The sequence below is a fragment of the Arachnia propionica genome (assembly GCF_003859805.1).
Taxonomy (GTDB): Bacteria; Actinomycetota; Actinomycetes; order Propionibacteriales; family Propionibacteriaceae; genus Arachnia; species Arachnia propionica_C.
In genome coordinates, this window is the sequence record NZ_RQZG01000013.1 from 1 (window position 1) to 56,164 (window position 56,164).

At 67.9% G+C, this 56,164-nt stretch carries 55 protein-coding genes and 2 pseudogenes (1 of these 57 cut by a window edge); 15 read left to right on the top strand and 42 right to left on the bottom strand.

The features are described from left to right. Positions 1-389: 389 nt before the first annotated feature. The 13 genes from EII34_RS10940 to EII34_RS11000 all read right to left on the bottom strand — a co-directional run bounded on the left by EII34_RS10940 (position 390) and on the right by EII34_RS11000 (position 14,141). Complete coding sequence (locus EII34_RS10940) at positions 390-1,574, bottom strand: hypothetical protein (protein ID WP_124845200.1); 1,185 nt, start codon at positions 1,572-1,574, stop codon at positions 390-392. Next, entirely contained in the window at positions 1,571-1,921 is a 351-nt protein-coding gene (locus EII34_RS10945) for a hypothetical protein (RefSeq protein ID WP_124845201.1), read from the bottom strand. Before EII34_RS10945 ends, EII34_RS10940 begins: the two co-directional genes overlap by 4 nt. Before the next feature lie 6 nt (positions 1,922-1,927). Continuing rightward, entirely contained in the window at positions 1,928-3,178 is a 1,251-nt protein-coding gene (locus EII34_RS10950) for a hypothetical protein (protein ID WP_124845202.1), read from the bottom strand. A gap of 245 nt (positions 3,179-3,423) precedes the next feature. Further along, positions 3,424-4,200 carry a phosphate ABC transporter ATP-binding protein PstB gene (gene pstB, locus EII34_RS10955; RefSeq protein WP_124845203.1) on the bottom strand — a complete coding sequence of 259 codons (777 nt, stop codon included), beginning with the start codon at positions 4,198-4,200 and terminating at the stop codon, positions 3,424-3,426. Positions 4,201-4,213: 13 nt separating this feature from the next. Then, a complete protein-coding gene (pstA, locus tag EII34_RS10960) occupies positions 4,214-5,368 on the bottom strand; it encodes a phosphate ABC transporter permease PstA (protein ID WP_221620279.1) in 1,155 nt (384 codons plus the stop codon). Further along, on the bottom strand, positions 5,365-6,336 hold the full coding sequence (gene pstC / locus EII34_RS10965; RefSeq protein ID WP_124845204.1) for a phosphate ABC transporter permease subunit PstC: 972 nt from the start codon (positions 6,334-6,336) through the stop codon (positions 5,365-5,367). Before pstC ends, pstA begins: the two co-directional genes overlap by 4 nt. After that, positions 6,333-7,424, bottom strand: coding sequence for a phosphate ABC transporter substrate-binding protein PstS (gene pstS / locus EII34_RS10970; RefSeq protein WP_124845205.1), 1,092 nt, complete (start codon positions 7,422-7,424; stop codon positions 6,333-6,335). Before pstS ends, pstC begins: the two co-directional genes overlap by 4 nt. 129 nt (positions 7,425-7,553) lie before the next feature. Next, positions 7,554-8,600 (bottom strand): dihydrodipicolinate synthase family protein, encoded by a 1,047-nt coding sequence (locus tag EII34_RS10975; protein WP_124845206.1) that lies wholly within the window; start codon positions 8,598-8,600, stop codon positions 7,554-7,556. A gap of 1 nt (position 8,601) precedes the next feature. After that, on the bottom strand, positions 8,602-9,636 hold the full coding sequence (locus EII34_RS10980) for an NAD-dependent epimerase/dehydratase family protein (RefSeq protein ID WP_124845207.1): 1,035 nt from the start codon (positions 9,634-9,636) through the stop codon (positions 8,602-8,604). A 114-nt stretch (positions 9,637-9,750) separates the two neighbouring features. Further along, positions 9,751-10,620 (bottom strand): NUDIX hydrolase, encoded by an 870-nt coding sequence (locus EII34_RS10985; RefSeq protein WP_124845208.1) that lies wholly within the window; start codon positions 10,618-10,620, stop codon positions 9,751-9,753. Further along, positions 10,617-12,689: an RNA degradosome polyphosphate kinase gene (locus EII34_RS10990; RefSeq protein WP_124845209.1), complete on the bottom strand. Its 2,073-nt coding sequence runs from the start codon at positions 12,687-12,689 to the stop codon at positions 10,617-10,619. Before EII34_RS10990 ends, EII34_RS10985 begins: the two co-directional genes overlap by 4 nt. Next, the gene (gene mshD / locus EII34_RS10995; protein ID WP_124845210.1) at positions 12,686-13,495 is read right to left on the bottom strand and encodes a mycothiol synthase; all 810 of its coding nucleotides are present in this window, start codon (positions 13,493-13,495) and stop codon (positions 12,686-12,688) included. Before mshD ends, EII34_RS10990 begins: the two co-directional genes overlap by 4 nt. Further along, complete coding sequence (locus tag EII34_RS11000; protein WP_124845211.1) at positions 13,488-14,141, bottom strand: winged helix-turn-helix transcriptional regulator; 654 nt, start codon at positions 14,139-14,141, stop codon at positions 13,488-13,490. The genes mshD and EII34_RS11000 overlap by 8 nt, the downstream gene beginning before the upstream one ends. A gap of 98 nt (positions 14,142-14,239) precedes the next feature. On the opposite strand from EII34_RS11000, the gene EII34_RS11005 reads away from it, so the two are divergent. Together EII34_RS11005 and EII34_RS11010 are read left to right on the top strand one after the other, a co-directional pair. Further along, complete coding sequence (locus EII34_RS11005) at positions 14,240-14,932, top strand: discoidin domain-containing protein (protein WP_124845212.1); 693 nt, start codon at positions 14,240-14,242, stop codon at positions 14,930-14,932. Positions 14,933-15,051: 119 nt separating this feature from the next. Next, positions 15,052-15,462, top strand: a complete 411-nt coding sequence (locus tag EII34_RS11010) for an arsenate-mycothiol transferase ArsC (RefSeq protein ID WP_124845213.1) — start codon at positions 15,052-15,054, stop codon at positions 15,460-15,462. Here the strand turns inward: EII34_RS11010 and dtd are convergent, their stop codons facing one another. Together dtd and EII34_RS11020 are read right to left on the bottom strand one after the other, a co-directional pair. Continuing rightward, positions 15,463-15,900, bottom strand: coding sequence for a D-aminoacyl-tRNA deacylase (gene dtd / locus EII34_RS11015; RefSeq protein ID WP_124845214.1), 438 nt, complete (start codon positions 15,898-15,900; stop codon positions 15,463-15,465). It abuts the gene before it with no gap. Between the two features lie 12 nt (positions 15,901-15,912). Further along, entirely contained in the window at positions 15,913-16,731 is an 819-nt protein-coding gene (locus tag EII34_RS11020; protein WP_124845215.1) for a hypothetical protein, read from the bottom strand. 183 nt (positions 16,732-16,914) lie between these two features. On the opposite strand from EII34_RS11020, the gene EII34_RS11025 reads away from it, so the two are divergent. Continuing rightward, positions 16,915-17,430 (top strand): heme-binding beta-barrel domain-containing protein, encoded by a 516-nt coding sequence (locus EII34_RS11025; protein WP_124845216.1) that lies wholly within the window; start codon positions 16,915-16,917, stop codon positions 17,428-17,430. After that, entirely contained in the window at positions 17,427-18,359 is a 933-nt protein-coding gene (ygfZ, locus tag EII34_RS11030) for a CAF17-like 4Fe-4S cluster assembly/insertion protein YgfZ (protein ID WP_124845217.1), read from the top strand. Before EII34_RS11025 ends, ygfZ begins: the two co-directional genes overlap by 4 nt. Before the next feature lie 119 nt (positions 18,360-18,478). On the opposite strand, the gene tpx is transcribed toward ygfZ, so the two are convergent. Then, complete coding sequence (gene tpx, locus EII34_RS11035) at positions 18,479-18,973, bottom strand: thiol peroxidase (protein WP_124845218.1); 495 nt, start codon at positions 18,971-18,973, stop codon at positions 18,479-18,481. 181 nt (positions 18,974-19,154) lie between these two features. Between tpx and EII34_RS16005 the strand changes: the two genes are divergently transcribed. Together EII34_RS16005 and EII34_RS11040 are read left to right on the top strand one after the other, a co-directional pair. Continuing rightward, positions 19,155-19,295: a hypothetical protein gene (locus EII34_RS16005; RefSeq protein ID WP_185711304.1), complete on the top strand. Its 141-nt coding sequence runs from the start codon at positions 19,155-19,157 to the stop codon at positions 19,293-19,295. A gap of 37 nt (positions 19,296-19,332) precedes the next feature. After that, positions 19,333-19,686, top strand: a complete 354-nt coding sequence (locus tag EII34_RS11040) for a hypothetical protein (RefSeq protein WP_124845219.1) — start codon at positions 19,333-19,335, stop codon at positions 19,684-19,686. Positions 19,687-19,704: 18 nt separating this feature from the next. On the opposite strand, the gene EII34_RS16010 is transcribed toward EII34_RS11040, so the two are convergent. Together EII34_RS16010 and EII34_RS16830 are read right to left on the bottom strand one after the other, a co-directional pair. Beyond that, on the bottom strand, positions 19,705-19,920 hold the full coding sequence (locus EII34_RS16010; protein ID WP_185711305.1) for a hypothetical protein: 216 nt from the start codon (positions 19,918-19,920) through the stop codon (positions 19,705-19,707). Positions 19,921-20,095: 175 nt separating this feature from the next. Beyond that, a pseudogene (locus EII34_RS16830) lies at positions 20,096-20,218 on the bottom strand (TetR/AcrR family transcriptional regulator); the annotation flags it as partial. Between the two features lie 32 nt (positions 20,219-20,250). Between EII34_RS16830 and EII34_RS11050 the strand changes: the two are divergent. From EII34_RS11050 to ppk2, 4 genes are all read left to right on the top strand, one after another. Beyond that, positions 20,251-20,931 carry an MFS transporter gene (locus EII34_RS11050; RefSeq protein WP_124845221.1) on the top strand — a complete coding sequence of 227 codons (681 nt, stop codon included), beginning with the start codon at positions 20,251-20,253 and terminating at the stop codon, positions 20,929-20,931. Between the two features lie 189 nt (positions 20,932-21,120). Continuing rightward, the gene (locus EII34_RS11055; protein WP_221620280.1) at positions 21,121-22,410 is read left to right on the top strand and encodes an ATP-binding protein; all 1,290 of its coding nucleotides are present in this window, start codon (positions 21,121-21,123) and stop codon (positions 22,408-22,410) included. A 36-nt stretch (positions 22,411-22,446) separates the two neighbouring features. Further along, entirely contained in the window at positions 22,447-23,184 is a 738-nt protein-coding gene (locus tag EII34_RS11060; protein WP_124845222.1) for a helical backbone metal receptor, read from the top strand. A 111-nt stretch (positions 23,185-23,295) separates the two neighbouring features. Beyond that, a complete protein-coding gene (gene ppk2, locus EII34_RS11065) occupies positions 23,296-24,231 on the top strand; it encodes a polyphosphate kinase 2 (protein WP_124845223.1) in 936 nt (311 codons plus the stop codon). 6 nt (positions 24,232-24,237) lie between these two features. Here the strand turns inward: ppk2 and EII34_RS11070 are convergent, their stop codons facing one another. From EII34_RS11070 to EII34_RS11090, 5 genes are all read right to left on the bottom strand, one after another. Further along, positions 24,238-26,166 (bottom strand): ABC transporter ATP-binding protein/permease, encoded by a 1,929-nt coding sequence (locus tag EII34_RS11070; protein ID WP_124845224.1) that lies wholly within the window; start codon positions 26,164-26,166, stop codon positions 24,238-24,240. Positions 26,167-26,168: 2 nt separating this feature from the next. Beyond that, positions 26,169-27,218, bottom strand: a complete 1,050-nt coding sequence (locus EII34_RS11075; protein WP_124845225.1) for an efflux RND transporter periplasmic adaptor subunit — start codon at positions 27,216-27,218, stop codon at positions 26,169-26,171. Further along, positions 27,215-27,976 carry a hypothetical protein gene (locus EII34_RS11080; RefSeq protein ID WP_124845226.1) on the bottom strand — a complete coding sequence of 254 codons (762 nt, stop codon included), beginning with the start codon at positions 27,974-27,976 and terminating at the stop codon, positions 27,215-27,217. The genes EII34_RS11075 and EII34_RS11080 overlap by 4 nt, the downstream gene beginning before the upstream one ends. 80 nt (positions 27,977-28,056) lie before the next feature. Then, positions 28,057-28,449, bottom strand: a complete 393-nt coding sequence (locus EII34_RS11085) for a peptidase inhibitor family I36 protein (RefSeq protein WP_124845227.1) — start codon at positions 28,447-28,449, stop codon at positions 28,057-28,059. A gap of 109 nt (positions 28,450-28,558) precedes the next feature. Continuing rightward, positions 28,559-29,200, bottom strand: a complete 642-nt coding sequence (locus tag EII34_RS11090) for an RNA polymerase subunit sigma-70 (protein ID WP_124845228.1) — start codon at positions 29,198-29,200, stop codon at positions 28,559-28,561. A 281-nt stretch (positions 29,201-29,481) separates the two neighbouring features. Between EII34_RS11090 and EII34_RS11095 the strand changes: the two genes are divergently transcribed. Next, on the top strand, positions 29,482-29,805 hold the full coding sequence (locus EII34_RS11095; RefSeq protein WP_395858086.1) for a hypothetical protein: 324 nt from the start codon (positions 29,482-29,484) through the stop codon (positions 29,803-29,805). Between the two features lie 204 nt (positions 29,806-30,009). After that, a complete protein-coding gene (locus EII34_RS11100) occupies positions 30,010-30,891 on the top strand; it encodes a DUF4862 family protein (protein ID WP_124845230.1) in 882 nt (293 codons plus the stop codon). Between the two features lie 76 nt (positions 30,892-30,967). On the opposite strand, the gene EII34_RS11105 is transcribed toward EII34_RS11100, so the two are convergent. From EII34_RS11105 to dhaK, 8 genes and pseudogenes are all read right to left on the bottom strand, one after another. Continuing rightward, positions 30,968-31,936 (bottom strand): quinone oxidoreductase family protein, encoded by a 969-nt coding sequence (locus EII34_RS11105; RefSeq protein ID WP_124845231.1) that lies wholly within the window; start codon positions 31,934-31,936, stop codon positions 30,968-30,970. Between the two features lie 145 nt (positions 31,937-32,081). Then, complete coding sequence (locus EII34_RS11110) at positions 32,082-32,594, bottom strand: MarR family winged helix-turn-helix transcriptional regulator (protein ID WP_221620281.1); 513 nt, start codon at positions 32,592-32,594, stop codon at positions 32,082-32,084. A 287-nt stretch (positions 32,595-32,881) separates the two neighbouring features. Next, entirely contained in the window at positions 32,882-34,732 is a 1,851-nt protein-coding gene (typA, locus tag EII34_RS11115) for a translational GTPase TypA (RefSeq protein WP_124845233.1), read from the bottom strand. A gap of 127 nt (positions 34,733-34,859) precedes the next feature. Next, positions 34,860-35,606, bottom strand: coding sequence for a hypothetical protein (locus EII34_RS11120; protein ID WP_124845234.1), 747 nt, complete (start codon positions 35,604-35,606; stop codon positions 34,860-34,862). A 40-nt stretch (positions 35,607-35,646) separates the two neighbouring features. Continuing rightward, positions 35,647-37,638, bottom strand: a complete 1,992-nt coding sequence (gene ptsP, locus EII34_RS11125) for a phosphoenolpyruvate--protein phosphotransferase (RefSeq protein ID WP_395858088.1) — start codon at positions 37,636-37,638, stop codon at positions 35,647-35,649. Next, a pseudogene (gene dhaM, locus EII34_RS16710) lies at positions 37,621-38,028 on the bottom strand (dihydroxyacetone kinase phosphoryl donor subunit DhaM); the annotation flags it as partial. The pseudogene dhaM and the gene ptsP, both read right to left, overlap by 18 nt. Before the next feature lie 4 nt (positions 38,029-38,032). Beyond that, a complete protein-coding gene (gene dhaL / locus EII34_RS11130; protein WP_124845236.1) occupies positions 38,033-38,650 on the bottom strand; it encodes a dihydroxyacetone kinase subunit DhaL in 618 nt (205 codons plus the stop codon). Then, complete coding sequence (gene dhaK, locus EII34_RS11135; protein ID WP_124845237.1) at positions 38,650-39,645, bottom strand: dihydroxyacetone kinase subunit DhaK; 996 nt, start codon at positions 39,643-39,645, stop codon at positions 38,650-38,652. Before dhaK ends, dhaL begins: the two co-directional genes overlap by 1 nt. 220 nt (positions 39,646-39,865) lie before the next feature. On the opposite strand from dhaK, the gene EII34_RS11140 reads away from it, so the two are divergent. Continuing rightward, positions 39,866-41,149 (top strand): adenylosuccinate synthase, encoded by a 1,284-nt coding sequence (locus tag EII34_RS11140; RefSeq protein ID WP_124845238.1) that lies wholly within the window; start codon positions 39,866-39,868, stop codon positions 41,147-41,149. 110 nt (positions 41,150-41,259) lie between these two features. Here the strand turns inward: EII34_RS11140 and EII34_RS11145 are convergent, their stop codons facing one another. The 5 genes from EII34_RS11145 to EII34_RS11165 all read right to left on the bottom strand — a co-directional run bounded on the left by EII34_RS11145 (position 41,260) and on the right by EII34_RS11165 (position 46,550). Further along, positions 41,260-42,558 carry a glycoside hydrolase family 16 protein gene (locus tag EII34_RS11145; RefSeq protein WP_185711306.1) on the bottom strand — a complete coding sequence of 433 codons (1,299 nt, stop codon included), beginning with the start codon at positions 42,556-42,558 and terminating at the stop codon, positions 41,260-41,262. A 210-nt stretch (positions 42,559-42,768) separates the two neighbouring features. After that, entirely contained in the window at positions 42,769-43,950 is a 1,182-nt protein-coding gene (locus EII34_RS11150; RefSeq protein WP_124845240.1) for a hypothetical protein, read from the bottom strand. Between the two features lie 32 nt (positions 43,951-43,982). After that, complete coding sequence (locus EII34_RS11155; protein WP_124845241.1) at positions 43,983-44,435, bottom strand: hypothetical protein; 453 nt, start codon at positions 44,433-44,435, stop codon at positions 43,983-43,985. Positions 44,436-44,520: 85 nt separating this feature from the next. Further along, a complete protein-coding gene (locus EII34_RS11160; RefSeq protein WP_124845242.1) occupies positions 44,521-45,420 on the bottom strand; it encodes a WD40 repeat domain-containing protein in 900 nt (299 codons plus the stop codon). 8 nt (positions 45,421-45,428) lie between these two features. Then, positions 45,429-46,550: a WD40 repeat domain-containing protein gene (locus EII34_RS11165; RefSeq protein WP_124845243.1), complete on the bottom strand. Its 1,122-nt coding sequence runs from the start codon at positions 46,548-46,550 to the stop codon at positions 45,429-45,431. 104 nt (positions 46,551-46,654) lie between these two features. On the opposite strand from EII34_RS11165, the gene EII34_RS11170 reads away from it, so the two are divergent. Beyond that, positions 46,655-47,095 (top strand): YdeI/OmpD-associated family protein, encoded by a 441-nt coding sequence (locus tag EII34_RS11170; RefSeq protein WP_185711307.1) that lies wholly within the window; start codon positions 46,655-46,657, stop codon positions 47,093-47,095. 1 nt (position 47,096) lies between these two features. On the opposite strand, the gene EII34_RS11175 is transcribed toward EII34_RS11170, so the two are convergent. The 5 genes from EII34_RS11175 to EII34_RS16020 form a co-directional block, all read right to left on the bottom strand. Beyond that, on the bottom strand, positions 47,097-49,013 hold the full coding sequence (locus EII34_RS11175) for a WD40 repeat domain-containing protein (RefSeq protein WP_185711308.1): 1,917 nt from the start codon (positions 49,011-49,013) through the stop codon (positions 47,097-47,099). 164 nt (positions 49,014-49,177) lie between these two features. Beyond that, entirely contained in the window at positions 49,178-50,413 is a 1,236-nt protein-coding gene (locus tag EII34_RS11180) for a glycosyltransferase (RefSeq protein WP_221620282.1), read from the bottom strand. 84 nt (positions 50,414-50,497) lie between these two features. After that, the gene (locus EII34_RS11185; protein ID WP_124845246.1) at positions 50,498-51,526 is read right to left on the bottom strand and encodes a hypothetical protein; all 1,029 of its coding nucleotides are present in this window, start codon (positions 51,524-51,526) and stop codon (positions 50,498-50,500) included. Between the two features lie 31 nt (positions 51,527-51,557). After that, complete coding sequence (locus EII34_RS11190; RefSeq protein ID WP_124845247.1) at positions 51,558-52,559, bottom strand: SMI1/KNR4 family protein; 1,002 nt, start codon at positions 52,557-52,559, stop codon at positions 51,558-51,560. 21 nt (positions 52,560-52,580) lie between these two features. Then, complete coding sequence (locus EII34_RS16020) at positions 52,581-53,288, bottom strand: hypothetical protein (protein ID WP_185711309.1); 708 nt, start codon at positions 53,286-53,288, stop codon at positions 52,581-52,583. A gap of 303 nt (positions 53,289-53,591) precedes the next feature. Here EII34_RS16020 and EII34_RS11200 point away from each other — a divergent pair, with 303 nt between their 5' ends. Beyond that, positions 53,592-54,722, top strand: a complete 1,131-nt coding sequence (locus tag EII34_RS11200; RefSeq protein ID WP_124845248.1) for an AAA family ATPase — start codon at positions 53,592-53,594, stop codon at positions 54,720-54,722. A 111-nt stretch (positions 54,723-54,833) separates the two neighbouring features. Here the strand turns inward: EII34_RS11200 and EII34_RS11205 are convergent, their stop codons facing one another. Further along, positions 54,834-56,164, bottom strand: the 3' portion of a protein-coding gene (locus EII34_RS11205) for a WD40 repeat domain-containing protein (protein ID WP_260425134.1). It continues 667 nt past the right edge of the window; 1,331 of the gene's 1,998 nt are visible here — the last part of the coding sequence; its start codon lies beyond the right edge, outside the window; its stop codon occupies positions 54,834-54,836.

A 56,164-nucleotide genomic window follows, 5' to 3' on the forward strand; every position in this document is an offset into this window, starting at 1 on the left:
TCCCATGAGGAGCGGATCATGGCGAGGCACGCCTGCCTTCACGGCGCGGGGGTACCAGCGGGGCAGCAGGACGCGGGGAAACCAGATGAAGTAGCCAAGAATGAAGATCAAGGCGCAAGGAAGGGCTATCAATCCGAGAAAACCGCCAGCTTTATGGGGTAGAATTGACTTCAGTGTGGCTAGTGCCATGCAGAGGGCAAATATTCCATTGTAAAACAGGGACAGGGAGGGGCATGAGCCCCCGGAATAATGGGTGGTGAAGCGAGGCCTAGGTTCGCTGTATGCCTTCCATCCAAAGTGAAAGGAGGCCAAAGAGGCACCGAGGAAGATTGTTCCAAGAAATGCCATTCCGAAGGATTCGGTAATTGGAGCCTGGGTTTCAAGGGGTATCATTTGAAGATTTCCTTGAGTCCGGACCAGATCCATTCTCCCACGTCTCCGGCCAAGTCGCCGACTGTTCGATCTTCTCCTGTGGGGATGGCCATGATCAAGCCGACTCCAAGGCCAGCGATGACGCCGACCGGTCCGCCGATAGTTGCTCCTGCGGCAGCTCCGAGGCTGACGGATGCGAGGACTTCACTCGCTGCTCGTACCGTTCCGGTTTCAGCCACCTCGGCCTTTCGTTCGCTCTCGGTGAGTTCGGGCCTTTGTTCGCGGAGTTTTCGGTCGGCCTTGGCGTACTCGTCGACGAAGGTGAAGGTGGTTCCGACGACGAACATGCTGCGGCCGAGGATGCGGCCTCCGAGGGTGGTGGCGTGTCTGATCTGTTTGGTCTTCTCCAGGCCTATGCGCCCCTTGGGCTCCCTGATGACCTCGGGTGCTCCGTACTTTCCGATCTCTGGTCCGAGAACTGCTGACTTCATGTTGCTGAAGAACCGCTCGAGGAAGCTGCCCTCCTTGGGAGCCGAGCCCCAGTTCATGTGATAGTGCCTGTTGTGGCTGACCCAGAACGGAATCTTGATTGGAACCTCGCCAACGTGGAAGACGAAACGGGAGGTGACCTTGGTGATGTCCACCTTCGCGGCATCCCCGAAGGCGCCTGCCACGGCGCACACCTGCTCCCCGGTGAGGGTGAGCCAGGCAGGGTGCCCCTTCTCCGGCAGGCCGTCGTTGCCGATGGCCTGCAGCTTGTCCCGGCATTCCTCGATGGCGTTGCGGTACTTGGACGTCAGATCGTTGACCCTGCCCTGGAGGGAGGTCCCCTCCTCGTTGTAGGCGGCGAGCTCGACCGGGTCCTCGGGGGCGACCCTCTCGTGATGCCTGACCACCTCGTGCAGCAGCGACGAACGTTCCGCCCTGAGCGTGGCGATGGCATCCCCGAACAACGTCATGGCGGTGCTGACGCTCAGACAGCCGTCCGAGGCCTGGTTCCCCGAGGTCTGGGCCGAGTCCAACGCCGAGTACATCAGCTCCTGATGAGGGCTGTTGTAGCAGGCAGTCAGCCCCAGCCAGTGGTGTCGGGCGGTGTCGATGTCCTCGGAGAAACCCGCGCCATGCTCCACGAGCGCTGCAGCGGCCTCGAAGATGGCCACGCCATCCGGCCAGTTCTTCAACCCGTCGGTGTTGATGATCATACTGGCTTCCCATCCGTGACCCGGAACTCGTCGACGCCGTGAGCCGCACGCTCAGTGCGATCCGCCATCTCATGGTCTGCCGCCTGGATGGCGGAGACCGCCGACCGTCCACCTGCGACGGCATTGCTCACCTGCTGCTCAGCCCCGGTCATCCCGGGCGTGAGCACCCGGTTGTACACGGCGTTGAGCGCTGAGGCCAGAGCAGCACTCTCCCCGACACACAGCGCCCCCAGGGAGTCGATGTCGGCAGAGACCAGGGAATGCTTCTGCGCCGCCTGTGCTCGTTCCCCCTCCGTCCTGGCGAACACCGCACGACAGGACGCGGCATCCACGTTGTACCAGGTCATGGCTGATCACTCCTTCTCGGCGATGGTGGCGGTGAGACGGAACCAGAGCGGCTCCTCGGGATCCTGACGGACGGAGACCTTGCGCCGGAGGTTCCGCAACGACGACGAGACCCAGTTCAGGGCATCCCCTCGCTGCGGGGTGTGGAGCCAGTTGAGATGGGGCTCCCCCTCGGCATCGGTCAGCGACATGTGGTGCCACGGCTGGCGGAGGAACTCCGCCACGTCACCATCCGCCGGGCCGGGTGGCAGGACATCCCGCTCGACCTTGGCCTGCAGATCGGCCCGGCTGATCTCCAACTCCACGTCCATCCTCCAGGCAGGAGTGATCCTCGACCAGGCCAGCAGGATGCGGAACAGGTCGTTGGAGTGGCAGTACCCCATCAGGCGGTTGCTGGGCTGCTCGGGATGCGGGGCGATGAACAGGGTGCTGGAATCGGTCACCCAGAACTGGAACTCGCGCGGGAAGCGGGCAGCTGCCGTGATGGTCCAGCCCTGCCCACTCAGGATGTGATCGGCGTACCAGAAGCCGGCGGCGTTGAAGGTCCCGTCGGGTTCGACGAGATCCGCCGCCATCAACTCATCCCTGGCCCGACCGGTGAACGGGGGGAAGGCGCGAGTGCTGACGGCCGTGACGAAGGCCTCAGTGGTGTGGCGGCTGAACACGAGGGGTTCCGTCGCCAGCACCAGGGGTGGTGGCTGGACCACGGACAGGTCCTCCCGCGGTGCACCGTCGCGGGCAGTGGCCCAGGCATCCAGTCTCACATCGGGTACCTCGGAGCTGCCGGGTGGTGCGACGCGTTCAGCCGGGGGCATCGCCTGCAGGGTCGCCAGGATGTCCTGGTGGGGATGACCCGGGTGCCATTCGACGAAGGGCATCGTGAGGGTCAGCTCGGCCACCACCTGGTCGACGACGACGAGCTCCTGGATGGTCAACAGGCACAAGGAGATGCCCCGGGTCCCCTCCGGGGCCACCGGGGTGAGCAACCACAGGCGACGGTGCTCCACCCCGTCGCGGATGAGGGCCTCCACCTGGATCACCATGGTCCCGGGGCTGGTCTCGGTGACGCCACGGAGGTTGGCCTGGCTGATTGATGCCAGGGTGTCCGGACGGTGTTCGATCCGGGACTCCCGCAGCACCACGTTGGGGGTGAAGCCCAACTCTCCGGTGGGGGCGGCGGCGATCACGCAGCCCGGCTGCCGGGTCTCCTGCCAGCCATCCGGGACCTCGCACCAGAAGGCCGATCCCACCAGTTGCATGCCTGCTCCTTCGACGACGTCTGCCGTCATTCAACCAGAGGGCAATTGCCTTTGGGAAGGACAACCGGAGCAGGCTGGGTGAAGGGTGAGCACGAAGTGGCGGGTTGCGTGCACGAGGCCCCGGGTGTCAACGCTGCCAGAAAAGCAGAACGGCGATTCGTGCCCGGTGTGGTGGGCTGGGGTTGGGCTGGCGGTGATCCGGTGATCCGGTGATCCGGGGGTGGGACGGGGTGCGGGGGGTGGGATCAGCCGAAGCGACCCGTGATGTAGTCCTCGGTGGCCTTGTGCTGCGGATTGTGGAAGATCCGTTCCGTCGGCCCCACCTCGACCAGCTGACCCGGCTCACCCTGGGCCTTCAGGTTGAAGAACGCCGTCTCGTCGGAGACCCGGGCCGCCTGCTGCATGTTGTGCGTGACGATCACCACCGTGTACTGCTCCTTCAGCTCATGGATCAGGTCCTCGACCGCCAGCGTCGAGATCGGGTCCAGTGCCGAACACGGCTCGTCCATGAGCAGCACGTCCGGCTTCACCGCGATCGCCCGTGCGATGCACAACCGCTGCTGCTGCCCACCCGAGAGCCCCACCCCGGCCTTGCCCAGCCGGTCCTTCACCTCGTTCCAGAGGTTCGCCCCCTTCAACGCGGTCTCCACCGCCTCGTCCAGCACCTGCCTGTTCTTCTCGCCGTTGAGTCGGAGTCCAGCCGCGACGTTCTCGTAGATCGACATCGCCGGGAACGGGTTCGGGCGCTGGAAGACCATCCCGACGATCCGCCGCACCGCCACCGGGTCCACACCGGGGCCGTACAGGTCCGTGCCGTCGAGCAGCACCTGCCCCGTGCAGTACGCTCCCGGGATCACCTCGTGCATCCGGTTCAGGGTCCGCAGCACCGTCGACTTGCCGCACCCCGACGGCCCGATGAAGGCCGTCACGGTGCGCGGTTGCACCACCAGGTTGACCTGACTCACGGCATGGAACCTGCCGTAGTGGATGTTGAGGTCCTTCACCTCGATACGTTTCGACATTGTCTCCCTGCCTTCACTTCGTCCTCGCGGCGATACGCCGGGCAACCAGGTTGAGCACCATCACGATGAGCACCAGGGTGAGTGCCGCCGCCCACACCCGGTCCGCCCCGGGATCGCCCGCCGGGGCCGAGATGCCGTCGTTGATCATGGTGGGCAACGCCCCCATCGAGTCCCCGAACGGATCGAGGTACAGGTACTTCGCGTACCCGATGAGGATCAGCAACGGGGCGGTCTCACCCATGACCCGGGCGATGCCCAGCACCACCCCGGTCAGGATCCCGTTGAACGACGTCGGCACCACGACGCTGAGGATCGTCCTCCACTTCGGCACCCCCAACGCCCAGGCCGCCTCACGCAGTGAGTCCGGCACCAGCTTCAGCATCTCCTCGGTGGAACGCAGCACCATCGGCAGCATGAGCAGCGCCAGCGCCAGCACCGTCGCGATGGCGGAACGTGAGAACCCGAACGTGGTGATGAACATCGCGTAGATGAACAGGGCCGCGACGATGGAGGGGACACCGGTGAGGATGTCCACCATGAACGAGACCAGCCGTGCCGCCCGCGTGCCGCGCCCGTACTCGACGAGGAAGATCGCCCCCAGCATCCCAACCGGCACCGCGACCACCGCGGTCAGGATCCCCAGCAGCAGCGTGCCGTAGATGGCCTGGAGCGCGCCCCCCTTCGTCTCCTTCGAGGTGGTGTTGTCCAGTGACGTCGTCCACCACTGCAACGAGAAGGAACGGATGTCGCCACTGCCCTGGTCCGTGACGTGGACCACGGTCTCGGCGGTGACGGGGTAGGTGGTCGGCACCCGGTAGGTGTTGACCCGCTCCCCGACGGCGACGTGCCTGCCTCCGTGGGGGAACAACCACCGCAGGCCCGGTTCCGTGGGTGAGGCATCAGCCCGGGCATCCTGCTCGGTGCCGCACCGCTCGGTCGGCACCCGCACATTGTGCTGGTCGACGCAGACCACGTGGTGGTCCGGTCCTCTCGTGAACAGCAACGGCGCGCCCTTGACCGTCACCGAGACCAGGATCCACAGCAGCGGGATCGTCGCGACGACGACGGCCAGCCACACCCCGAGCGTGGCGAGGTTGTTCTTGAAGGTCCTGATTCCCGACGGCGCACGCAGGTCCAGACCGGGGGGCGGCAGCGTCCGTCCACTCATGAGGTCCTGGCCTTTCCACGTTCGGCGATCACCCGGGCGACGGCATTGACGGCGAAGGTGAGGACGAACAGCACCAACCCGGCGGAGATGTAGACGCCCGCCTTGTAGGGGGTGTCGAACTCCGGTGCGTTGCGGGCGATGATCGAGGCGAAGGTCTCACCGCCGCTGAACACCGACACGTCGAACTCCGCCACCTTCGACAGGATCAGCATCACCGCGATGGTCTCGCCCAGTGCCCGTCCAAGCCCCAGCATCGCGGCGGCGATGGCCCCGGAACGCCCGTACGGCAACACCGCCAACCGGATCACCTCCCATCGGGTGGCCCCCAACGCCAGGGCGGCCTCGATGTTCTCCCGCGGGGTCTGGGCGAACACGTCGCGGGTGATGGCGGTGATGATGGGAAGGATCATGATGGCCAGCACCAGCGACGCCGTGAACACCGTTCCGGGAGAACTCACCTCAGCGGTCCCGAACAGCGGGAACCAACCGAGGGTCCGCTCCACCCAGTGCGCCACCGGCTGGACGGCCGGACCGAACACCTTGATGCCCCACAGTCCGAAGATCACCGACGGCACCGCCGCCAGCAGGTCGATGACGAAGGCGATCACGGTGGAGACCCGACCCCTCACGTACTGGGTCAGCAGCAGGGCGAGGCCCGTCGCGACCGGCACCGCGATGAGCAGGGCGAACAGTGACGACAACACCGTCGTCCACAACAGCGCCGCGACCCCGAACCGGGGCGGCGTGGCGGTGGCCCTGAACTCGGTGGCGGTGAAGAAGTTCGCGGCGTTGTCCATCAGGGGCTGCCAGGCGTTCGACAACAGGAAGACCCCGATGACGAGCACGATGAGCACGATCAGCCCTGAGGAACACCAGGCGGCCCCACGGAACAGGGTGTCGCCGAGTCGGCTGGTGCGACCCAGCGTCACACCGGCGGGTTCCTGCGAGAAGGAGGTGTGGTCGCTCACGCGATCTCCGAGATGGTCTGGGCCACCCGCTCCCTGAGGGAGTCGGGCAGCGGTGCATGGCCGAGGCTCTCGAGCGAGGCCTGGACCTCGGCGGAGGCGAAGTGGGTGAGGAAGTCCCGCAGCAGGGCAGGGTTGTCGCCCCCGGCGGAGCAGACCACCTCGTAGGTGGGCATCACGGCACCGTAGGTCCCGGTGCCCGGGGTGTGGTCGAGGCTCAGGCGCAGGTCCTGCCCGTCGCCGATCCCGGCGGTCTCGATGGCGCGTGACGCGGTCGAAGCAGTGAGTTCCACCCCGTCGAGCCCGGCCACCGTGATGTCCCGCTCCAACGCGGCCCCCCATTCCATGTAGGAGATCGCTCCCGGGGTCGCGGTGACGGCCTCTGCCACCCCGGCCGACTTCTCCTTGCCCTCCCCGGTGGTCGCGGCCCATGCCTTGGCGGGGGTGTGTGGCCAGGCATCCCCAGCCGCGTCGGCCAGGTAGGAGGTGAAGTTCTCGGTGGTTCCAGACTCGTCGGCGCGGTAGAACACGGCGATCCTGATGTTCGGCAACGTGAGCTGCGGATTCTCCTCGGCGATGACGGGATCGTCCCAACGGGTGATCTCGCCGTTGAAGATCCGGGCGACGGTCCGGCTGGACAGGGTGAGGTCCGTCACGCCGTCCAGGCGGTAGCCGACGGCGATGGGGCCGAAGACCATCGGGAGGTTCCACGCCTCGTTGCCGTTGCAGCGTCGCCTGGCCTGTTCGGCCTCGACGGCACCGTCCTTGACCTCGGTGCGCAGCGGGGCGTCGGAACCCGCCCAGTCCACAGCCGAGCCGAGGAAGGCCTTGATCCCGGCGCCGGACCCGGAGGAGGTGTACTCGACGGTGGTCCCCGGGCAGGCCGTGGTGTAGCTCTTGATGACCTCCTCGAGCACGGTCCGCTGCGAGGATGCGCCCTCGCCCTTGAGGGTGCCCCCGGGACAGGCGAGGTCTGCCGCACCGGGCACGGGGCGAGGGGAACGAGGCGCCGGGGAGAGGGAGTCGGCGGAGCAGGACGTGACCAGCAGCACGGCACAGACCCCGAGGGCCGCGGTTGCGCGCAGCGCCATGACGGTTCCCTTCCAGGCAGAGGAGCACGGACCACCAGGGTCCGGGAGGGACATCGTCCCCCCGGGAGGAATCTACGGGGCGAAGATGACCGGTCCCACCCGGTTGGGTGAACATCCGGTGAACAGTTCTCAGCCCAGCCAGCGGGACAGGTTCTCGGAGACGAACCCGTCGTCGCTCAGATCCGGGTGGTCACGTCGGACCCGCCTGATCTCCTCGGCCTGACCGGGGGAGAGCGAGGCGTGAGGGTCGAGACACCAGGTGCCGCGCATCAGACCCTGCTGCCGAAGGTACTCGTGAACCCCTGCGATCACCCCGCGGAAACCGTTGCCGGGGTCGAAGACGGCCTGGTTGAGGTCGACGACATCCGTGGCCAGCGCCCCCAGTCGGGAGGCCGCGACACAGTCGCCGTCGAAGGCCAGGTGGGCCAGCTCCAACAGCCCGACGGCGGCCTTCGTCCCCACCGCCCACTGGCCGAGCAGGCCACCGACGAAACGCAGCTGTTGGCCGTCGATGCGGTACCGGTTCAGCAGGTCGGCGACGATGGCGTCGTCGTTGCCGGTGTAGAGCGCCACCTCGTCGGCGCGGCCGGAGGCGGCGACCCCTCGCACCAGCTCCAGGGTCTCGTACCGGTCGAAGGGGGCGGCCTTGACCGCCACCACGGACTCGATCCGGGTGAGCTCGGCCCAGAAGTGACGATCCAGTCGGGGACCTCCGATGGCGGCCTGGAGGTAGAAACCGATGACGGGCAGCACCTCGCCGACGGCGCGGGCCCGGGCCAGCAGGTCGGCAGGACCCGCTCCATGGACCTTCGGGCTGAGCAGCACCGCGTGGTAGCCCAGGTCATGGGCCAGTCGGGCCTCGGCCAAGGCCTGCGGGGTCGGTCCGGTCACGCCCGCGATCCGCACCACCTCGTCACCGGCCCGGGCGTCGAGTTCCTCCGCGGCCAGCCGCAGCACCGGCTCGAGGAGACCGTGTTCGGGGTCGCGGATCTCGAACTGGGTGGTGTGGACGCCGACGGCGAGACCACCGGCCCCGGCGTCGAGGTAGTAGCGGGTGAGCGCGCGTTGGTACGGCTCGTCGATGTCCAGTGCCTCGGTCAGGGCCAGGGGATGGGCCGGGATCACCGTTCCCCGGGCCAGGGTGCGGGCGGCCGCCTCGGGCAGGAGTGCGGTCATCTCAGAACTTCCCGTCCCGCACGGCCCACTTGGTGGGCTTGGCCGTCATCGGCAGGCCATCCCTCACCCAGGCAGCCTGCCACTCGATGAGCTGGTCCGCGTCGACCGGTGAGGGGCCGAACAGCTCCCGGCAGCGGGTGGCGTCGCTGAGCAGGGCGGTCGGCTCAGGTTCGCCGTCGAAGTGGACCTGATGTCCCAGCAGGTCAGCGAGACGTGTGGCGATCCGGCGCACCTCGAGCAGCTCCGTGCCGGTGAGGTTGAGCGTGAACACCTCCGCGTCGGCGTGCCCGAGGCTGCGCAGAATCACCTCGTTGGCGTATCCCTGCCACACGATGTTGACGCTTCCGGTGTGCAGTGGGACGGGCTGGTCGGCCATGATCTGCGTGGCGAGGTCCGCCAGCACCCCGTAGCGCAGGTCCACCGCGTAGTTCAGCCGGATCACGCTGAGCGCGGTGCCCCAGGTGGCGGCGGCGAACTGGAACACCCGTTCGCGGCCGAGGCAGGACTGGGCGTACTCGCCGACCGGGTCCGGCGGGGTGTCCTCCGTGGCGCCGCCGGTGGCGGGGGAGACGAAGGGGTAGACGTTCCCGGTGGACATCGCCACGATGCGGGAGTCGCGGTAGCGGCGGGCGATCCGGCCGGGCAGGGCGGCGTTGACCTCCCAGGCCCAGGACTGGTTCCGGTCGGCCCCGAACTTCGCTCCCACCATGTGGATCACGTTGGGGGCATCCGGGAGTACCGAGAGGTCGTCGTGCTCGACGAGGTCGAAGGGCATCACGGTGATGCCGTGGCGCTCGAGCTCCTCACGGTGACGGGGGTCTGAGAACCGGGAGACCGCGACGACCCTGTCACCGTCGCGCCCGGCCGCGTCCAATCCCGCGCGGGCCAGCCGGGCCAGTGAGGGGCCCATCTTGCCGCCGGCCCCCAGGATGACGATGTCCCCGGAGCCCTGGCGGAGGTCGTCGACCAGGGCGTCGCCGGGGGTGGTGAGGGCGTCATCGAGTTCCGTCTCGGTGGTGAAGGTCCTCACAGCCATGTCGTCACCCTTCCTCGCGGACCGCTGGGTAATTAGCATACCAAGATTTGATAATCCATGTCACGGCCCTGCTCAAAAGAGGGTCAAGTTTGTTGACTTGAATGTGGCAATGCGTCAGGCGGTGGGCTTGAAGGTCTCCGTCGCGAGCACCTTCCCGTCGGCGACGTGCAGTCCCCTGACCTCGGCCACCACCATCGGGGCGGCATCCAGTCCCAGCCCCGCGTACATCTCCGGCAGGACCGGGCGGTGGCCACAGACCGCGGTCGGCCGATCCAAGCCGGCCAGCAGCTTCGCCATGTACTTGCGCACCGCCTTCGGGTTCCTCGACCCCGCCTCCTCGGTCAACGCGTCGACGGTTCTGATCGTCAGCCCCGTGGCCTTGGCGTAGGGCTGCAGGGTCTGGACGCACCGCTCCGAGGAGGAGCTGATCAGCTGCTCGATCCCGAAGGCGGCCAGCAGGTCGACCAACCGCTTGGCCTGCCGCCGACCCCGCCCGGAGAGACGACGACGTTGGTCGTCGCCACTCCAGTGCTTGCGCTGCATCGCCTTCGCGTGACGCACGATCAGCAGTGCATGGGTGTCGGCACTGCGCACGGCCTGCGCGATGAGCTCCTGCTCGGCCGGGTAGGTCGCCTTCGCGATGGCCTCCTCCACCGGGAACCACGTCACCGCCTGGACCTCCTGGTCCGGTCTGCGGTTGCGCTGGCGCCTCACCCGTGCCCGCCAGTAGTGGGAGATCTTCGGGCCCTTCGGGGTCTCGTAGCGCACACTCGGCAGTCGCAGGTCGAGGACGGCCTCCACCCCGGTCTCCTCGTCGATCTCACGCAGTGCGGTCTCCGGCAGTAGCTCATCGGCCTCACCCTTGCCCTTCGGCAAGGACCAGTCGTCGTACCGGTCACGATGGATGAGCAGCACCTGCAGTCCCTGGCTTCGTTCCCGCAGGATCACGCCCCCGGCCGCGATGATCCTGTGCTTCCTGCTCATCGGCTCCGCCTCGACTTGGTGCGACGGATCAGCTCCTCCTGGAGGTCCAGAAGTGGCTGACCGTCGGCCCCCGTGGTGACCGATGACCAGGTGTCGTCGTGCAGCTCCCACCGGACCGTGCCGTCGTCGAAGGCCAGGGTGAACAGCTCGTCGATCTGTGCCACGTGCCGTGGGTTGGCCAGACCGACGATGGCCTCCACGCGACGGTCCAGGTTGCGGTGCATCAGATCCGCCGAACCGATGCCGACGTTCGGGCGGCCACCGTTCTCGAACCAGTAGATCCGGGAGTGTTCCAGGAACCGCCCCAGGATGGAACGCACCCGGATGTTCTCGCTCAGCCCCTCGACCCCGGGCCGGATGGTGCAGATCCCCCGCACCCACACCTCCACCGGGACCCCTGCCCGGGAGGCGCGGTACAGCGCATCGGTGACCGCCTCGTCGACGATGGAGTTGACCTTGAACCGGATCCGGGCAGGCCGACCCGCCTCGAGGTTGCGGATCTCCTTCTCGATCCGGGAGACCAGCCCGGCGCGGATCCCGTGCGGGGCGACGAGCAGCCTGCGGTACTCGGTCTGCTGGGTGATCCCCGACAGGTGGTTGAACAACCGGGCGACGTCGTCGGTGATGATCGGGTTCGAGGTGAGCAGTCCCATGTCCTCGTACATCCGGGCCGTCTTCGGGTGGTAGTTGCCGGTTCCGATGTGGGCGTAGCGTCGCAGCCCGTCCGGCTCCTCACGCACCACCAGCGACAGCTTGCAGTGGGTCTTCAGCCCCACCATCCCGTAGACCACGTGGACCCCGGCCTTCTCCAGCTGCCGGGCCCACGAGATGTTGTTCTTCTCGTCGAACCGGGCCTTGATCTCCACCACCGCCAACACCTGCTTGCCCGCCCGGGAGGCGTCGATCAGGGCGTCGACGATGGGGGAGTCGCCCGAGGTGCGGTACAGGGTCTGCTTGATGGCGAGCACGTGCGGGTCGGCGGCCGCCTGCTCGATGAAACGTTCCACGGAGGTCGCGAACGAGTCGTAGGGATGCTGGATGAGCACGTCGTGGCGACCGATGGCCTTGAACATGTCGGCGGGTGAGGCGGATTCCACCTCCGCCAGGTCGGGATGGGTGATGGGCAGGAAGTTCGGGTACTTCAACTCCTCCCGGCGGGAGTCCCCCAGCGCGAACAGCCCCGTCAGGTCGAGCGGGGCCGGCAGGTGGAACACCTCCTCGGCGGTGACGTCCAGCTCACCCAGCAGCGTGGTGAGCATGGCCTCGTCGATGTCCTCCTGCACCTCCAGACGCACGGGAGGACGCCCCACCTTGCTGCGCAGCAACTCCTTCTCCAGGGCGTAGAGCAGGTTCTCGGCATCGTCCTCCTCCACCTCGATGTCCTCGTTGCGGGTGACGCGGAACGTGGTCTGACTCAGCACCTCCATGCCCGTGAACAGCTGCCCCAGGTGGCGGGAGATCACCTCCTCCAACGGCAGGAAACGGCCCTCACCCAGCCTCACGAAACGCGACAGGTTGGTGGGCACCTTCACCCGGGCGAACTGACGGGCCCCCGTCGCCGGGTTGCGCAGCAGCACCGCCAGGTTGATCGACAACCCCGAGATGTAGGGGAACGGGTGGGAGGGGTCAACCGCCAGCGGGGTCAGCACCGGGAAGATGTGATCGCTGAACAACGCACGCATCGCGTCCTTCTCCGCCGCGGTGAGCAGCTCCCAGGTGAGGATCTCGATGCCGTTGTCCTTCAGCGCCGGGCGGATCTCGTGCTGGAACAGGTCCGACTGCGCGGCCACCAGCTCCTTGGTCCGGGTGAGGATCCGGGACAGCAGCTCCCCGGGCATCGCCCCGGTGACGGTCGGCACCGCCACCCCGGCCTGGATCCGACGTTTCAGACCGGCCACCCGGACCATGAAGAACTCGTCCAGGTTGTTGGAGAAGATCGCGACGAACTTGGCCCGTTCCAGCAGCGGCACCCGCTGTGAGTCCCGGGCCAGGTCGAGCACCCTGTTGTTGAAGTCGAGCCAGGCGAGTTCCCGGTCGAGGTAGCGGTCATCAGGCAGGGGGTTGCTCATGATCTCTCCTGGCGGTAGTTGGTGTCGGTGGCGAGGACCTCGAATCCGGCATGCCGGTACAGGGAGACCACCCGGGCCTGGCTCGCCTCGACGTAGAGCTCCACCCGGCGGCACCCGATGGCGTCCAGGTGGGCCAGTCCGGCCTCGAGCAGGCCCCGGCCGATCCCCCTGCCCTCGAACCCGGGGTGGACCGCCAGCACGTAGACCTCCCCGGTGCTCTCGTCGTGGCGTTTCGTCCAGTGGAACCCGACGATCCGGTCGTCGACGTGCGCGGTGAGCAGCCCCGCGGGGTCGAACCAGGGCTGGCGTGCCAGCGCGTGGAAGTCCGCCAGGGTGAGGCGACCCTGCTCCGGGTGATGGGCGAAGGCCACCCGGTTGACCTCGACGACCGCCGCGGCGTCCTGCTCGGCGAAGGGTCGGATCCGGTACCCGGACGGCGGACGGGGCTCGGCGTCCTCGGCCGCCAGGTCACGCCCCATCCGCAGCAGCTCACGCACCGGGAACAGGCCCACCCGGGACGCCAGGGCCCGGGCGGCGGGCAGGGTGCCGAATGCCCACACCGAGTGCCGGGGGCGTTGCCGCAGCGCCTCGGTCAGCAACCGGGTGCCCAGCCCGTGTCGGCGCTCCGCGGGGGCGACCGCCACGAGGACCGTCCCGTCGTGGTCGTCGATGACGGCGACGCCTCCCGGGACCTCGAGCACCTGTCCGGGGCGGTCACCTGCCAGGACCAGACGGGCCGAGTCGTTGAGCGGGTGCACGCCGTCGACCTCGAGGCAGGCGGAGGCGATGTCGTGGGCATCAGTCATGGGTGTCCTCCCAGGGGGTTGCCAACCGGTAGCCGACGTTGCGGACCGTACCGATGAACTGGTCGTACTGGCCGAGCTTCGCGCGCAGTCGCCGGATGTGCACGTCGACGGTGCGGGTGCCGCCGAAGTAGTCGTAGCCCCACACCTGGCTCAGCAGCACCTCACGGGTCAGGACCTTCCCCTGGTGCTGCACCAGATGACGCAGCAGCTCGAACTCCGTGTAGGTCAGATCCACCGGCTTCCCGGCCACGGTGACCTGGTACGCGTCCTCGTCGACCCGGATCGGGCCGACGCTCAACACCCGCTCCGCCTCGCGACCGTGCATGAGCAACCTCACGCGTGCCCCGAACTCGGCAGGCTCGCAACCGTCGAGCACGAAGTCGGTGAACCCCCAGTCGCCGCCCAGCAGCGCCAGGGCGGATCCCGTGGTCCACAGCAGCACGGGGACCGGCCCGGTGGAGCGGATCACGCTCAGCGCCGTGCGGGTCCAGGCCAGGTCGGTCCGGGCATCGATGACGACGACGTCGTGATGGGGAAGCTGCCGGAGGGTCTCGTCGATGCTGCTGGTCACACCGTGCCCGTGGTCCAGCAGGGGGAGAGGAGAAGGGATGGAACCGTCACGGGAGACGACGAGCACCGAACCCATGACACACCTCCCATCAACCCGGCGGGACCCAATCGTATCGTCGTGTCGCCTGTGTGAGGTCGGCCCTTCGCGGAACGAGCATCCTCTACCATGTCTGCATGTCCAACCGTCTGCCCGATGAGTACTTTCGGCAGACCCCGAGCGAACCCAAGGTGCGTTCAGACACTGCCGGCCCCGACCCGATCCCCGGACCGCTGAGGCGGATGCAGGGGATGCCCTTGTCCCTGGTGATCGCCTGTGCGCTGGCCAGCTTCCTCATCGGGTTCGCCGGGATGCGTTCCGTGCTGCTCCACGGTCAGGAGGTCACCCCCACATCGATCCCGAGCATCTCCTCGGCGCAGGCCAGGCCGGCCGTTCCCTACACCGGGCGCGCCCGCGCCGTCAGGGCACTGGACGTGACGAGCACCTGCACCGACGGTGCCGAACCAGGGAACCTGCTGGACGCCATGGTGGAGACCATCTGGACCTGTCCCGGGTCCGGGGTGGAGGAGTCCATCACCTTCGACCTCGGAAAGCCGGTGGAACTCGTCGGGGTGAGGTTGGCGACGGGCAACCCACTCGTGCCCCAGGGAACCACCAAGGAACGCATGATCACTGCGGTCAGGTGGACCTTCGACGACGGGTCCTGGGCGTCGCAACCACTCGGCGGCGTCGCAGATCTGCCGCAGGAACTCCGGTTCCCCAACACGGAGACCGGCAGGGTCACGCTGACCATCGTCTCCGCCACCCAACCCGCCGGTGGGGTGGACCAGGTGTCCATAGCGGACGTCGAATTCCTCACCACGATGTGAGAATGTCCAGGCCCGTCGGGTGAAAGGTGGGCGCTGGAGGCGCTCATCGGGCTGCCGTCGAACTGCGATGACTGTAATCTCTGACGCGTAGTCCCTGCGGCCTGACAAGGAGCCACCCCATGCCAAGCGTCCTGTTCGTCTGCTCCCGGAACAGCGGGAAGAGCCAGATGGCGGCGGCACTGATGCGCGAACGATCGGGCGGTCGGGTGGAGGTGTTCTCGGCGGGCACGAGACCTGCCACCGGCATCCCGGAGGAGACCCGGGCCAGTCTGGGGCGTCTCGGGGTGCACCTGGACGGTGAGGCCCCCAAGCCCGTCGATCCCGAGGTGTTCAACACCGTCGACAAGGTGGTGGTGATCGGCTACGAGGCGGTGGTCACAGCCAACCCGGAGATGCGGGGCACCATCGAGACGTGGCACCTGGACGAGCCGTCCGCGCACGGCATCCAGGGTGAGACCCGCATGGACCTGATCCGCGACGAGCTGGACGACCGCGTGGTCGCTCTGCTGCAGGAACTGGGGATCAGCTGATCAGTCCCAGTTCTCCGTGTCGATGAGGATGGTGAACGGTCCGTCGTTGACGGAGGCCACCTGCATGTCCGCTCCGAAGCGACCCCGTGACACCGTCGCGCCCAGTTCCTCCAGCGCGGCGGCGTAGGCCTCCACCAGGGGCTCCGAGACGGCACCCGGTGCGGCCTTCGACCAGCCGGGACGGCGCCCCTTGCGGGTGCTGGCGTGGAGGGTGAACTGGCTGACCACCAGGATGGGTGCGTCCACGTCGCTGGCGGAGACCTCGCCGTCCAGGATCCTCAGGCCCCACGTCTTGCGGGCCAGGGCCTGCGCGACGGCGAGGTCGTCGCTCAGTCCCACCCCGAGCAGCACCAGCAGGCCGGGGCGGGGCAGGTGGGCGATGACGTCACCGTCGACCGTGACGCTGGCCGACGAGACCCGGGAGATCACTGCACGCATGGGGCATGTCTATCACTCGAAGGTGATGCCCTGCTGTTCCAGGTTGGCGATTACCTCGGCGAAGCCATCTTTCCGGAAAGGGGCCACTCTGTGTGGCGGCAGACCTGCTGTGGTGGCGACCACGCTCGCGAACCACGGGGTGATGAACCAGCGGTCGTCGTACTGGATGAGTCCGATGGCGAGCATGTGGCCGGAGTTCAACTCGATGAGGACCTCTGAGGTCGCCTGTGCTGAGGTGACGCGCTGCTCCTTCTCGAGGATGGCCTTCAGAGCGGGACCGTGGTCGGCGACGACCCGCAGCTGCTTGATCTCCAGATCCTTCAGGTGCGTGGCGTCGAATGTGGCGAGGATCTCATCAGGGGAGGCGTGCACCGGTCTGTCGAGATCCACCTCCTTCGTGGCGGTCAGCGTGGCGAGCTGACGGGTGACGATGGTGGTCGCGCCCGAGCGGAACTGCTGTGTCCACAGCTCAGTGGTGATCTCGCCCTGCAGGGGGAGCGGAGAAGGAGAATATGGCTGGTACACCCAAGTCCCGTTGAACTGATCAAGGGCTGCCTTGATGTCGTAGTGCTCGACCAGGGTGGTGCTGGCCTGGGCCTCGATCAGCTCCTGCACCTGCCCCTCGCCGAGGGCCGTGACGTAGAACTCGGCGGCCTCCCTGGGTGAGGCGAACGACCGGTCGGTGGACGAACCGGTGGGGTGCGTGATGTGCAGGACGTTGAAGGCGAGACTGACGATCAGGGCCAGCGCCAGGAGCGCCGTGGTGATGACGAGGCCACGACGTGGTCTGGGCGTGGTCGGCAGGGCGGACGCGGGATGAGGTGTCGTCATGGGGGCAGTGTAGGAAATCACCGGGACATGGGATCGGTGGGGACGGATTCTGTCGGTGCAGCCGGGTATCGTTGCGGGGCATGGGCATGATCTCGGTCTGGGTGCTGATCGTCGCCGCCGTCGCGGTGGCGGCTGCGGCGCTGTGGCTGGTGATCGGCCAGGTGACCAGGTGGAAGGACTGACATGGCAGAACTCACGGGTATCGACATCGAGGCCCCGGAAGGGCTCAACCCGGAGCTGATCGCGCTCGGCTGGCTGGTGGGGCGCTGGGAGGGCAGCGGCAACGGCACCGATGAGCAGGGCAACGACTTCACCTTCGAGCAGATCATCGAGTTCAGCCACAACGGTGGCAACTACCTGTTCTACGTCTCCCAGGCCTTCGGGATGTCCGACGAGGGCAGGTTCGACCAGCCGTTGGGCATGGAGACCGGGTTCTGGCGCCCCAAGGCGGATGCCTCGTTGGAGGTGACGCTGACCAACTCCGACGGCTGGACCGAGGTGTTGCTCGGCAAGATCCAGGTCACCCGCATCGACCTGCTGACCGACGCCGTGGTGCGCACCGAGGGGGCGCTGGTTCCGCACACCGCAGGTCAGCGGCTCTACGGCAAGGTGGAGGGCGACCTGATGTACGCGCTGGACCGGGCCACCACCGAGCATGAACTGCGGCCCCACATGTGGGCACGGCTGAGCAAGCAGTGAGCGTCACCGTCGAGAGCGGGGTCGATCAGGGCCTGGCCTGGCACTTCGGCAACCCCGTCGCCGAGGCCAGAGCGGTCGCGGCGGGGGGCGCCGTGGTGGATCTGTCGAACCGTGACGTCATCCAGATCAGGGGTGTGGACCGGCTGGCCTGGTTGCACTCGCTGACCAGCCAGCACCTGACGGAGCTCGCCCCGGGAACACCGGTCGAGATGCTGGTGCTCTCCCCGAACGGGCACGTCGAGCACGTGCTCAGTGGGGTCGACGACGGTGAGAGTCTCGTCGGCTGGACCGAGCCGGGCCGGGGTGCCGCCTTGGTGGACTTCCTGGAGCGGATGAGGTTCATGATGCGGGTGGAGGTCTCGATCCGCGACGACCTGGCCCTGTCCTGGGTGGGCGATCAGGTGGCGTTGCCCGAGCAGTGGGTGTCGTGGCCGTGGCTGGGGGGACGGGCGGTGCTGCGCCCCCGGGACGAGGCGTCGCCCGAGGGTGTGATGGCTGGAACCTGGGCCTTCGACGCCCACCGCATCGCCGCCGGGGTGCCGAGGATCTTCGTCGACACGGACCACCGGACGATACCCAACGAGATCGGCCTGTTCGGCACCCACCTGGACAAGGGCTGCTATCGGGGGCAGGAGACGGTGGCCCGGGTCCACACACTGGGGCGGCCGCCGCGTCGGTTGGTGTTGCTGCACCTCGACGGGTCGGCCGAGGCCCTGCCTGCGGTCGGGGCGCCACTGGTGCGCGATGGTCGGGAGGTCGGTTTCGTCGGGGCGTCTGCCAGGCACCACGAACTGGGGCCGATCGCCCTGGGCCTGGTGAAACGCAACGTCCCCGTCGATGCCGCGCTCACCGTCGACGGTATCGTCGCCGCACAGGAGGTACTGGTGGACCCGGAGGTGGGGCTCCACGTCAGGCCGCGCCTCGGCTGAGGGTTGACCATGCCCCTGCGCCCGGGTGGGCACGAACCGCTGGTGCACTTTTCCGACAGCGTTGAATCACGCCTTCGTGCAGGCAACCCGCAGGTTCGTGGCTCACCCGGGTCGGCTGGTCAGAGGACGGCGAGGGCGGCCTCGTAGTCGGGCTCGGTCTTGATCTCGGGAACCTGCTCGGTGTGGAGGACCTTGCCCTGCTCGTCGAGCACGACGACCGCGCGCGACAGCAGACCCTCCAGGGGGCCGTTGACCATGGTGACCCCGTAGTCCTCGCCCAGGGTGGTGCGGAAGTCGGAGGCGACGACGACGTCCTCGATGCCCTCGGCCCCGCAGAACCGGCTGAGGGCGAAGGGCAGGTCGCGGGAGATGCACAGCACCTTGGTGTTGGCCAGTCCGGCGGCGCGCTCGTTGAAGGTGCGCACGCTCTGGGCGCAGACCCCGGTGTCCACCGAGGGGAAGATGTTGAGCACGACGCGGGAACCGGCGAAGTCCGAGAGCTTGATGGCCCCGAGATCGGTGCCGACCAGTTCGAAGTTCGGAGCCGTCGTCCCGACCTCGGGGAGGGAACCGTGGGTGCGGACGGGGTTGCCGCCCAGGGTGATATCAGTCATGCAAGCATGATGACTGATCCGCCCAAATCATGGAAACCGACATGAACCCTCCGGGTGGACCCCTGGGGGGCAGAGTGACTCCGGGAGGGCCTGATGCAGGTGTTGCGGTGCGGGTGAACGTGACGCGGACCCGGACGAGCGGGACTTCGAGATCGCCGTCGGGGAGGTCGTCAGCATTCCTGTGGCGGGGACCAACAGCAGTGCCCGGACGGCTCCCGAGGTCGTCGAGGTGACCGGGGCTCGGGCCTGTTTCTTCGGGAACGGCCAGGAGGAATGCTGGCAGATCGGCGAGCCGACGACCTGCACCGTCGTGGTGAGGTGAAGAGCGACCCCTGATGCGGGCAGCGGAGAATGGGAGCGTGAACAACACCCGCAGATTCCTGCCCTCCCTGGTGGTCGCCGCGGCGGTGCTGTGTCTGCCGTCGTCGATCTCGTTCCTCGTCATCCCGCTCGCATTCCCGTTGCTGTTGGTGGGGTGGGCACTCGGGCGGCAGCGAGAGGGAGGGCATGACCTCTGGTGGGTGCTTGGGATCATGGCCATCATCCTGCTGGGTGTGGTCACTGCGTGGCTGTGGTTCACCGTCGACCCGTACGCTGAGGAGCCTGCTCACATTGACATGTTGTTCAGGATCGTCGCGTCCGCGACGGCGGGGTACCTCGTGTGTGGGTTGACGTTCTTCCTCCTGCGGCGCAGGAGGGCGGCGCGCAGCTGACGGGCCGGTGGTCGTCGGTCAGTCGAGGAGGGCCAGGATCTCCCGGGTCAGGCGTGCTCGGGCCTGAGGGCTCATCGGGGCGGGTCGGGTGCTCTCCTGACCCCAGGAGCCGTCGGCCGCCATCCGTGCGATCAGGCAACGCAGGGCGAGGGTGTCGAGTTCCTCGACGGGGGGGCTCGTCGGGGAACCAGCGATGGTTGACCCGCTCCCACGGGGCCAGCCAGTAGGGCTCACCCCTGGCTTCCAGGATGAACTGCAGTTCCACGGTGTTCGGGGTCTCGAGGGCGACACGGATGTAGCCCCGGGTCCGTTCCGTCAGGCTCGCCGATTCGGGCTCCTTCCCGGTGGCCTCGAGGAGTGCCTGGTCGAAGCGGGCGGCGAGGTGTTCGTGGATTCCGGCGATCAGGGCGTGCTTGCTGGGGAAGTGGTAGAGCAGGCCCTTCTTGGTCACCTTGGCCTGTTCGGCCACCGAATCAAGGGTGACAGCGCTGGTGCCGTGCTCCTCGGCCACCGTGAGGGCAGCTGCGATCATCCTGGGGCGGCCTGGCCGTACTCGTGCTGCCGATGCTGCTCATCGCCATCGACGGGATGGTGCTGATCTTCGCGCTGCCCGAGATCGCGGCCGACCTCGAGCCATCCGGTGCCGAGCAGCTGTGGCTGCTGGACATCTACGCCCTGATGCTCGCGGGACTGCTCGTCACCATGTCCTCGCTCGGTGACCGTTTCGGACGTCGCAGGGCGTTGCTGATCGGAGCGTTCTTCTTCGCCGCCGCCTCAGTTGCGGGGGCGATGTCCACCGAGCCCTGGATGCTGATCGCGGCCCGCGCACTGCTCGGTGTCGCGGGGGCTGCGATCATGCCGGGGACGCTCTCCCTGATCCGCAACATGTTCCTCGACCGCGACCAGCGAAGCACCGCCATGGCCGTCTGGTCCGCGGCGGGGGCGCTCGGAGCCGCGGCGGGGCCGATCGTCGGCGGCTGGATCATCGAGACCTTCAGCTGGCACGCGGCCTTCCTGATGAACATCCCGGTCATGGTGCTCCTGCTCGTGCTGGCGGCGGGGGCCGCGCTGGTGGCGCTGGTCAAGCGGTTCCCCGCCTCGGTGCTCGTCTCCATCGGGGTCCTCGTCACCGCTGGGGGGCGCCATGCTGCTCGCCCTGACCCCCGAGACCAAGCCCTGGCAGAGCGCCGTCGCCCTGTGCCTCGTCGGCCTCGGGGCCGGTGTGGGGATGACCCTCACCAATGACCTCATCATGAGTTCGGTCCGCCCCGAGCAGTCGGGGCAGGCCGCGGCGATCAGCGAGACCGCCATGACGATCCTCGCGACGATCCCACCTCACCGCGCACCCTCTTACTTGTCGGTCATGATCGACAACCAGGCCATGTTGACCTGTTTTGTCGACTATGATCGACAAAACGGAGGGAGGGCGTCGTCGTGGAACGGATCGTTGATCGGCCCCGCTACCTGGAACGCATCCGCCCGTTCATGGATGTTCCGGTGGTCAAGATCCTGACCGGGGTGAGGCGCTGCGGGAAGTCGACGCTGCTCGACATGGTGGCCGATGAAGCCGCCGTCAAGGACCCACAGGCCAGGCAGGTGAGACTCAACCTGGAGTCCCGGGAAGGGCTGGACATTCGCACCGCATCCGCCCTGATGGAGCACCTGGGTGCGCTGCTGCCGGACAGGAACGCCCGGGCCCACGTCTTCCTCGACGAGATTCAGCAGGTGCCGGGATGGGAGGACGTGGTCAATGCGTTGCGGGTGGACTGGAACTGTGACCTCTACCTCACCGGCTCCAACTCCACGATGCTCGCGAGCGAACTGAGCACCCATCTGGCCGGGCGTTTCGTCGAGTTCCCGATCCGCCCCCTGGCCTTCAGGGAGTTCGTGGAGCTGCGCCACCCCGACGGTGCCACCCGATCCGAGACCCAGGAGCTCTTCGAGCGTTACCTGGTCCTGGGAGGATTCCCGGTGCTGAAATACTTCGACGCGGACACGCAGGCCGCAGTGCAGTACCTCGACAGCCTGCTCGACACCGTCGTGGTCAAGGACGTGATCGAACACTTCTCGATCCGTGACGTGGACATGTTCCGGCGGATTCTGCGCTACTGCGTCGCACATGTGGGGCGGACCTTCTCCGCCCAGTCGGTGAGCAGGTACATCAGGAGTGAGGGGCGCTCGGTGAGCGTGGACACCGTGCTCGCCTATCTCAGACACTGCGCCGAGGCCTACCTCGTGGACAAGGTGCCGAGGCTGGATGTCGTCAGCAAGCAGCTGCTGCGCGCCGACGAGAAGTACTACGTGGTGGACCAAGGGCTGAGAACCGCCCTCGGCTTCGACAACCGTGCTGATGTGGAGCTGGCGCTCGAGAACATCGTCCACGGGGAGCTGCGGTCGCGGGGCTACACGGTGGAGGTCGGTTGGCGTGGGGCCAAGGAGGTGGACTTCGTGGCCCGGCGCGGGGAGCGGACGTGGTACGTGCAGGTCAGTTACCTCCTGGCGGACCAGGCGACGGCGGGCCGTGAGTTCGGCGTCCTCGAGGCGATCCCGGACAACCACCCCAAGACGGTGGTCAGCATGGACCCCATCACGCGGGGCCGCAACGGCATCGAGCACGTCAACATCGTGGACTTCCTGATGGCGGACCCGTTGAACGATCAAGGGAGGATGAACACCTGGTCCAAAGGCCCGGCCACCAGGTTTCAGGGCCGTGCACAGGGGTAGGCAGGTGATGAGGAGCCGTGGGCAGAGAATGGGACCATGTTCGATGATCTGGGTTTCGAGGTCCCGCTGCCGCGCTCACCTCGACGGGTGGTCTCGCTCGTGCCGTCCTTGACCGAGGCGATCGCCGTCACCCTGCCCGGCAGGCTCGTCGCGGCCACCGACTGGTGCACCGCACCGACAGGACTCGACGTCGTGAGGGTGCGGGGAACCAAGAACCCCGATCGTGCGCTCATCACGAGGCTTCGACCCGACCTGGTGGTGGCCAACCAGGAGGAGAACCGCAGCGTCGACGTCGCGCGTCTGCGGGCCGCCGGTGTCCCCGTCTGGGTGACCCGCATCGACTCGGTGTCCGACGCCCTCGCCAGCTTCGGCCGACTGTTCAAGGAGGTCTTCCGGATCCCGGAGGTCAGCTGGCTGGATGCGGCACGTGAGGTCTGGGCGAGGCCTGCGCGCCTGACGGGCAGCGTCGCCGTTCCCGTCTGGCGTGACCCCTGGATCTGGGTGGGGCAGGGCACCTATCCCGACGACGTGCTGCGTCACCTCGGCCTGACCAATGTCGTCGATGAGATGCGTTACCCGCATCTCGACCTCAGCGACACCCTCCGACGGGATCCCCACCTGGTGCTGCTGCCCGATGAGCCCTACCCGTTCACCGGTACCGACGTGCCCGCGCCAGCCCCGTCGTATCCGGTGACGGGACGGTCACTCTTCTGGTACGGGCCCGCCATGGTGGAGGCCAGGGGCCAGCTGGAGGCGGTGCTCGCTCGTGGCTGATGGTGGAGCTCCCACCTGCTCCCGAAATCGTCGAGGTCGGTCAAGAACACCGACTGATCGTTGTCGATGAACCCTCTGGTCCCGGTCCCGGGCCTGTGACACCCTTGGGTCATGAACCAGAACCTGCGTGAGTTCATCGACATGGTCCGTGACCAGGGCTACACCGTCGGGGACGTCCATGGCGAGGACCAGTACCTCATCGATCCGCTGGGCGATGCCGTGGAGACGTGGCGTGACAAGTACCCCTACGACGAGTTGTTGAGCCGGGAGGAGTACGAGGCGGAGAAGCGGCAGCTGCAGATCGAGCTGCTGAAGTTCCAGTACTCCGCGCAGGACAACGGTACCAAGCACATCATCCTGTTCGAGGGACGCGACGCCGCGGGCAAGGGTGGGGCCATCAAACGCTTCACCGAGCACCTCAACCCGCGCGGTGCCCGTGTCGTCGCACTCAACAAGCCGAGCGAGACCGAGCGGGGGCAGTGGTACTTCCAGCGCTACATCAAGCACCTGCCCACCGCGGGGGAGATCGTGCTGTTCGACCGCTCCTGGTACAACCGGGCCGGGGTGGAGCGGGTGATGGGGTTCTGCACCGATCAGGAGTACCAGACCTTCATGCGTCAGGCCCCGCTCTTCGAGCAGATGCTCATCGAATCGGGCATCACCGTGACCAAGCTGTGGTTCTCCGTCACCCAGCGGGAACAGCGCACCCGCTTCGCCATCCGACAGCTGGACCCGGTGCGACGCTGGAAGCTTTCCCCGATGGACCTGGAGTCGCTGGACCGCTGGGAGGACTACACGGCGGCGAAATCCGCGATGCTGAAGCAGACCGACACGGAACTGGCCCCGTGGTACCGGATCAAGTCCAACGACAAGAAACGGGCCCGGCTCAATGCGATGCGGCTGTTCCTGGAGAGCCATGACTACGACGACAAGGACGCCTCCGTCATCACACCGACCGATCCCCTGATCGTGCAGCGGGGTCGCAAGAAGTGGGCGAAGCAGAATGCCGACGGCGAGATCGTCCAACCGGAGGAGAACGAGGACTGACTACTCCTACAGTGTGCGAAGGATGGCTGCAGGGTCCCGGGTCGCCGCGTGCCATGCGGGATAGGCCGCGGCACAGATTCCTGCCACCACGCTGATGGTGAGCCCGCCGATCACAGTGCTGAGTCCAAGGCGCAACGGCAGGTCGTGAACCGTACACAGTGCCCACGTGGCTGCCACTCCCACACCGACGCCGAAGCAGCCGCCAAGGAAACCGATCAGCAATCCCTCCATGGTGAACATCCGCCAGATGGAGAGCCGACTGGCGCCCACGGCACGCCGAAGGGCGATCTGTGGTGCACGATGCTGGACTGAAAGGAACAAGGAGATGCCGGCGGTGGTGGCCGACAGCACCAGGATCACCGTCCCGACGACGGTCAGCAGCTGCGCCAGGTCATCGCGCACCCCGGCCTGCAGTTCGCGCAGCTGGGCGACGGCGGAGACCTGGAAAGCGCCGGGATTCTCCGGTGCGAGTGCGACGGGTGCGGCCTGCGCCACGGGTTCGGCGAAACCGGGAAGAGTGGTGACCAGCCAGTAGCGCTGATCGGGTTCGGCCAGTAGTGCTGAGCACCCGGCGGACAACAGGATCTCCCGGTCGGCAAGCACGTCACCGATCGGAGCCAGTGTCGCTGCCACGCTCACTGGACGGCTGTTGAGCAGGACGCTGATGCCGACCTCGGCCGAGGCGACTCCAAGTTCCCCTGCGGCTTCAGCGCCAAGAGCAGCCACGCAGCCGACCTCAGGAAGATCGAACACGTCGAGGGAACCGGTCTCTGCCACCCCGCCACGTAGCGCGATGCCCGATGCGTTGGTCTGCACGATGTTTCCGGTGAATCGTGGCCCACCAGGCAGTGCCAGGCGTTTGACCTGGTTCGCGGTCGCGGAGTGAAGACTGACCGGAGCGACCGCACGCACCCCGGTCAGCTGTTGCAGTCTTGTGAGGCCATCCTCGGGGGCAGTGCCGTGGAAGTGCTCTGCGGACAGTGACGCAGGTGGATGGACCCGCACCTCACTGCTGCCAGTGGCTGTGAGCTGGGTCACCACGGCTCCGGTGGTGCTGGCGGTCAGGCCGATGGCCGAGACCAGAGCAGTGATCCCGAGAATGTAGGCCAGCAACACCCAGATGACGTGTCGGGGATGTGTCACGACGGCGGTGGCTGCCTCCTGGAATTCATGGTGCAGCTCGGAGAGCAGCCGGGGGGTGACGGGCGGGGCCTCAGCTTCGCGGTCCTCCCGGGCCCTCGAGTCCTCGCGTGTGGTGGTCCTTCCGTCATCGGCGACGACCCTGCCGTCCGAGAGGCGGATGATGCGGTGTGCCCTGGCGGCGACCTCCGGGTCGTGGGTGGCGACGATCACCGTCGTTCCGGCCTCGTTGACCTCGTGGATCAGGTCGAGCAGCCGGGTGGTGTTGTGCTCATCGAGAGCCCCGGTCGGTTCGTCAGCCAGGAGCAGGTCAGGGCGGGTCACCAGGGCGCGGGCCAGGGCCACCCGTTGTTTCTCCCCACCGGAGAGCGATCCCGCCCGGTCGTCGATCCGCTCGATCAGTCCAACCTGTCGAGCGGCCGTCAGCACACGGTCACGAGTTTCCTCGGTGGTCATGCCCTGGACCCGACAGGGCAGTGCAATGTTCTCGGAGACGGTGCGCTCGCCCAGCACGTAGGAGTTCTGGAAGACGAAACCGATCCGTGTCCCGCGTAACTGGTTCCGCTGCTGCCCGGTCAGTTCAGCACTCCGGTGGCCCATGAGGCTGAGCGTGCCGGAAGAAGGTTCGGCCAAGAGGCCGATCAGGGACAGCAGCGTCGTCTTCCCGGAGCCGGAAGCACCCACGACGGCGACGAATTCTCCTTCCTCGATGCGAAGATCCACATCGGCCAGGGCATGGCCGCCACCATCGGGCAAGGATTTGCTGAGCCCCTCAGCCAGAATCGAGGTAGCCATGGTCAACCGTGCACCAGGACTGCGGTTCCCTCGGCCAGGTCTCCTGGCTGCAACACCACCCAACCGTTGGCCTGGCCGGTTGGGGTCACGTCATGTCGTCGAGTTTCGTCCTCCACCACCATCACGTAGGCCTGGTTCCCATCCATGCGTAGGGCGGTGAGCGGAACGGCGGGGCGGTTCTCGATGGGTTCGGTGTCGCTGATCGTGACCCGTTGCCCCGTGGAGATGGCAAGACCTTCCGGAACCGAGACCGTGATGTCGTGACCTGCGGGTACCCCGGTACCGGCCGCCATGAACTCGGAGACCGCGGTGACGGTGCTCGTGCTTGATTTCCCGGCGGAGTCGGAGATGGTGACCTCAGTTCCCACAGTGAATGTGTCGCTCTGGAGCAGGTCGGCGCGGGCACGGAACACCGGCGCTGCGGTGCGCACCTCGAGCAGGGGGTGCTCCGGGTCGAGGGGGTCCCCGGCGCCAGCGGCGGCGGTGACGGTGGCCTCATCGCCGGGAAGTCGCAGTCCTTGGGAGTGCAACAGCACCACGTCGTCGCTCTGTGGTGGGGCTCCTTGCGAGGTCAGCAGTTCGTTGACGGCATTTCGGGTGGCTGCATCGGCCACGTCGTCGGCCTCGGCCAGGACACCGCGTGCCACGAGCACACGTTCCAGGGCGGCCACGTCGGCCCCGTGGTTCCCGACGGTGAGGTCACGGTGGAGTGGTACCCAGTTCGGCAGGGCGATGATCACGATGCCGGAGACCTCGGCTGCCACGTCACCCATGCGCACGGGATCGCCGGGAGCCAGGCGTGGCACTGTGACCACCATCGGGTCGGGTTGTGGGGCGGGGGAGAGTGCGACAGGGTCGGCGATGACGACCTCAGCCGTGAGTGAATGGCGCTCCCGCTCCGCTCGTAGCTCCACCGTCGCGGTGACAGGGACGACACGGCGCGCATTCTCGATGGCCGAATCATCCACCGATGGATGCAGCATTGCGACGGCGAGGGCTCCGGTCAGTGCCCCGACGGCGAACCCGATGAGCCAGCCGAATGGTCGCCTCATTGGATCCCCACCTCGGCCAGGATTTTGTTGGCCCGTGCCACCCGGGAATCGGCCTCTGCCTTGACGCTGAGAAGTTCCGCCCGGTGCTCTCGGATTAGGTCTGTCTGAAAGTTGGCGACGAGGTCGCCGAGGCGTTGGGTCACCCCTAAGAAATCGCTGCACTGGGCCTCGACCAAGGCGGCCCTGAGCATGCTCTCCTCGTCCTCGGCAGGGAATTCGACATTGCGCAGGGAGCTGTCTGAATCCGTTCGGTGACCCTTTTCGGTGACACAGGAGGCACGCTGGGAGATCAGAGCGGTGAATTCCTCGGTTCCTTCGGCCCGTTCCAGGGATTCCCCGTTGATCTCCATGAGCAGTGTTGACGCTGAGTCCGTCATGCTGCTGTGCACCGGCTGCAGGGTCGTGAGAGGGTCGCGCTCTAAGCAGGAGGAGATGGTGGACTCATCCGCGTCGATCCAGCTTGGTGGCTCGGGACCTTCGGGGAACGGTCGCCAACCGTGTGCCGCGATGTAGTCTGCATTCCAGAATCCGAACAGCCAGTGCGTGGCCCAATGGTCCGGGCGCAGTGGCTCGATGGCCCGACGGGCCTCGGCGACCACGTCATCACTGACCCGGTCCTGCCTGGTGACGCACCGGGCGAGCTCGATGGAGGCTGCGGCCTCCACCCGGTGGATCTCCGCCCTGCTCATGCCGTAGGCGTCGATGGGAAGGGTGATGTCCGAGGACTCCCAGTCCAGCACCGCAGCCCGGGTCTCCACCGGGGATGGGTCAGGCTCAGGCTTTCCTGGCTGACAGGCAGTCAGCATCAGCAGTACAGAAGCCCACAGCGTGGTCCACCTCATAGGCCGGAACAATGCCCTTTCCAGCTTTCCAAGTTGTTGTTGAACCTGCTGCTCAGGGAGGAGATCCCGGACTGCTTACGAATGGTCAGCTGCGATCCTGTGAACTTCTTGTTGGTCCACATGCGCTGTGTCCAGACCGAGTTGTTCCACACCGATGAGGTTCGGTTGTTCCAGCCTGCCAGGTCATGAATTTGGCAAGGGCCGTTCGTGGTTGAAGAGAGGGGGGCGATGGGGTTTCCATACCTGGCTCCATCCCACAGGCACCCGACAGCGCCTGAGTTCCAGCAGTCGGAGGCGGCCGCGTGGGCGGGGGCTGGCGTGCCGAATGAATGCAGGCTGAGCGCTGCAACCACTGTGAGAGTGGCGAGGAGTTTTTTCATCCTTGACATGGCTTCTCCTTGAGTTCCTCCTGGGGAGGAAGCTACATCACCCGCACAGGGAGGGCAAGGTTGTGGTGAGATCTCTGGCCAAAGGTCATCTGTTGCTCCGGCTGGGGCCTCACGGCAGCGAGGTGAGCGCGTCGACGACCTCCTTCAGGGGGCGCAGACCGGTGTTGTTGATGCGCTGGGAGATCGCGGAGGCGGAGACCCCCTCGCGGGCGGCCAGGTCCCGGTTCGACAGACCGCCCCGGAAGTCGCGCCAGGTGCGGCGTGAGCCCTCCCTCAGGTCGGCGAGGTGAGCATCGAGGAGTCTCAGCAGGGGATCGACCAACGGGTTCGCGACGGCGCGATGGTCGATGAGGGCGGTCCGGGTCGTGTGGTACCCCGGGCGGAGGGCGAGGGCCTTGGCCGTCACGATCGCGTCCCGGGCGTTCCACCAGGCCGAGCCGTCCTGGATGCCGCGTCTCGCATCGACCACCTGGAGCTCGCCTCCCCCCAGGCCGACCCTGAGCTCCGCCGTCCCCAGCAGTTCGTCGCGCAGCATCATGGTGGCTGAGACGGCGTCACCGAGGGTGGTGTAGACGCCCTGGAGCTCGTCCCCGACGGTGACCCGCAGTGGGTCGAGGGCCACCACGGCGGTATTGGTGGCCGTGATCGCGGTCAGGATGGCGTCATGGACGACGGCACGTCGGGAGTCACGGGAACCCACCACATCCCCGAGCAACGCCACACATTCAGAAAAAACCTGAACTTTACTCATATAAAGATAATAACTTAACTCGTGTCGGTGAGGGTGACGGTCACGAACCGCTGGTGACAGACGGTTCACCGTCGTCGGCGGGGGCGGTTCCAGCGTTTTCCTCCGTGATTCGTGTTCGGGGAGCGCTGCTGGGGTGGGGTGCGAGAAATGTCGGTCCCGTCTGGAACAGTGGGGACATGAACCCCATCGTGTGGAGCGTCGTCCTCGTCGCAGGTTTCCTGGCCGCCACGCTCGCCGGGACGCCGGTGATCCGTGGCCTGTTCAAGGTGGTCGACTGGCAGATCCAGCGTGCCGCCGCCCGACGGGAGGCGGCCGTGGCGGGCAGTGGCGGACCCGAGCTGGTGGACCTGAGGCTGGAGAGAGCGGGCCAACAGATGCCCGGTGGCACCTGGATCGGCCTGCTGGAGCGGGTCGGCATCTACACCTGCATCGTCGCCGGGTTCCCGGCAGGCATCGCCATCGTGCTCGGCGTCAAGGGATTCGGCCGCTACCCCGAGCTGAGCACTCCCGACGCCGCGAAGAGTGAGCGTTTCATCATCGGCACCCTCGGCAGCACCCTGTGGGCCGGGGCCTGGGCGGGGGTGGTGCTCTGGATGCATGGGTAGGTCCTGGTGCACAGGTCACGCCGGGCGGCGGCGCGCCGGACCGGATGATCCGTTTCCTCGCCATCGTGACCAGCACCCTCCAGTGCCGGAGGCAGCTGGTCAGTGATCACCTCACCCAACCCGTCAGGAATGTCCTCACCCCGACTGCACCTCCACAACACGGCCCAACCACTATCGTGGGGTCACTCGTCTGGAAGGATCCGCATGAAACACCTTGTCGTCGGTGCCTACGCCGCCCTGCCCGCTGAGCGTGCCGATCAGGAGCGCTTCTACGACGAACTGGCCGGGCGCGGACTGGCCGAGGGTTTGGAGATTCCCTTCGTGGACACCCTCCACACGGATCCCGAATGGTTCGCCGCCCAGGTGCAGGGTAGGTTCACCCGCTCGGTGGTCACCGCTATCCCCGGAACGATGCAGCGGGTCTGGCGCGACGCCACCTTCGGGCTGGCCTCACCCGACGAGGAGGGCCGGGCCCGCGCCGTCGCCTGGGTCACCGAGATCCGTCGCGCCGCCGAGGACCTCAACCAACGCCTCGGCGAGCAGAGCATCGCCTGGCTGCACATCCACTCCGCCCCCTCGGTCACCGCCGACGGCGCTGCCTTCGCCCGCTCCCTGACGGAGCTCACCGAGGCCCAGGGCTTCACCACGGAGCTGGTCATCGAGCACTGCGACGCCCACGACCCGGCCATCCCGGGCGAGAAACGTTTCCTCAGCCTGGAGGCCGAGCTGGAGGCGGCCCCCGGATTCGGGTTCGCGGTCAACTGGGGTCGTTCCGCGCTGGAGGCCCACGACCCGGAGCGCCCCCGCCACCACGTCGAGACCCTGGTAGCCCGGGGCAGGCTGCGCGGGCTGATGTTCTCCGGGGCCGGAGCCTCCGACACCCGGTGGGGAGCGGCCTGGGCGGACCTCCACCTGCCCCTGTCCAGCGACGAACCCAGCTCGCTCATGACCCCGCAGCGGGTGGCCGAGTGCCTGACAGCAGCGGGGGACGTGGCCTACACCGGGGCAAAGGTCCAGGCCCCCTCCGACGCGGACGTCGAGACCCGACTGGGGGTCATCGCCTCGGTCATCGACCTGCTGCGCTGACCTCGGGTGATGTCTCGGGGATCGGCGGTCGCCCCAGTGTGACCGCAGTGGATTCCGCCTTGTCTGCGTGGCCTTTTCAGGTGGTCTCGTGGACGAGGACGGTCTTGCCGAGGGTCGTGCCGCCACGCAGTGCGGCGAGCACCCGTGGGGCGTCCTGGATCGGAGCCTGCTCGGTGAGGTGCACGGTGATCTCGCCGGTGGCCACCAGGTTCAGGGCTCGGCGCAGGTAGGAGCCGACCAGATTCGGATCAGCTGCGGAGAGGGTGCCGAGGTTGAATCCGAGAACTCCGATTCCGCCGAACCACAGCATGTTGCTGCTGATCCCCTGGTCTCCGGCCTGGGCTGCGTCCCCGACGGCGAGGAGTCTGCCGCCCAGCCGCAGCAGTCCCAGGCTTGTCCGTCGTCCCGGGCCGGAGACAGGGTCTGCGATCACGTCGAACTGATTTGGCTTCGCGTTGTCGATCTCGGCGCGAAGCCAGACCTCGTCATACCCCAGGTCGAGTGCAGCCTGTCTTTTCTCCTGGCTGCCGACGACCCCCACGACGCGGTCGGCACCGAGGAAGCGGGCGACTTGCCCGAACTGCGATCCGAGCCCTCCGGCGGCAGCGTGGACGAGCACATGCTCACCGGGAGCCAGGTGTGCGATGCGCTCAAGCGTGATCAGAGCGGTGGTCGTGTTCGACGGCACCACTGCTGCCAGGGCAGGGTCCATGCCAGCCGGTAGTGGTGCCACGAGCCCGGCCTGGGTGACGGCAACCTGCCCGTAGCCGCCTCCGTCGTTGATCGTCAATGCCGCGACCTGATCGCCGGATGTGAACCCGGTGACGCCCTCGCCGAGCGCACGTACCCGGCCGGAGACCTCGATCCCCGGGACCCAGGGCAGGGGAGCAGGAACGAGCCCGCCTGCGAACAGGGCTTCGACGTAGTTCGCCCCAGCGAACTCGACATCAAGTGAGATCTGTCCCTGTTTCGGCTCGGGAGTGGGGACTTCGTCGTAGCTCAGTGCATCAGGCCCGTCGTAGCTCGTGATCTGTACAGCCTTCATGTACTGCATCCTTCCAGAGTGCAAGTATACTGAATTATATCAGGTTACTTACATCAAGTGGGGGGTGCGTCACTGAAGGCAGCATGCCGCCCTCGGCGCCACGAGGTGGGCATCATCCAGACAGAGCTCTCGCCACCGAACGGAGCTATGAGTTCTCCTGCTCGCCGGGGCCGCCTTGCAGCGAGGCGGTGGCCCGTCGCAACAGGTCACGCAGCTGAACACGTTCCGCATCGGTGAAGGTCTCACCCAAACGCTGCTCGATTGCTCGTGGTGCCTCGTCTGCGCGCAGAACAAGGGCCTCGCCCTCAGGAGTCAGGGAGACCACCAGTATCCTGCGATGCACCTTCGAGGGGGTCCGGGTCACGAACCCCTTGGCTTCAAGTTTGTCAAGTGTCTGACTCATCGTCTGCGCCGTGACCGCCGCGACCCGCGCGAGCTGAGCCGACGACTGCTCAGGCATGTAGTACAACGACATCAACACCGCATACTGTGCCACCGTCAGACCGAACGGGCGCAACGCCTCGGACTTCGCCGTCAGCAGTGCCTGCTCGGCTGCCTTGATGTGCGACCCGAGCCGGGCGGCGGAGTCCTCGGCGAACTCCTCCTCGCCACGTCGAGGGTGAGTCAGGCGGAACGAGGGGGTATCCGTGTCGGTCACCTCATCAGAATAAGGGGCAACACGAACTGGCGGGTTGCTTGCGCGAAGTGCTGATGTCAACGCTGCCAGAAAAGCAGAACGGCGATTCGTGCCCATCAAGGCGCGTTGGGTCGCAGCCCCTTCGAGGCCACTGGGCCACAGTGGTCTCGAGTGGTCGTTCTCCTGACTGTTCAAGACCACTTCAGCCCAGTGGTCACATCCCTTGTGGGACGGAGCCCAGGCAAGCGGAACGGCGCTTCGTGTCCTGCGTGAGGGGAGGGTTTGCCCGGCTCATCCCATGCGCATCCTCAGCCCCGTTTGAGGCGGGCGCGGTCCTTCTGGCCCAGCACCACCTTGCGGATGCGCACCACGGCTGGGGTCACCTCCAGGCACTCGTCGGCGGCGCAGAACTCCAGCTGCTGCTCCATCGACATCAGCCGCGGTGGGATGAGGCGCTCCAGCTCGTCGCCCGTCGAGGAGCGGATGTTGGTGAGCTTCTTCTCCTTCGACGGATTGACGTCCATGTCCTCCGGGCGCGGGTTCTCGCCCACGATCATGCCCTCGTAGACCTCGGCACCGGGGCCGACGAACATGGTGCCGCGCTCCTGCAGGTTGAACAACGCGTACGAGGTGACCACACCCGTGCGGTCGGCCACCAGCGACCCCGTTGGGCGGGTACGGAACTCACCCGCCCACGGCTCGTAACCCTCCGCCACGTGGTTCATGATGCCGGTGCCGCGGGTCTCGGTGAGGAACTCGGTGCGGAACCCGATCAGCCCACGCGCCGGGACCAGGAACTCCATCCGCACCCAGCCGGTGCCGTGGTTGACCATCGTCTCCATCCGGCCACGCCTGAGCCCCATCAGCTGGGTGACCACACCGACGAACTCCTCCGGGATGTCCACGGTGAGCCGCTCGATCGGCTCGTGGACCTTCCCGTCGATGACCTTCGTCACCACCTGCGGCTTGCCGACGGTCAGCTCGAAGCCCTCCCGGCGCATCATCTCCACCAGCACCGCCAGCTGCAGCTCACCTCGACCCTGCACCTCCCAGGTGTCGGGACGCTCCGTCGGTTTCACCCGGATGGAGACGTTGCCGATCAGCTCCTGGTCCAGGCGTGCCTTCACCAGCCGGGCGGTGAGGTGCTTGCCGGACCTCCCGGCCAGGGGAGAGGTGTTGATGCCGATCGTCATGGAGATCGACGGCTCGTCCACGTGGATCAGCGGCAGCGGCTTCGGGTCCTCCGGGTCGGAGAGGGTCTCGCCGATGGTGATCTCCGGGATCCCGGCGATGGCGACGATGTCGCCGGGGCCCGCGCTCTCGGCAGGCACCCGATCCAGGGCCTTCGTCATGAGCAGCTCGGTCAGCTTCACATTCGTGACGGTGCCGTCGGCCCGGCACCACGCCACCTGCTGGCCCCGCCTCAACTCGCCCGCCACGACACGGCACAGCGCCAGTCGGCCGAGGTACGGGGAGGCGTCCAGGTTGGTGACATGGGCCTGCAGGGTGGCCCCCTCCTCGTAGGTCGGGGCGGGGATGTGCTCCATGATCGTGGCGAACAGTGGCTCAAGATCCTCCCCGTCAGGCATCGCGCCGTCGGCGGGTTGGGTCAGTGAGGCCCGCCCGGCCTTCGCGGAGGCGTAGACGATGGGGAAGTCCAGGGCGTCGGAGGCGTCGTCGTCGAGCAGGTCCATGAACAGGTCGTAGGTCTCGTCCACGACGGCGGCGATCCTGGCGTCGGAACGGTCCACCTTGTTCACCACCACGATGAGCGGCAGCTGCTTCGCCAAGGCCTTGCGCAGCACGAACCGGGTCTGCGGCAGCGGCCCCTCGGAGGCGTCCACCAGCAGCACCACACCGTCGACCATCTCCAGGCCCCGCTCCACCTCACCACCGAAGTCGGCGTGCCCCGGGGTGTCGATGATGTTGATGGTCACCTCGGTGCCATCGGTCATGCGGTGCCGCACCGCGGTGTTCTTGGCGAGGATGGTGATGCCCTTCTCCCGTTCCAGGTCCATCGAGTCCATCACCCGGTTGTTGACATCCGAGCCCTCCCGGAAGGCGCCGGACTGCCAGAGCATGGCATCCACCAGCGTGGTCTTGCCATGGTCGACATGGGCGACGATCGCGACGTTGCGCAGATCGGATCGAATGGGCATGCGGACTCCTCGGATCGGTTCAGGGCCGCCGAACAGTGTAGAGGCCACCGGTCCGTACGCCGGGCGGCGCGCGGGGAGCCGGGATCGGGGTGAGGAGGCTGGGGGCCGATGTGCTGCAGGGTGCGGCTCAGGCGAGGAGATCGCGCTGCGCCTCGAAGAGCTGCCTGGCCACCTCCGGGTCGGGCGGGATGCTGCCGTCCAGTCCCGTCACCCGGATCACGATGCTGGTCCCGGAGACGACGCCGACGAGGTGGTGGGAGCGCTGGGTGACCTGCTGATCGGTGAGCGTCGACACGCTCACGTGGGTGACGGCGTAGACCTCCTCGGCACCGTCGACGGCTGCCTCGGTCACCTCCTGGGTCAGATCAGTGGTGATGCTCCCCCACGTCGCCTTCACGGTCGGGCACCTCGTCACGTGATCCTTGAACATCGCGGCGAAGGAACCCTCGGCCAGGGTGACCTGGCCGACCAGGGTGTCGCTCAACCCGATGGAGGCCGCCAGCGGTCTCGGCATGTCGGTGAGGTTGCACCCGGCAGGCTCGACCTCGCTTCCCGGCTGGCTGATGCCGATGTCGGAGCCCTCGGGGGCCGCCACCAACGTGAACCCTGCCCGCTCGCCCACCAGGATCTTGTCGGTGACCTCGGAGGAGGGCTGGACGTTGCCGCCACCGGAGGGCACGGACCCCGTCGGGGACTCCATCGCCGACGGGGAGGCCGACATCGGCTGCGCCCCATCGGTCGTCGGGGAGCTGTCCGGCGACCGTGGTGCAGGGGAGTTCTCCGACGGTGTGGTCCCACCCCCGGAACAGGCACCAAGGCTCAGGGCCAGGGCGGCCATCGAGGAGATCGCGAGGAGTGGGGACCTGGCCTTCACGGGTCCCTCGTGTGAAGGTCGCTTCCGGGGGTCTGCCACCTCAACGGGCCGCCGCCTGCCTGGCCGCCATGGGGCCTGTCGCCCGGATGGCCGCCAGTGCGGCCTCCCGACACTCGTCGAGGGTGACGGCCGCCAGTGCGGCCCGCACCTGTTCGAGCGACTGCACGCTCATCGACAACGTCGAGACCCCGAGCCCCACCAGCACCGGGGCCAGGTCCGGCATCGCGGCCGCCTCACCACAGCAGGAGACCGGCCTGCCGAGTTCCCGACCCGCCTCACCGACGGCCTGGATCAGCCTCAGCACCGCGGGGTTCCACGGGTCCTGCAGCTCCGGCACCCCCGTCGCCATCCGGTCGATGGCCATGGCGTACTGGGTGAGGTCATTGCTGCCGATGCTGGCGAAATCCACCTCGGCCAGGATCTCCCGGGCACACAGGGCCGCGGCCGGGACCTCGATCATGACCCCGACGTGCCCGAGTCCGGCGGCTCGGGCCAAGGAGGCGAACCGGGCCGCCTCGGCCGGCGTGGAGATCATCGGGGCCATCACCCACACCTCCGCCCCGCTCATCCGCTCGGCCATCGCGATGGCCTCCAGCTGCCGCTCCAGCACCTCCGGAGCCAGGGCGGCGGTGCGGAACCCACGGATCCCCAGCGCCGGGTTCTCCTCACCGGGGGTGGTGAGGAAGGGCAGTGGTTTGTCGCTGCCCGCGTCGAGGGTCCGCACCACGACCTTGCGTCCCGCGAACGGGGTCAGGACCTTCGCGTACCCCTCGGCCTGCTCCGTGACACCGGGTTCCTCCCGGCTGGCCAGGAAACCGATCTCGGTGCGGAACAGCCCGACCCCCTCGGCCCCGGCACGCTGTGCCACCTCGGCCGCCCCCGCGGAGGCGACGTTGGCGTACAGCCCGACGGCGACACCGTCGGCGGTCCGGCCCGGTGCGGTGAGCGGCTGGAGCACCGCCGGGGTGGTGCGTGCCCCGGCGCGCTGGGCCTCGTCCGGCTCCACCACGACCTCGCCGGTGCCGCCGTCGAGGAGCACCGTCGCGCCGTCGGGGATGTCCAGCGCGTCGGTCACCCCGACCACCGCGGGGATGCCCATGCTGCGCGCGAGGATGGAGGTGTGGGAGGTCGGGCCGCCGTCGACGGTGATGATGCCGAGGCACCGTTCGGCGGTGAGGGTGGCCGTGTCCGCCGGGGCCAGGTCCTGGGCCACCAGGATGAACGGGGTCTCGCTGACGGGCACCCCCGGCAGAGGGCGGCCCGTGAGGTGACTGACCGCGCGGTCGCGGATGTCGATGAGATCGGTGACCCGCTCCGCCAGCAGCCCACCCGAGGTCTGGAACTCCACCACGACCTCGGAGACCGTCTGCCACAACGCCGACACCCCGCCCGCGCCGTCGACCCCGACCCGGTCCAGGGCGCGCCCGCTCAACATCGGGTCACGCGACAGCGTGGCGCTGGCCCGCAGGATCTCCGCGACCTCCGGGGCGGCACCCTCGGCCTGCTGCTCGTAGCCCGCGGCGGTGGTCTCCAGCGCCTCGGCCAGGCGACGGCGCTCGTCCGGGATCTCCGCGGGGGACAGCAGGAAGTCCTTCGGAGGTTTGGTGGCGGGACTGGTCATGATCCGGGCCACACCGACGACCCGACCACCACTGACCCCCTGCGGGCCGGTGGCACTGGGGGCGGGTTGTTGCTGGACGGCCGTCAACTCCCCGAAACCGTCACGGATCAGTGCGATCACGGCGGCGACGGCCTGATCCGCCTCAGCACCGGCCGCCTCCACCCACACCCGGTCCCCCTGCCGGGCACCGAGCCCGGCCAGGGACACGGGTGAGGTGCCCTCGGCCTCACGGCCGTGGCAGAGCAGCCTCAGCCGACAGTCGAAACCGGAGACCGCCGCCACCACCTGGGCCACGGGCCGCACGTGCAGCCCGGACGGGTTGACCAGCGTCGCCGAGTCCTTCGCCGTGGCCTCCCAGGCCGAGGGCTGCGCCGTCGGGGCCGGGGGAGGCTGATCCCCGAGGGCCTCCAGCTTCGCCTCCAGGGCGCGGCTGGCCTCGGTGGCGACCTCCTCCAGCCCCGCACCGGTCGCGGCCCGCACCACCGCGGCCAACATCCCCTCGACGAAGGGGGCGGCGACGATGCGCACCTGCTCCGGGTCGGAGTCGATGAGGTCCAGGGCGAGCTCAGCACTCAGTACCGCCGAGCCGAGATCGACCAGCACCACCACGCCCGCGCCCCGATCTGCGGCGGTGATGGCCTCCGCGACGGCGGTGGCGTCGGTGCCGAGCCTGCCGTCGCTGGTGCCGGCGGCGACGAGGACGGCCGGCTGCTCGCCGTGGACCATCTGCAATGACAGTTCGACGGCGGCATCCGCGAGGGCGCGGCTGTGGGAGACCGCGACGATCCCGACCCGGCTCATGGGTTCACCCTTCCTGCAGGGTCTCGGCCAGCGCCTGGAACATCAGGGCGGTGGAGGTGGCCCCCGGGTCCTGGTGACCGGCGGAGCGTTCCCCGAGGTAACTGGCCCTTCCCTTCGTCGCGACCATGTCGATGGTCGCCTCGCATCCGGCGGCGGCCGCCTCCGCGGCGGCCCGGGCGGCAGCGGCGGCACCCTGGTCGGCGGCCTCGGCGAAGGCGGTGACGGCGGGGGTCAGGGCGTCGACCATCGTCTTCTCCCCGGTGGTGGCCTTGCCCCGCGCGGTCACCCCGTCGAGTCCGGCCCGCAGCGCCTCGGCGAAGGCGTCGACGAGCACCCCGTCGTCGGGCAGTGTCTTGCCCATGCGCAGGAAGAACGTGCCGTAGAGCGGCCCGGAGGCACCCCCGACGGTGCTGATCAGCGTCATCCCGACTCCCTTGAACAGGGCGGGCAGCGGGGCGGTGGGGTCGAGCTGTTCGACGGCGGCCCCGAAGCCCCGGGTCATGTTGGCCCCGTGGTCCGCGTCACCGATCGCCGAGTCGAGGGTGGTCAGCATGGTGGCGTTCTCCGCCAGGAGGTCGAAGAGACGGTTCAGCCAGGAGACGAGCTGGTCGCGGTGGATCATCACAGCCCCCACCGAAGTCCGGAGGTGTTGACCGGTGCGTCCCACAGCGCCAGGAGCTCGTCGTCGACCTCCAGCACGGTGACCGCGCATCCCGCCATGTCGAGGCTGGTGATGTAGTTGCCCACCAGGTTGCGTTCCACGGAGACCCCGGCCGCATCGAGCAGGGCCTTGACCTCACCGTACATGAGGTACAGCTCGATCAGCGGCGTGCCGCCCATGCCACCCACCATGACGATGGTGCGCTTGCCCCGGAAGTCCCGGTCGGCGAGGATCGGCTCGACGAGCTGGCGGGCGATGTCCTTCGCCGTGGCGAGGGGCTCGCGGTGCCGACCCGGCTCGCCGTGGATGCCGATGCCGATCTCCATCTGGTCCTCCGGCAGGTCGAAGGTCGGCCTGCCCGCCGCAGGGACGGTGCAGGAGGTGAGCGCCATCCCCATGGAGCGGCCCTGCGCGTTGACCCTGTTCGCCACGGCCAGCACCTGGTCGAGGTCCCTGCCCTCCTCGGCGGCGGCACCGACGATCTTCTCCAGCAGCACCGTCAGGCCGACGCCGCGCCTGCCTGCGGTGTAGAGGGAGTCCTGGACGGCGACGTCGTCGGCGATCACGACGGTCTCCACCCGCACGTCCTCCTCAGCGGCCAGTTCGGCGGCCATCTCGAAGTTCAGGACGTCGCCGGTGTAGTTCTTGACGATGTGCAGCACGCCCGCCCCGGAATCGGCGGCAACCGTGGCGGCGTGGATCTGGTCCGGGGTGGGGGAGGTGAACACCTGCCCGGCACAGGCGGCGTCCAGCATGCCGACGCCGACGTAGCCGCCGTGGAGGGGTTCGTGACCGGAGCCACCACCGGAGACCAGCGCCACCTTGCCGGGGCGGGTCGGCTCGGCACGCAGGATGACGCGGTGCTGGTGGTCGATGCGGACGCGGTCGTCGCTGGCCTCGATGCCGCGCAGCGCCTCGGCTATCACGTCGTCGGGGGAGTTGATGAGCTTCTTCATGGACCTGCTCCTTTGCGGGTGGGTGGGGAAGGGACCTACCCATGATGCTGTCCTGAAATGGCTCCGGGTTCAAATGCGGTCCTCGCGCCTGCACGATCGTGAGCCCCGACGACGGTGAGGCTGCACCAAGGTGCAGGGCGTCCCTCGGCCCCGCTCCGGGTAGACTGCGGTGGTAAGGCCCCGGCTTTGCTGGGGCTTGTTCTGCGTCCAGGAGGATTCAATGCCTAGTGTTGTCGTGGTCGGAACCCAGTGGGGTGACGAGGGCAAGGGCAAGGCGACCGACCAGCTCGGCGACCGCGTCGACCTGTGTGTGCGTTACTCGGGTGGCAACAATGCCGGACACACCTTGGTGGTTGGGGGCGAGAAGTTCGTCATGCACCTGCTGCCGTCCGGCATCCTCAACCCCGGCACCACCACCGTGATCGGCAACGGTGTCGTCGTCGATCCGGACGTGCTGGCTGAGGAGCTGGAGATGCTGTCGTCCAGGGGGGTGGAGGTGCCGCATCCGCTGATCTCCGCGAACGCGCACATCATCACCGAGTACCACAAGGTGATCGACAAGGTGACCGAACGGTTCCTCGGCAAGCGGCGGATCGGCACCACGGGGCGCGGGGTGGGGCCGGCGTACTCGGACAAGGTGAACCGGATGGGGATCCGCATCCAGGACCTGTTCGACGAGTCGATCCTGCGCCAGAAGGTGGAGGCCGCGCTGGAGCAGAAGAACCAGCTGCTGGTCAAGGTCTACAACCGTCGTCCGATGGAGGCCGACGAGATCGTCGAGGCCCTGCTGCGTCACGCCGAGTCGATCCGTCCGCACGTCATCGACTGTGGTCGGTTCGTCAACGACGCCCTCGACCGTGGTGAGGTGGTGCTCTTCGAGGGGGCTCAGGCGCACCACCTGGATGTCGATCACGGCACCTACCCGTACGTGACCTCCTCCAACCCGATCGCGGCGGGGGCCTGCACCGGGGCAGGGGTCGGGCCGACCCGGATCGACCGTTCAATCGGCATCGCGAAGGCCTACACCACCCGGGTGGGGGAGGGCCCGTTCCCGACGGAGCTCCACGACGAGGACGGCGAGCGGTTGCGCCAGGCCGGTGGCGAGTTCGGTGCGACGACGGGGCGGCCGCGTCGCTGCGGCTGGTTCGATGCGCTGGTGGTGGAGCAGGCCACGAAGCTCAACGGTTTCACCGACATCTTCCTCACCAAGCTGGACATCCTGTCGGGTTGGGAGAGGATCCCGGTGTGCGTGGCCTACGACGTCGACGGGGTGAGGCACGACCACATGCCCATCACCCAGTCGGAGTTCCACCACGCCAGGCCGATCTACGAGGAGCTTCCGGGCTGGAGCGAGGACATCTCCGGCTGCCGCACCTTCGACGAGCTGCCGGCGAACTGCCAGGCCTACGTGCGTCGCCTGGAGGAACTCATCGGCTGCCGCATCTCCGGGATCGGCGTCGGCCCGGGTCGCGAACAGTCCGTGGTCATCAACGACCTGATCTGAGCAGACGCGGGGTTTTCTGCCATTCCTCGTGGATTGACCCCCGCCGAGGGTCGAAGAATGGCAGAAAACCCCGCCAGCTCAGAAAGCGACGAGTCGTCGCTTTCCAGTTTCTAGCCTTCGTAGATCGCGGTGCTGTGGAGGATGGTTCCGTTGGCCCTGCCGTCCTCGTCGCCGAAGCCCCCGTCGGTCACGTGGTACGTGGCCATGGTGTACTTCCCGTCGGCGCTCGTGCCGTAGCTGACCTTCCCGGTGAGGTCCTCCTCGACCGCCCGGTTCACGACGGTGGCGAGCCTCAGCCGACCGGTGTCCGGGTAGAGCTTGGTGAGTTTCAGGGTCACCCTGGTGGTGTAGCCGGTGGCCGGCTGCTGGTTGTCGCAGTTGATCCTGAGCCGGACAGTTTCACGCACCACGTGGTCATTTCCCAGGCGATGCGGGGCGTACGGGCTGCTGCCGCCTGCGATGTTGAGGCATTCCTCGCCGAAGGTCAGGGCGACGGTGCTGCCAGAGGACTGCTTGATCGGCAGTCTGCGAACCGGGGCCTTCGTGGCCGGGGCCTGCTGTTTCTGCCACACCCGGACGTGGTCCACCTCCATGACGGCGGGGAGTTTGTCGAGCGATTGGTTGGCGTCGCTGTGGGGTCGCAGATAGGTTCCGCCGACCGCCATGTTCAGTCGGAGGTAGAACGGGATGTTGAACGGCCCGGGGTGGGACGTGGCATTCGGGGAGCGGAAATTGTCGATGGTGTGGAACAGTTTCCCGTCGAGGTAGTACTCCAGCTTTCCGGGCTCCCACTTGACACCGTAGGTGTGCCACTGGCCGACGTCGGCGACGGGGGCGTGTCCCGGCTGCTGGCGGCGCTTGGAGTCGTTGATCCCCCAGTGGGCGTTCGCGGCGATGAACTTCTTGTCGAAGCCCTTGGCCTCGAAGACGTCGATCTCGCCGCTGCGCGGCCACGAGCCGTATGTGCTCTTCTCAGGACTCATCCAGAAGGCCGGCCACGTGCTGCTGCCATTGGTGGGCAGCTTGACGCGTGCCTCGAAGTAGCCGTAGGTCCAGGAATGCCTGTTCTTCGTCTGGAGGAAACCCGAGGTGAAATCCTTGACCTGGCCGCCGCACCTGGTGCCGGGTTCGTGGAGAGCGGTGATCTTCAAGGTGCCATTGCCCACTGACACATTGTCGCTGTCCTTGGTGTAACAGTTCTGCACCCCGGATGACCCCCAAGGGCCGGTCTGGTATTCCCATCTGCTGGAATCTATTTCACTGCCGTTGAATTCATCCTGCCAGACCAGAGCGTAGTTCTGGTCCACTGGCGTGGTGTTGGCCCGTGCCCTCTCGACCGCTGTGTCGGTGAACAGTGTTCCAGCCCCGATCAGGCCTGAGATGAGGGCCAGGGTGGTTGTTCTTCTCATCAACTTCCGAATCCGATTCATGGACTGAAGCTAACATGGACCGCGGGTTCCTGCGACCCATGATGGAGGCTGCTCATGGCGGTTCTCGCACACCATTTCGCCCGCAGGCCGAGCTCGGGCACGCAGCGCCTGAATGTCGGGACCCGGGGAGCATCCGATGGATGCCGTTGCCGGGAGCTCGACGCCACGGGCTCATGCACTCGCGGCCCGTCAGCTCTGCCACCACTCGGCCGGGACCGTCGCGTTGTCGCCGTTCCAGGCCAGCCGGAGCGCCGGGGCGCCGTCCTTGGTCTGGGTCAGCATGATGCCGATCCTCGACGCGGTGCGCTGTCCGGGGAACCAGCCGAGTTTCATCTCCCAGCCGGTGGGGGAGAGTCTGGTTCTTCGGCCACGTTGCAGGTCCTCGTGGAGCCAGGCGACGGTCTCGGCCAGTTGCCACGGGGCGAGTCGGGCCAGGAGTTGCCCCGCCGCGGTGGTGTGATCCGGATTCGCGAGCGCTCCGGGTGCGGTCGGGAGGCCCTGCAGCAGCCTCAGCAGCGGCATCTCCACCTGCACCCGGGCCAGCTCGCAGGCCTGACCCCACCGCCCGGTGGCGAGGAGCTCCCGGCAGCGGCGTTCCAGCGCGGTGGCCGACGGCGGTGTCACGGCCGACCACAGGTGCGGGTGGCGGGACCAGTTGTGGCGGACGTTGTGCCGGATCTCGTCGGAGACGGCGACGGTGAACGAGGGCATCTGCTTCAGCGTCGGGGCGCTCGAGATCATGACGCAGGGCTGCCGTCGGCCCCGTGCCACCTCACCGATGGTGGCCAGCAGGACCTTGGTCCTCGGGGCGAGCCGCCCTCGTGCGTCGCGTGGCCAGTGCTCCGCGATCCGCCGCACGTCCAGGTCGGGAAGCTCCAGGTCCACGGTGCCGAGCGACGGGTCCATGACCAGTGCCACGTCGTCCGGGACCGGGTGGCTCGGGGCTGGAGCGGGTGGGGTGATCCGCACCTTCGCGAGGCTGCTGCCCGCCGCCGGGTCGAAGTTCGCGGCACTGACCAGTCGCTCCACGAGGCAGGAGAGGTCGTGCTCCATCCAACCGTTGTGGAGGAGCCCACCATCCGGGTCGGTGATCGACCATCGGAAGTGCCACACCGTCAACGGATCGGGGGTCACGACGAACGGTGGTCCCTCGGGAAGCCCTGCCTCCAGGCCGGGGTATCGCAGTGACATCTCACCGGGGCTCGAGAAGGCCGCCACGAAAGCCTCCACCCACGCCTCGGCCTTCCCCGGCACCGTGACCTCGAGCCGCCCCGGCTCCGTGCCCGGACCGCACCGGGTCTCGGCTGGCAGCCGTCCGGCGGTCACGGCATCGGTCACGACGCGGCGGATGTGTTCAGCGACCGTTTCCATGGGCAGGAGTGTAGGAAGATCCGGGACGTTCGTCACCACATGGGCTGGCACAAGCCCCGGGTGACGACGAGCGATGAGGAGCCGGGGGCTCCGCCGGCAGAGATGATCAGTGGCCAGCCGTCCGGGCCCAAAAGCGCGCACAGCGCCGTCACCGGGCCGTCGTGGACCGGGTACGGGTCATCCAGCGGCGTTCCGGATGCGGGGTCCCACAGGCGGATGGTCCCAGCGGTGTCACCGGTCACCAGCCCGGTGGAACCGTGGACGTCCACCGGGAGGACACAGCTGATGGCTGCGCCGAAGGAGTTGAGCAGGCCTTCTCCCTCGATGAGGACGTCCACCCGGCCCGCACGTAGTGCGAGCCTGAGCCGCAGCCCTTCGACGGTGAACGGCTGCTTCCTCGGCAGGAAGAACCCTGCCTGGTCGTCCACGGTGCCGAGGAGACGGTCCTCGAGCGGATCGACGAGGTGGACCCTGCGGTCAGTCATCGAGACGGTCACCATCGGACGGATGTGGAAATCCGTGGTGGCAAGCGCCGTCACGGGACCGGTGACGCAGCTGAGGCGACGGTGTTCAGGGCAGGGCAATGGTGCCCCAACCGTCGTCCAGACCCAGCGCGAGTTCCCCCTCGACGAGAGCGGCACCCCACACCGTGACCCCCAGATCGCAGGTGCTGGTCACGGCACCGTCCTCACCGTGGACGACGAGCAACCCAGCGGTACTCACCGAGACCAGGCGCGGGCCGTCAACGACGAGGGCGCGGATGACCGAGGTGTGGGCGGTGATCGCCTCACCGATCTGCTCTCCACTTCCCAGGTCCCACACCCGGATGGTGTGATCACCATCCGCCGCGGCCAGCCGCCACACCCCATCCGCGGTGCTGAACGGAGCAAGGTGTTCCACCGAGTCGCTGTGCCCCCAGAGCCGCCCTTCGACCATCCCGAACAGCGGCCCGGGCAGGGGAGCTCCCGTCGTCGGCTCCCAGCAACGGATCCGTCGATCATCCCCACCCGAGACCAGCCGACCATCCGGGAGGAAGGCCAGAGCGGTGATGCCCTCACCCGGATCCTGCCACGAGGCCAGGAGCCTCCCGGAGGAGAGGTCGTGGACGGTGACCGGCCGGTCGTCCCCCGCCGTCGCCACCTGAGCCTCGCCGCTCACCGCCAGCGCCAGGGTGATGGCGTCGGGACCATCCGGCAGGAGAATCGGGGAACCGATCATCTCACCGGTGCTCGGGTCGAGGACGGTGAGGGTCTCGGGGTCCTCCAGCAGCACCAGGCGACCCGACCGGGCGACGGCGTCCTCGACCCCGTCACGGCGGAACACGACGCCGTCGTCCTCGAGGTCGTGGATGGTCAGGCCGTCATCACCGAGCAGTGCCACCCGAGCCGAGGACAGTTCGACGACCCGGCGCACAGAGGTGCCGATGTGCCAGCGCCTCGACCACGTGGGCAGCGCAGGTGTGATCTCCACGTCCCTCCTCAGGCCTGGGTAAAGTCGACGACGGCCCAGCCGTCCTCCAGACCGAGGGCCAGGCGACCGTCCGGCAGGGCCAGCAGGCTGAGGACGTTCGCCACCTCGGAGGCCGAGCCGGGACGACGGGGGCTGACCGTGGTGACGCGCCGCCACCCGTGTGGCTCCCACAGCTCGATCCGGTCGTGGAAATCCAGGGCCAGGTGATCGCCTGCGGGGAAGGCGCTGCGCAGCCCGCTGCCCGGTTCCGTGCCGAGGGTCACGATCTCCTCACCGGCCCGGATGTGCCACACGGTGGCTCGCCCGCCGGAGTCGACGCTGATCGCGACGGGACCGACCCCGGGGAGGTCGGCCATGGCCGCATTCCAGTTGGCCTCCCAGCTGTGCAGCAGGGAACCGGAATCCAGGCTCCAGCACTCGAGGTCCTGGTCCAGGACGGCGACAGCGAGCCCACCACCGTCGGGGATGAACGGCAGCAGCGTGGTGAACTCCGGGGAGACCTGGACGTCGCGCCCGACCCGTTCCCCCGAGTCGGGACACCAGGCACGGATGGTGCCGTCGCTGCTCCCGGCGACCAGCAGCGTGTTCCCGGCGCGGCTGGGCAGGGTCTCCAGCGCGACGACCCGGTGGCCGACGAGTTCGAGCGGCGGTGCGTCGGACTCGCCGGTCGTGGCGTCGATCAGGTGGATGTGCCCGTCCTCGGCCACGGCCAGCCTCGGACCGGAGGCGGTCTCCAGCCCGAGCACGGCGACCACCGGACGGGGGGAGTCGCCGAACTGGACGGGGTGCCGTACCAGATGTCCCTCCTCGGGGTCCCACAGCTGCACCGAGTCGATGTTGAGCGACGACACCAGGCGTGGTCCACCATCGATGTCGAGGCAGGTCAGTGAACGGGCCGCCTCGCCCAGGAGGGCGTGACGGGAGGCGTCGGGCAGCGCCTGGAACGGGCCCACCAGCAGGGCCCCGGTGTCGGCGTCCCACACCCGCAGCACCTCCTCGGCGGTACAGGTCACCACCTGGACCCGTCCCTTGACGGTGTAGCTGGCCAAGGCGACGGTGCCAGGGGTCGCCTCGCCGAGATCGACGGCATCGGGGGCCGTGATTCGGCGGTAGCGGATCCGGTGCCGCATGCGTGATCGTCCTGTCGTCCGGCATCAGGTTGTGGATTGAACCGAGGCTACCGGGTGCCGTCGCGTCGCGGGGGCGGATGTTGTCAGCCAGTAGGCTTGAGGACATGAGTGTGAGCTTCCGGGCGGTCGTCACACCCCACGGTCCGGCCGGGGGCATCGAGTTGACCGAGGAACAAGCTGCTGCCCTCAGCGCGGCGAAGCAGCCACCGGTGGTGGTCACGATCGGGCAGCACAGTGTGCGGGCCCGGGTGTCACGGATGGGTGGTTCACCGTGTGTCTTCCTCAGCAGGGCCAGCCGGGCAGCGCTCGGGGTGGAGATCGGCGACGAGGTGGAGGTCACCGTCGCCCTCGACCTCGGGGAACGGGTGATCGTCCCACCACGCCCCATCCAGGAGCGGCTCGACGCCGATCCGGCTGTGCGGAAGGCCTGGGAGAAGCTCTCCTACAGTCACCAGCGGGAATGGGCGATGGCGGTCGACGACGCGAAGAAGGATGAGACCAAACAACGTCGCGTGGACCAGATGGTGAAGAAGTTGCTGGGCTGACTCAGCGGTTCAGCTCCAGCCTGAGCCAGCCGTCCCAACGAGTGAGCGCCAGGGAACCGTCCGGCAGCGCTGCGATGACGTGCGCGTCGACCTCTGCATGGGAGAGTTCCTGACCGGTCTCCGGGTCCACGTGGTGGAGGGTGCCGATGTCGGTGAGGTACACCACCGTGTGGTCGGGCAGCGCCGTGACCGAGATCGGGGAACCGCCACCTCGGGGCATCCAGCTGACCAGCAGGGTGCCGTCGTCGCCGTCGAACAGCAGCAGCTCGCCGTCCTCGGAGGCCGCCGCCACCCGGGGCCTGCCCCGCCGGGAACGGAACGCGACCAGACCGACCACCCAGCCATCGCACACGTGAGCCGCGACCTGGCGGCCCTCGGCGTCCCAGAACCGCACGGTACCGTCCTGACCACAAGTGACCAGGCGACGGTGCCCGGCCCGGTCGCTCCAGGCCACGACCTGGCGCACCTCGTCGTCATGGTCCATCAACGCCCCGACCTGCCTGCGGGTGCTGGGGTCCCACACCCGGACGGTGCCGTCCTCACCACCGGTGGCGATCAGGAGCTGTTCTCCCTCCCGCCACGCCGTGACGGCCAGGACGCCGGGATGTTGGTCGTGGGCCAGCCAGGAGGCGATCCTGTCCTCGGGGTCCGTGGCCGCGCGATCCCAGATCCGCACCGTGCCGTCGCCGTATCCGACGACCACGCGGGTGGCATCCAGCGCGACCCCGCACAGCGCCTCGGCCTTGGAGGTGAGTGCCGGTCCCACCGCGTGTCCCTCGGCCAGATCCCACTCCCGCACCCTCTTCCCCTCGCCGAGGAACACGTGTCGGTCATGGGTCGGGACCAGCCAGGTGCTCCTCCCGACACGGTGGGGCGGCACCTCGGACGAGCCGTCGGTGAACGTGATGGCCTCGCCCTCCCTCTGGGCCAGGGCGAGGCGGCCATCGGGGCACCGCGTTGCGTGGGTGACATGCCCGAACGGACCGACGAGTGGGCCTGTGACTAGGTCCTTGGTGGTGGCGTCCCAGGTGTGGGAGGTGCCGTCACCGGACAGGGCGAACAGTCGCGGGCCGGTGGACTCGGGCAGCACCAGCAGCGGATCGACGGAGTGCAGCCCGGGGGCGGTGATGGTGTCGACGAGCTCCCCGCTCAGACCGTCCAGCACCGCGATGGACTGCTCGGTGACCCGGCCGACGGGAACCGCGACCCGCACGTCCTCGCCGATGCGCCACGCGGCGACGGTGGTCAGCGAGCGTTCGATGGGCGGTCCCGGGGGCGTGAACGTGGTCACGAGTCGACGCCGCTTCGCGGTGGGTTCCCAGACCTGCAGGCACCCGTTGCGGTGTGAGACCGCGAGCAGCTGACGGCCGTCGGCGGTGGTGACGGTGGCCAGGCCGGAGACGCCGAATCCCTGCCCCCGCAGCGGGGAGTCCAGCCGCTTCCCGGTGGTGGCGTCGCGGACCTCCACCCCCTCGGTGTCGCTGGCGAAGGCGATCAGGACCCGACCACCCTCGGTCCACGCGGCGAACGGGGTGAAGGGGGAGTGGCGGGTCCTGAGACGTCGAAGCTGCTGACCGGTGACCAGGTCCCACACCGACATCTCGCCGTCGGGATGAGCGAGCGCCACCTCGAAGCCGGACAGCAGGCACAGGTTCGAGACCCTCTCCCCGACGGTGACCCGGGCGGTGATCTCCCCGGAGGCGGTGTCGATCACCCGGAGATCCCCCTCGAAGGAGACCGAGACCAGACGTGACTCACCGGTGGGGGTCTCCCAGGCGATCATCTCCTGGGACGTCCCGGTGCCCTTGATCGTGACCCCGGTGTGATGGGCGCGTCGTGCGCGTCGGGCGAGCCGCCACGGCCCGAGCACGACTCCGGGGACCAGCGGATCGGTCCATCGTTGCAACTCGTCGGTCATCGCCCCTCCCTCGCCTGTGCGCCAGACCCGGCACATGCAAAGGTAGCGCTGAGCCGGATCCTGTTCTCAGCTCTGCGTGGGGGATTTTTGGAGGACACGGCGCACGGGGATGCGGCGACGCCACGGGACCGGACTGTGCCGCATCCGGCGGCACACCGGCCAGGTCAGCTCCCCAGTCGGGAACGGATCTCGGCGGCGCAGCGAGCTGGGCCATCCTGGGTGCGGAACAGCTCGGCCATGCGGGCCGCCGCCTGGTGCGTCGCCCGGTCCTTGAGCAGCCACGTCACCGCTTTCGCCCAGTCGGTGCGTGCCGCCTGCCTGCGTGTGACGAGCCTCGCATTGCCGAACTCCACGCATCGGGTGACGTTGTAGCGCTGCTCGAACTGCAGCGGGATCCCGATGAAGGGCCAACCGCTGGCGCAGCTGGTCTGCACGGTGCCCTCGCCGCCGTGGGTGATGGCGACGTCCACCAGGTTGCCGAGTTCGTGCACCGGCAGCCAGTCCGTGACGTGGACGTTGCCCGGCAGCGCGGCGATGTCCTCGTCGCTGAGGTAGAGCCTGGTCGGGGAGAGCACCGTCACGTCGGCCCGGGAGAGGCCGTGCAGCACCTGCAGCGCCAGGCCCCGGTTGGCAGAGCTGCCCATCGCCACCAGCACGACGGGCCGCCCTGCGTCACGGATCCGGGCGACCTCGTCGGGGATCGGGAGGTCGAGCTGCGCGTACAGCGGGCCGACGGCGACGTGGGTGTCGTCGAGGGTGCACCAGTCCGGGATGAGCTCCGGCGGCGAGGCCAGCAGGTTGACGTCGGCGTCGATGAACCTCACCATGCTCCGCGGCAGGTCCAGACCACACTCCTCGGCGACGGTGGTGAAACTCCGCGGGATGGGGATCGCCCGGGACAGCACGGTGCGGATGAACCACGCCCAGCCGCGATCCGTGAACCGCTGCCAGACGGTGCCGGTGGGCAGGAACCCGGTACGGCGCATCTGGGTCATGTGGGGCAGCGAGTAGGCGAACGGTTTGGCGTAGTACAGCGGCACCCCCTCGGCGCGGGCGGAGATCAGCTGCGTCACCGTCGTCCCGATGACAACCGCCTCGGGGCGCAACTCCCGGATCAGCGCCCGCTCGGAGGCGACACGTTCCCGCACCATCGACGTTGTGAACGGATGTTTCCATCCGCGGCCCTGATCCAGGGCCAGGGCCATGTCCCCCTCCTCGTCGGTCAGCACGGGAGTGAGGGGGCGGTACTCGAATCCCGTGTCGAGGATGGGGGCGATGAAGCGGTCGGAGAAACCGGCGAAGACACAGCGGAACTCCGGCAGCCGACGGGCCACCTCCACACAACGGGTGACCTCCGCGAAGTTGAAGGTCTCCGGGGCGAACAGCAGGGTCCTGGTCATCGTCACCTCACAACATTGGTCCCACGTGCCATTGTTCCGGAACAAGAGAGACAATGCGGCAGCCTGGTGACGCAGGTGGGTCGCTCAGCGGGCCAGGATGAGATCGACGGCGTCGGTGTGGTCCTGGCCCTTCGTGCGCATCTGGTCGAGGCGGTCGGTCAAGGAGGGGATGAGGCCGGGGGCGCGGGTGGCGAGGATGTGGATCAGCAGGGCGTCGCTGGCGTGGTCGAGGAGGGGGCGGGTGGCCTCGGGGTCGAACTGGGCGAGCAGGGCCAGGCAGTGGTCGCGCAGCCGTGGGTCGTCCGTCGTCTCGTGGTACTCGCGGAGTGTGGCGATGCGTGTCGGCCCCAACTTCGGCAGGCCGCCGATCATCCGGAGGTGGAGATTGCTGGTGCGGTGTGCGGTGCCGTCGGCCATGGCCTCGTCGAGTCGGCGGAACAGCTCGCGGGGACCGAGACCGTAGGTGCGCCACGACCTGCGCACGCCGTCGCCGAGGATGTCGTCGAGCCACGCCTCGTACCAGCTGAGGAAGTCGTCGCCGACGATCTCGGGTGGGCCGTCCGGGAAGTCGTGCTCCCAGTTCGAGGAGATGACCGAGCCGCGTGCAGGTCCGGAGAGGATGAGGCCGTGGAAGTCACTGCAGCCTCCGCAGGTGAGGTAGAAGACACCGTGATGGATCCTGTCGAGCAGCTTGTCATGAGCCTTCTCGGAGAGGCCTTTGGTGCTGCCGAAGGTGCGTTTCCACTGGTCCTCGGTGAGGGAGCCGATGAGGGCGTCACGCTTCATCAGCTTCCTGCGGCGACCGTGGTCCTTGCGTTCCAGGGGCATGAGTCCGTAGATCGGTCCGGCCCCGAACCCTTCGTGGAAGTAGCCGGGGCGACCACGTCCGCCGTCGCCGACCTCGGTGACGAAGCGGACGTAGGAGTCGGGGAGTTGGATCTGTTTCCGGGCCTCGTAGCTCCGGACGGTGTCGATGCCGAGGGGTGGATGGAGGATGTAGTCGTGATCGGCGGCGCCGGAGTAGTCGCGGAAGTGGTCGACGAGGCGGGCGACGGCGAGCTTGCGTCGGATCCTCTCCGTTGGACTGGCAATGTCGTCGAGGGGGAAGGCCATGGACGAATCGTGGCACAGGTGCCAGCCGGGATCACACGCGACGGATGAGGTCGACGGCGTCGGCGTGGTCCTGGCTCTTCGTGCGCATCTGGTTGAGGCGGTCGGTGAAGGAGGGGGTGAGGCTGGGGGCGCGGGTGACGAGGATGTGGATGAGGAGGGCGTCGGTGGCGTGGTCGAGGAGGGGGCGGGTGGCGTCGGGGTCGAACTGGGCGAGCAGGGCCAAACAGTGGTCGCGGACCCGCTCATCCCTGGCTGTTCGCCGGTACTCCTGCAGCAGGGCGATCTGCTCCGGGTCGAGGCCGGGGAGGCCGCCGATCAGCTGCAGGTGAAACCGCTTGCGTCGCGCGGCTGTGTCGTCGGCCACACCCGCCGCCAGGTCGTCGAAGAGCTGGCCGGGGCCGCGGCCGGGGTCCCGCCATGCCCGGGGCACCCCGTCGCCGAGGGCATGGTCGAGCCAGGCCTCATACCAGGTGAGGAAGTCGTCCGCGACGATCGCGGGCGGGGTTTCCAGGAAGTCGCCGTCACCCATCGCATGGATCACCGACCCGGCCAGGGGGCCACACAGGATGAGACCGTGGAACGCGCCGCAGCCGCCCTCGCTGACCGGGAGGACGGCATCCTGGATCCGTGCCAGGATGTCCCGGTCCGGGCGGTCGGCCCCATGGAAGACGCTGCGCCACTCGTCGTCTGTCACCTCGCCCGGCGTGATCGTCTCCTGCCAGCTGTGCTCCTCGTGCTCGAGGGGGATGATGCCGTGGCCGGGGCCGGCACCCAGGCCGTCGTTGGTGTGTCCGGGGTGGCGAGGTCCCCCGTCGCCCACCTCGGTGATGAAGCGGACACAGGCCTCCGGAAGGGTGATCCGTCGTGTGGCCTCGAACCGTCGAACGGTGTCGAGTTCCAGCGGTGGATGGAGGACGTAGTCGTGGGATGCCGCCCCGAAGACGTCGCGGAAGTGGTCGACGAGGCGGGCGACGGCGAGCTTGCGTCGGATCCGCTCCGTCGGACTGGCAATGTCATCGAGGGGAAGGGCCATGGGAATGCTGCTGCGCGTGGATCAGACGGTGGGGTGGTACGGCTTCGCCTCGCCGAGCGGCATGCCCGGGCCAAGTTCCGTCCAGCGATCGGCGAAGGCCACGTGCACCTCGTCGAGGTCCTCGTCCTCCTCCGGCTCGTCGTCATCGTCGTCGAGGTCCTCGTCGTCGGCCATCTCATCGGGGTAGTGGTGGGCGACGACCTCGTTGCTGTGCCACCACCGGAACACGAAGTCGGTGAACGAATCCGCCACGCAACACCACGGGGCCTCGGTGATCCTCTCGTCGTCCACGTCCCGGCCGAGCGGGTACGGGGAGGCGACGATGCGGGAGGTGCCGTCGGGAAGCACGAGCAGCGCCCAGTGCAGCATGTCCTGGTGATCCCGCATCAACGCCAGGAGACGACCGCCCAGCCCCTCACGGAACTCCTGGCCCAGGTCGAACTGCACGAAGCTGAACGTCCGCAGCCGCGTCCACAGCCCACGCTCGAAGAACTCCCGGATGTCCTTCGGGCACTCGGCCAGGGCGGGGGAGGAGAGCGCTCCGGAATCGCAGTTGCCCATGTGGGTGGGCCACTCGGGACGCTCCGCCAGCCAGTCCCATCCCGCGGGGGTGGGAATCCCGAGGGCATAGGGATACCCGACGTAGAACGCGACCGTTGCGGCGGCGTCGACCTCCTCGGGGTTCTGGACGGAGATCCACAGGTCCTGCGTTCGGGTCAAGGTCGTCATGGACTCAACCCTAGGGGGGTGCTGATGGGCGACATCCACGGCGGTCGTCTGTGTGACCCCATCCGGGCACCCTCTCATGGGTCGCAACCATCGGGTCAGCGGTGCCGCCAGTTCGCCACTTCTCCGTTGGTCGAGCCGGACCGTGAGCATCAGCGAGCCGTCCGAGTCGGGATCTCCGCAAGGGCCCTGCGATCTCTCACCAGGTCTCGACACGGGCCCCTCCACTGCGTTCCGGATCCAGGCTCGACCAGCGGAAGGAAAGCACCTCGGCGGGACCCCGTGACAGGTCCTAGGCTTGCCCACATGTATCGGAGTGTGGCGGTGGCGGGGTACCGCAGTCTCAGGGAGATCGTCGTCCCTCTCAGGCAGGTCACCGTGGTGACCGGAGCCAACGGGGTCGGGAAGTCGAGTCTCTACAAGGCTCTGCGGTTGCTGGCCGCGTGCGGGACTGGAGAGGTGATCGGGGCACTCGCCCGGGAGGGCGGTCTCAGCTCGGCTCTGTGGGCCGGTCCCGAGTCCCTGACAGCGGTACGACGGGGGCAGCCGCTCGACGGTGCCAACCGAACGGGCCCCGTGTCGCTTCGACTCGGGGTCGGAGCTGACGGGTTCTCCTACCTCGTCGACCTCGGCCTGCCCCAGCAGTCCCACCACAGCGCCTTCAACCGCGACCCGGAGATCAAACGCGAGGCCGTCTGGGGTGGCCCCGTCATGCGGAAGGCCACCCTCGTCGCTGACCGCCGAAACGGCCACATCTCACTGCACGACGCGGCCGGAGGTGAGCCGTCGTCGGTCCCCAGCCATGCGTCGATGCTGTTCGAGGTGCCGGAACTACGGCCCCTGCGTGACGACCTCGCGTCGTGGCGTTTCTACGACTCGCTGCGCACCGACGCCGCCGCCCCGGCCAGGCGACCCCGGATCGGCACCCGCACCTGGACGCTCTCCAGCGACGGGGCGGATGTCGCCGCCGTGCTGCAGACCATCGTCGAACACGGCCGCACCGACCTCGACGCCCTCGTCGACGACGCCTTCCCCGGCAGCCGCGTCGAGATCCAGGTGGACAACGGGGTGTTCGAGCTGACCATGACCCAGCCCGGGATGGTGCGCCCCCTGACCGCCGCTGAACTCTCCGACGGCACCCTGCGCCACCTCATGCTGCTGGCCGCCCTCCACGCGCCGCGCCGCCCACCCCTGATGGCCCTCAACGAGCCCGAGACCAGCCTCCACCCCAGCCTCATCCCGGCCCTGGGGCGGCTCATCGCCAGCGTCACCGACACCCAGGTCGTCGTCGTCACCCACTCCGCGGCACTCATCGACGCCATCGTGGCGGCGGTCGCGGATCACGCCGTCGTCGAACTGGTCAAGGACCACGGCGAGACGGTGGTCAGCGGACAGCAGCTGGGGGATCGGCCACCGTGGAACTGGGGAGGTCGCTGACCCGACTCGCTCCAACAGGATTTCGCCTGTCTTGGGTGGGAAATGCCTGCCTTGTTCGGAATTGCCTGTCTTATTAGACAGGCTATTCGATTTAAGGCAGGCGAACTGTACTCAAGACAGGCGAAACCGCTCAGGCAGCTCGATGATCGCCCAGCCGTCCTCGAAGCCGACGGCGAGCGCCCTGTCGGGCAGGGCCGCCAGCGACACCAGCCTCACCCCGAGATCGGCCTTGAACAGTTGCTCCCCCGTGGCGAGGTCCCAGACCCGGATGATGCTCCCGTTCCCGCAGGTGGCAAGCCAGTCGGAGCCCGCCGGGCCTGCCAGTGGGACCGCCTCGGTCTGGTCCTTCGAGCCCGCCAGTTGGGGCTCGGACGGGGTGAGGTCGGCATCGGCGATCCGCAACCCGGTGAAGGTGAAGTGCTCGGCGAGCCGGATGAACGCCAGCCTCCCACCCGGCAGGACAACGGCCTCATCGAAGAACCCGTCGCCCGGCACCGGGTGGGTGCTCCTCTCGCCCGTGGCCGGGTTCCAGATGATGAAGCTCCGGTAGAAGATCATGCCGATCCTGGCCCCGTCCTCGCCCGGCAGCCAGACCACGTGCTCCACGTCGTCGTAGCCCTCCTCGGTCAAGGTGAGGGAGTCCAGCTTCTCCCCCGTGGCGGAGTCCCGCAGGTCCACCGTCGGGCCCAGGCCGCGACAGGCCAGCCTGGTCCCGCCGGGCTCCGGATCCAGGCAGGAGTACTGCTCATCCGTGTGGAAGGAGTGGGTGACCGCTGCCTGCGTGGGGTCCCACACCGTCACCTGACCCTCCTCGTCGAGGCGCAGCAGGGTGGCGGTTCCGTCCGGGCCGACGTGGACGGCGTGGTCGTCGATGTCACCCTCGAAGGCATGGACCAGGGCCCCGGTGCTGGCGTCCCAGACCCCGTTCAGGGTGGCCAGCAGCCCGGCCCCCGAGCCCGTCGGAAGGTGTTGGACCAGCCCCGGGTAGCCCTCACACCCGGTGAAGTCCTCGGGCCGGTGGTCCCGCGCCTCGGCGAGATCCCAGATCCGGATGGTGCCGTCGGTGCTGGCCGCAGCCAGGGATCGGCCCTCATTGAACACGACCAGGCGATCCACTCGCCCGACGTGGCCGGTGGGGAACTGGTGGAGCACCTTCCCCGAGGCGAGGTCCCAGATCCTGATGGCCGGATCGTCAGCGCACACCACATTGTTGGAGACGACGGTGACCAGCCGGGTGGCGCCGTCGTCGTCGAACCAGGTGAGTGTGGACACCTCGCCGCCCTTGTGCTTGAACGGCTTGCCGACCCGCTCCCGGGTGGCCGGGTCGACGAGCAGGACACGCCTGTCGTCGTGGACCACCGCGAGCAGCCCGTCGGGCAGCACCGTCAGGGCTCGGCAGGAGTCATGGGGCAGTTTCACCACGTTCCCGTGTTTCTCGCCCG

Coding starts and splice junctions, on each gene's coding strand:
- EII34_RS11020 (WP_124845215.1), bottom strand. CDS start 16,731: ATGACGACACCTCATCCCGCGTCCGCCCTGCCGACCACGCCCAGACCA.
- mshD (WP_124845210.1), bottom strand. CDS start 13,495: ATGACTGATGCCCACGACATCGCCTCCGCCTGCCTCGAGGTCGACGGC.
- EII34_RS11090 (WP_124845228.1), bottom strand. CDS start 29,200: ATGAGTAAAGTTCAGGTTTTTTCTGAATGTGTGGCGTTGCTCGGGGAT.
- EII34_RS11105 (WP_124845231.1), bottom strand. CDS start 31,936: ATGAAGGCTGTACAGATCACGAGCTACGACGGGCCTGATGCACTGAGC.
- EII34_RS11050 (WP_124845221.1), top strand. CDS start 20,251: ATGCTGCTCATCGCCATCGACGGGATGGTGCTGATCTTCGCGCTGCCC.
- EII34_RS11075 (WP_124845225.1), bottom strand. CDS start 27,218: ATGAGGCGACCATTCGGCTGGCTCATCGGGTTCGCCGTCGGGGCACTG.
- EII34_RS11200 (WP_124845248.1), top strand. CDS start 53,592: ATGTATCGGAGTGTGGCGGTGGCGGGGTACCGCAGTCTCAGGGAGATC.
- EII34_RS11100 (WP_124845230.1), top strand. CDS start 30,010: ATGAAACACCTTGTCGTCGGTGCCTACGCCGCCCTGCCCGCTGAGCGT.
- EII34_RS11000 (WP_124845211.1), bottom strand. CDS start 14,141: ATGGGTTCGGTGCTCGTCGTCTCCCGTGACGGTTCCATCCCTTCTCCT.
- ppk2 (WP_124845223.1), top strand. CDS start 23,296: ATGAACCAGAACCTGCGTGAGTTCATCGACATGGTCCGTGACCAGGGC.
- EII34_RS10975 (WP_124845206.1), bottom strand. CDS start 8,600: ATGACCGCACTCCTGCCCGAGGCGGCCGCCCGCACCCTGGCCCGGGGA.
- EII34_RS11190 (WP_124845247.1), bottom strand. CDS start 52,559: ATGGCCCTTCCCCTCGATGACATTGCCAGTCCGACGGAGCGGATCCGA.
- pstA (WP_221620279.1), bottom strand. CDS start 5,368: ATGAGTGGACGGACGCTGCCGCCCCCCGGTCTGGACCTGCGTGCGCCG.
- EII34_RS11145 (WP_185711306.1), bottom strand. CDS start 42,558: ATGAGAAGAACAACCACCCTGGCCCTCATCTCAGGCCTGATCGGGGCT.
- EII34_RS11175 (WP_185711308.1), bottom strand. CDS start 49,013: ATGACCGACGAGTTGCAACGATGGACCGATCCGCTGGTCCCCGGAGTC.
- EII34_RS11170 (WP_185711307.1), top strand. CDS start 46,655: ATGAGTGTGAGCTTCCGGGCGGTCGTCACACCCCACGGTCCGGCCGGG.
- pstB (WP_124845203.1), bottom strand. CDS start 4,200: ATGTCGAAACGTATCGAGGTGAAGGACCTCAACATCCACTACGGCAGG.
- tpx (WP_124845218.1), bottom strand. CDS start 18,973: ATGACTGATATCACCCTGGGCGGCAACCCCGTCCGCACCCACGGTTCC.
- EII34_RS11165 (WP_124845243.1), bottom strand. CDS start 46,550: ATGCGGCACCGGATCCGCTACCGCCGAATCACGGCCCCCGATGCCGTC.
- EII34_RS11140 (WP_124845238.1), top strand. CDS start 39,866: ATGCCTAGTGTTGTCGTGGTCGGAACCCAGTGGGGTGACGAGGGCAAG.
- dhaK (WP_124845237.1), bottom strand. CDS start 39,645: ATGAAGAAGCTCATCAACTCCCCCGACGACGTGATAGCCGAGGCGCTG.
- EII34_RS10980 (WP_124845207.1), bottom strand. CDS start 9,636: ATGGCTGTGAGGACCTTCACCACCGAGACGGAACTCGATGACGCCCTC.
- dhaL (WP_124845236.1), bottom strand. CDS start 38,650: ATGATCCACCGCGACCAGCTCGTCTCCTGGCTGAACCGTCTCTTCGAC.
- typA (WP_124845233.1), bottom strand. CDS start 34,732: ATGCCCATTCGATCCGATCTGCGCAACGTCGCGATCGTCGCCCATGTC.
- dtd (WP_124845214.1), bottom strand. CDS start 15,900: ATGCGTGCAGTGATCTCCCGGGTCTCGTCGGCCAGCGTCACGGTCGAC.
- EII34_RS16020 (WP_185711309.1), bottom strand. CDS start 53,288: ATGACGACCTTGACCCGAACGCAGGACCTGTGGATCTCCGTCCAGAAC.
- EII34_RS11085 (WP_124845227.1), bottom strand. CDS start 28,449: ATGTCAAGGATGAAAAAACTCCTCGCCACTCTCACAGTGGTTGCAGCG.
- EII34_RS11060 (WP_124845222.1), top strand. CDS start 22,447: ATGTTCGATGATCTGGGTTTCGAGGTCCCGCTGCCGCGCTCACCTCGA.
- EII34_RS11005 (WP_124845212.1), top strand. CDS start 14,240: ATGTCCAACCGTCTGCCCGATGAGTACTTTCGGCAGACCCCGAGCGAA.
- EII34_RS11025 (WP_124845216.1), top strand. CDS start 16,915: ATGGCAGAACTCACGGGTATCGACATCGAGGCCCCGGAAGGGCTCAAC.
- EII34_RS11010 (WP_124845213.1), top strand. CDS start 15,052: ATGCCAAGCGTCCTGTTCGTCTGCTCCCGGAACAGCGGGAAGAGCCAG.
- pstS (WP_124845205.1), bottom strand. CDS start 7,424: ATGGCGCTGCGCGCAACCGCGGCCCTCGGGGTCTGTGCCGTGCTGCTG.
- EII34_RS11185 (WP_124845246.1), bottom strand. CDS start 51,526: ATGGCCTTCCCCCTCGACGACATTGCCAGTCCAACGGAGAGGATCCGA.
- EII34_RS11155 (WP_124845241.1), bottom strand. CDS start 44,435: ATGACTGACCGCAGGGTCCACCTCGTCGATCCGCTCGAGGACCGTCTC.
- EII34_RS10950 (WP_124845202.1), bottom strand. CDS start 3,178: ATGCAACTGGTGGGATCGGCCTTCTGGTGCGAGGTCCCGGATGGCTGG.
- EII34_RS11150 (WP_124845240.1), bottom strand. CDS start 43,950: ATGGAAACGGTCGCTGAACACATCCGCCGCGTCGTGACCGATGCCGTG.
- EII34_RS10990 (WP_124845209.1), bottom strand. CDS start 12,689: ATGAGCAACCCCCTGCCTGATGACCGCTACCTCGACCGGGAACTCGCC.
- EII34_RS11070 (WP_124845224.1), bottom strand. CDS start 26,166: ATGGCTACCTCGATTCTGGCTGAGGGGCTCAGCAAATCCTTGCCCGAT.
- EII34_RS11180 (WP_221620282.1), bottom strand. CDS start 50,413: ATGACCAGGACCCTGCTGTTCGCCCCGGAGACCTTCAACTTCGCGGAG.
- EII34_RS10945 (WP_124845201.1), bottom strand. CDS start 1,921: ATGACCTGGTACAACGTGGATGCCGCGTCCTGTCGTGCGGTGTTCGCC.
- EII34_RS10940 (WP_124845200.1), bottom strand. CDS start 1,574: ATGATCATCAACACCGACGGGTTGAAGAACTGGCCGGATGGCGTGGCC.
- EII34_RS10985 (WP_124845208.1), bottom strand. CDS start 10,620: ATGAGCAGGAAGCACAGGATCATCGCGGCCGGGGGCGTGATCCTGCGG.